At 59.8% G+C, this 57117-nt stretch carries 54 protein-coding genes, 1 tRNA gene and 1 riboswitch (1 of these 56 cut by a window edge); of the genes, 33 read left to right on the plus strand and 22 right to left on the minus strand.

Going from position 1 to position 57117, the window contains the following annotated elements; all coding sequences use genetic code 11:
• Window positions 1–2226: the 3' portion of a DNA gyrase subunit A gene (gene gyrA / locus ACO07N_RS21850; protein WP_421983048.1), read on the plus strand. 597 nt of this gene lie to the left of the window's left edge; the window shows 2226 of its 2823 coding nt (coding positions 598–2823); its start codon lies off the left edge, out of view; it ends in the stop codon at window positions 2224–2226.
• Between the two features lie 95 nt (window positions 2227–2321).
• Here the strand turns inward: gyrA and ACO07N_RS21855 are convergent, their stop codons facing one another.
• A complete protein-coding gene (locus ACO07N_RS21855; protein ID WP_421983049.1) occupies window positions 2322–2738 on the minus strand; it encodes a phosphopantetheine adenylyltransferase in 417 nt (138 codons plus the stop codon).
• Window positions 2739–2899: 161 nt separating this feature from the next.
• Between ACO07N_RS21855 and coaD the strand changes: the two genes are divergently transcribed.
• The 5 genes from coaD to tgt all read left to right on the plus strand — a co-directional run bounded on the left by coaD (window position 2900) and on the right by tgt (window position 6904).
• Complete coding sequence (coaD, locus tag ACO07N_RS21860; protein WP_421983050.1) at window positions 2900–3406, plus strand: pantetheine-phosphate adenylyltransferase; 507 nt, start codon at window positions 2900–2902, stop codon at window positions 3404–3406.
• A 36-nt stretch (window positions 3407–3442) separates the two neighbouring features.
• Window positions 3443–3982: a peptidylprolyl isomerase gene (locus ACO07N_RS21865; RefSeq protein WP_421983051.1), complete on the plus strand. Its 540-nt coding sequence runs from the start codon at window positions 3443–3445 to the stop codon at window positions 3980–3982.
• Window positions 3983–4022: 40 nt separating this feature from the next.
• On the plus strand, window positions 4023–4496 hold the full coding sequence (locus tag ACO07N_RS21870) for a peptidylprolyl isomerase (protein ID WP_421983052.1): 474 nt from the start codon (window positions 4023–4025) through the stop codon (window positions 4494–4496).
• Window positions 4497–4671: 175 nt separating this feature from the next.
• Window positions 4672–5760 (plus strand): tRNA preQ1(34) S-adenosylmethionine ribosyltransferase-isomerase QueA, encoded by a 1089-nt coding sequence (gene queA / locus ACO07N_RS21875; RefSeq protein ID WP_421983053.1) that lies wholly within the window; start codon window positions 4672–4674, stop codon window positions 5758–5760.
• The gene (gene tgt / locus ACO07N_RS21880) at window positions 5753–6904 is read left to right on the plus strand and encodes a tRNA guanosine(34) transglycosylase Tgt (protein WP_421983054.1); all 1152 of its coding nucleotides are present in this window, start codon (window positions 5753–5755) and stop codon (window positions 6902–6904) included. The genes queA and tgt overlap by 8 nt, the downstream gene beginning before the upstream one ends.
• A 25-nt stretch (window positions 6905–6929) precedes the next feature.
• On the opposite strand, the gene ACO07N_RS21885 is transcribed toward tgt, so the two are convergent.
• Together ACO07N_RS21885 and galU are read right to left on the minus strand one after the other, a co-directional pair.
• A complete protein-coding gene (locus tag ACO07N_RS21885) occupies window positions 6930–7364 on the minus strand; it encodes a DUF4864 domain-containing protein (RefSeq protein WP_421983055.1) in 435 nt (144 codons plus the stop codon).
• A 427-nt stretch (window positions 7365–7791) separates the two neighbouring features.
• Window positions 7792–8691, minus strand: a complete 900-nt coding sequence (gene galU / locus ACO07N_RS21890; RefSeq protein WP_421983056.1) for a UTP--glucose-1-phosphate uridylyltransferase GalU — start codon at window positions 8689–8691, stop codon at window positions 7792–7794.
• 378 nt (window positions 8692–9069) lie between these two features.
• Here galU and kdsA point away from each other — a divergent pair, with 378 nt between their 5' ends.
• Entirely contained in the window at window positions 9070–9906 is an 837-nt protein-coding gene (gene kdsA / locus ACO07N_RS21895; protein WP_421983057.1) for a 3-deoxy-8-phosphooctulonate synthase, read from the plus strand.
• A gap of 140 nt (window positions 9907–10046) precedes the next feature.
• The gene (gene eno / locus ACO07N_RS21900; RefSeq protein ID WP_421983058.1) at window positions 10047–11321 is read left to right on the plus strand and encodes a phosphopyruvate hydratase; all 1275 of its coding nucleotides are present in this window, start codon (window positions 10047–10049) and stop codon (window positions 11319–11321) included.
• Between the two features lie 74 nt (window positions 11322–11395).
• On the opposite strand, the gene ACO07N_RS21905 is transcribed toward eno, so the two are convergent.
• From ACO07N_RS21905 to ACO07N_RS21920, 4 genes are all read right to left on the minus strand, one after another.
• Window positions 11396–12061 (minus strand): DsbA family oxidoreductase, encoded by a 666-nt coding sequence (locus tag ACO07N_RS21905; RefSeq protein WP_421983059.1) that lies wholly within the window; start codon window positions 12059–12061, stop codon window positions 11396–11398.
• A gap of 197 nt (window positions 12062–12258) precedes the next feature.
• Window positions 12259–13440, minus strand: coding sequence for a hypothetical protein (locus ACO07N_RS21910; protein WP_421983060.1), 1182 nt, complete (start codon window positions 13438–13440; stop codon window positions 12259–12261).
• Window positions 13441–13556: 116 nt separating this feature from the next.
• Window positions 13557–15188 (minus strand): AMP-binding protein, encoded by a 1632-nt coding sequence (locus ACO07N_RS21915; RefSeq protein WP_421983061.1) that lies wholly within the window; start codon window positions 15186–15188, stop codon window positions 13557–13559.
• Between the two features lie 24 nt (window positions 15189–15212).
• Window positions 15213–17084, minus strand: coding sequence for an extracellular solute-binding protein (locus tag ACO07N_RS21920; RefSeq protein ID WP_421983062.1), 1872 nt, complete (start codon window positions 17082–17084; stop codon window positions 15213–15215).
• A gap of 266 nt (window positions 17085–17350) precedes the next feature.
• Between ACO07N_RS21920 and ACO07N_RS21925 the strand changes: the two genes are divergently transcribed.
• Window positions 17351–17962 (plus strand): invasion associated locus B family protein, encoded by a 612-nt coding sequence (locus ACO07N_RS21925; protein ID WP_421983063.1) that lies wholly within the window; start codon window positions 17351–17353, stop codon window positions 17960–17962.
• Between the two features lie 74 nt (window positions 17963–18036).
• On the opposite strand, the gene hspQ is transcribed toward ACO07N_RS21925, so the two are convergent.
• The 3 genes from hspQ to ACO07N_RS21940 all read right to left on the minus strand — a co-directional run bounded on the left by hspQ (window position 18037) and on the right by ACO07N_RS21940 (window position 20753).
• Window positions 18037–18360 carry a heat shock protein HspQ gene (hspQ, locus tag ACO07N_RS21930; RefSeq protein WP_029065428.1) on the minus strand — a complete coding sequence of 108 codons (324 nt, stop codon included), beginning with the start codon at window positions 18358–18360 and terminating at the stop codon, window positions 18037–18039.
• A gap of 102 nt (window positions 18361–18462) precedes the next feature.
• Entirely contained in the window at window positions 18463–19503 is a 1041-nt protein-coding gene (locus ACO07N_RS21935) for an HpcH/HpaI aldolase/citrate lyase family protein (protein ID WP_421983064.1), read from the minus strand.
• Window positions 19504–19787: 284 nt separating this feature from the next.
• Window positions 19788–20753: a lysophospholipid acyltransferase family protein gene (locus ACO07N_RS21940; RefSeq protein WP_421983065.1), complete on the minus strand. Its 966-nt coding sequence runs from the start codon at window positions 20751–20753 to the stop codon at window positions 19788–19790.
• Between the two features lie 223 nt (window positions 20754–20976).
• On the opposite strand from ACO07N_RS21940, the gene ACO07N_RS21945 reads away from it, so the two are divergent.
• Window positions 20977–21930, plus strand: coding sequence for an AEC family transporter (locus ACO07N_RS21945; RefSeq protein ID WP_421983066.1), 954 nt, complete (start codon window positions 20977–20979; stop codon window positions 21928–21930).
• Between the two features lie 75 nt (window positions 21931–22005).
• The gene (locus ACO07N_RS21950; protein WP_421983067.1) at window positions 22006–22422 is read left to right on the plus strand and encodes a DUF1801 domain-containing protein; all 417 of its coding nucleotides are present in this window, start codon (window positions 22006–22008) and stop codon (window positions 22420–22422) included.
• Window positions 22423–22464: 42 nt separating this feature from the next.
• Here the strand turns inward: ACO07N_RS21950 and ACO07N_RS21955 are convergent, their stop codons facing one another.
• Entirely contained in the window at window positions 22465–23667 is a 1203-nt protein-coding gene (locus tag ACO07N_RS21955) for a UbiH/UbiF family hydroxylase (RefSeq protein WP_421983068.1), read from the minus strand.
• Between the two features lie 200 nt (window positions 23668–23867).
• Here ACO07N_RS21955 and ACO07N_RS21960 point away from each other — a divergent pair, with 200 nt between their 5' ends.
• From ACO07N_RS21960 to ACO07N_RS22015, 12 genes are all read left to right on the plus strand, one after another.
• A complete protein-coding gene (locus ACO07N_RS21960) occupies window positions 23868–24782 on the plus strand; it encodes a DUF2182 domain-containing protein (RefSeq protein WP_421983069.1) in 915 nt (304 codons plus the stop codon).
• Between the two features lie 183 nt (window positions 24783–24965).
• On the plus strand, window positions 24966–25682 hold the full coding sequence (locus tag ACO07N_RS21965; protein ID WP_421983070.1) for a CDP-alcohol phosphatidyltransferase family protein: 717 nt from the start codon (window positions 24966–24968) through the stop codon (window positions 25680–25682).
• Window positions 25683–25774: 92 nt separating this feature from the next.
• Window positions 25775–26752, plus strand: coding sequence for a quinone oxidoreductase family protein (locus ACO07N_RS21970; RefSeq protein ID WP_421983071.1), 978 nt, complete (start codon window positions 25775–25777; stop codon window positions 26750–26752).
• 13 nt (window positions 26753–26765) lie between these two features.
• Entirely contained in the window at window positions 26766–27725 is a 960-nt protein-coding gene (locus ACO07N_RS21975) for a LysR family transcriptional regulator (RefSeq protein ID WP_421983072.1), read from the plus strand.
• A 90-nt stretch (window positions 27726–27815) separates the two neighbouring features.
• Entirely contained in the window at window positions 27816–28166 is a 351-nt protein-coding gene (gene uraH, locus ACO07N_RS21980) for a hydroxyisourate hydrolase (RefSeq protein ID WP_421983073.1), read from the plus strand.
• 3 nt (window positions 28167–28169) lie between these two features.
• Window positions 28170–29651, plus strand: coding sequence for a xanthine dehydrogenase small subunit (gene xdhA, locus ACO07N_RS21985; RefSeq protein ID WP_421983074.1), 1482 nt, complete (start codon window positions 28170–28172; stop codon window positions 29649–29651).
• Complete coding sequence (gene xdhB / locus ACO07N_RS21990) at window positions 29635–31974, plus strand: xanthine dehydrogenase molybdopterin binding subunit (protein ID WP_421983075.1); 2340 nt, start codon at window positions 29635–29637, stop codon at window positions 31972–31974. The genes xdhA and xdhB overlap by 17 nt, the downstream gene beginning before the upstream one ends.
• Window positions 31971–32981 (plus strand): xanthine dehydrogenase accessory protein XdhC, encoded by a 1011-nt coding sequence (gene xdhC / locus ACO07N_RS21995; RefSeq protein WP_421983076.1) that lies wholly within the window; start codon window positions 31971–31973, stop codon window positions 32979–32981. The genes xdhB and xdhC overlap by 4 nt, the downstream gene beginning before the upstream one ends.
• A gap of 24 nt (window positions 32982–33005) precedes the next feature.
• On the plus strand, window positions 33006–34586 hold the full coding sequence (locus ACO07N_RS22000; protein WP_421983077.1) for an ABC transporter ATP-binding protein: 1581 nt from the start codon (window positions 33006–33008) through the stop codon (window positions 34584–34586).
• Entirely contained in the window at window positions 34586–35674 is a 1089-nt protein-coding gene (locus ACO07N_RS22005; protein WP_421983078.1) for an ABC transporter permease, read from the plus strand. Before ACO07N_RS22000 ends, ACO07N_RS22005 begins: the two co-directional genes overlap by 1 nt.
• Entirely contained in the window at window positions 35667–36581 is a 915-nt protein-coding gene (locus ACO07N_RS22010) for an ABC transporter permease (protein ID WP_421983079.1), read from the plus strand. The genes ACO07N_RS22005 and ACO07N_RS22010 overlap by 8 nt, the downstream gene beginning before the upstream one ends.
• 101 nt (window positions 36582–36682) lie before the next feature.
• Window positions 36683–37747, plus strand: coding sequence for a BMP family ABC transporter substrate-binding protein (locus ACO07N_RS22015; protein ID WP_421983080.1), 1065 nt, complete (start codon window positions 36683–36685; stop codon window positions 37745–37747).
• Between the two features lie 50 nt (window positions 37748–37797).
• Here the strand turns inward: ACO07N_RS22015 and ACO07N_RS22020 are convergent, their stop codons facing one another.
• Window positions 37798–39006, minus strand: a complete 1209-nt coding sequence (locus ACO07N_RS22020; protein WP_421983081.1) for a mandelate racemase/muconate lactonizing enzyme family protein — start codon at window positions 39004–39006, stop codon at window positions 37798–37800.
• A gap of 228 nt (window positions 39007–39234) precedes the next feature.
• Here ACO07N_RS22020 and ACO07N_RS22025 point away from each other — a divergent pair, with 228 nt between their 5' ends.
• Window positions 39235–40176, plus strand: coding sequence for a patatin-like phospholipase family protein (locus ACO07N_RS22025; protein ID WP_421983082.1), 942 nt, complete (start codon window positions 39235–39237; stop codon window positions 40174–40176).
• A 4-nt stretch (window positions 40177–40180) separates the two neighbouring features.
• On the opposite strand, the gene ACO07N_RS22030 is transcribed toward ACO07N_RS22025, so the two are convergent.
• The 8 genes from ACO07N_RS22030 to ACO07N_RS22065 form a co-directional block, all read right to left on the minus strand.
• The gene (locus tag ACO07N_RS22030) at window positions 40181–41830 is read right to left on the minus strand and encodes an alpha/beta hydrolase (RefSeq protein WP_421983083.1); all 1650 of its coding nucleotides are present in this window, start codon (window positions 41828–41830) and stop codon (window positions 40181–40183) included.
• Between the two features lie 99 nt (window positions 41831–41929).
• Window positions 41930–42142: a hypothetical protein gene (locus ACO07N_RS22035; RefSeq protein WP_421983084.1), complete on the minus strand. Its 213-nt coding sequence runs from the start codon at window positions 42140–42142 to the stop codon at window positions 41930–41932.
• Window positions 42139–42621 carry a hypothetical protein gene (locus ACO07N_RS22040; protein WP_421983085.1) on the minus strand — a complete coding sequence of 161 codons (483 nt, stop codon included), beginning with the start codon at window positions 42619–42621 and terminating at the stop codon, window positions 42139–42141. The genes ACO07N_RS22035 and ACO07N_RS22040 overlap by 4 nt, the downstream gene beginning before the upstream one ends.
• Before the next feature lie 4 nt (window positions 42622–42625).
• Window positions 42626–43864, minus strand: a complete 1239-nt coding sequence (locus ACO07N_RS22045; RefSeq protein WP_421983086.1) for an agmatinase family protein — start codon at window positions 43862–43864, stop codon at window positions 42626–42628.
• 9 nt (window positions 43865–43873) lie between these two features.
• Window positions 43874–44707, minus strand: coding sequence for an ABC transporter ATP-binding protein (locus ACO07N_RS22050; protein WP_421983087.1), 834 nt, complete (start codon window positions 44705–44707; stop codon window positions 43874–43876).
• Window positions 44704–45525 (minus strand): ABC transporter permease, encoded by an 822-nt coding sequence (locus ACO07N_RS22055; RefSeq protein WP_421983088.1) that lies wholly within the window; start codon window positions 45523–45525, stop codon window positions 44704–44706. The genes ACO07N_RS22050 and ACO07N_RS22055 overlap by 4 nt, the downstream gene beginning before the upstream one ends.
• A gap of 71 nt (window positions 45526–45596) precedes the next feature.
• Window positions 45597–46667, minus strand: a complete 1071-nt coding sequence (locus tag ACO07N_RS22060; RefSeq protein WP_421983089.1) for a putative urea ABC transporter substrate-binding protein — start codon at window positions 46665–46667, stop codon at window positions 45597–45599.
• 111 nt (window positions 46668–46778) lie between these two features.
• Window positions 46779–46896, minus strand: a riboswitch (guanidine-I (ykkC/yxkD leader).
• A 202-nt stretch (window positions 46897–47098) separates the two neighbouring features.
• On the minus strand, window positions 47099–47500 hold the full coding sequence (locus tag ACO07N_RS22065; protein WP_421983090.1) for a hypothetical protein: 402 nt from the start codon (window positions 47498–47500) through the stop codon (window positions 47099–47101).
• Window positions 47501–47945: 445 nt separating this feature from the next.
• On the opposite strand from ACO07N_RS22065, the gene ACO07N_RS22070 reads away from it, so the two are divergent.
• Complete coding sequence (locus ACO07N_RS22070; RefSeq protein WP_421983091.1) at window positions 47946–48209, plus strand: hypothetical protein; 264 nt, start codon at window positions 47946–47948, stop codon at window positions 48207–48209.
• Between the two features lie 325 nt (window positions 48210–48534).
• Here ACO07N_RS22070 and ACO07N_RS22075 read toward each other — a convergent pair whose 3' ends face one another.
• Complete coding sequence (locus tag ACO07N_RS22075) at window positions 48535–48774, minus strand: hypothetical protein (protein ID WP_421983092.1); 240 nt, start codon at window positions 48772–48774, stop codon at window positions 48535–48537.
• Between the two features lie 239 nt (window positions 48775–49013).
• Between ACO07N_RS22075 and ACO07N_RS22080 the strand changes: the two genes are divergently transcribed.
• Entirely contained in the window at window positions 49014–49262 is a 249-nt protein-coding gene (locus ACO07N_RS22080) for a hypothetical protein (RefSeq protein WP_421983093.1), read from the plus strand.
• Between the two features lie 524 nt (window positions 49263–49786).
• Here the strand turns inward: ACO07N_RS22080 and ACO07N_RS22085 are convergent.
• A tRNA-Ser gene (locus tag ACO07N_RS22085) sits at window positions 49787–49876 on the minus strand.
• Window positions 49877–50603: 727 nt separating this feature from the next.
• Here ACO07N_RS22085 and ACO07N_RS22090 point away from each other — a divergent pair.
• The 7 genes from ACO07N_RS22090 (at window position 50604) to ACO07N_RS22120 (ending at window position 57048) form a co-directional block, all read left to right on the plus strand.
• Window positions 50604–51701: a septal ring lytic transglycosylase RlpA family protein gene (locus ACO07N_RS22090; RefSeq protein WP_421983094.1), complete on the plus strand. Its 1098-nt coding sequence runs from the start codon at window positions 50604–50606 to the stop codon at window positions 51699–51701.
• Window positions 51702–51838: 137 nt separating this feature from the next.
• Window positions 51839–52948 carry a D-alanyl-D-alanine carboxypeptidase family protein gene (locus ACO07N_RS22095; protein WP_421983095.1) on the plus strand — a complete coding sequence of 370 codons (1110 nt, stop codon included), beginning with the start codon at window positions 51839–51841 and terminating at the stop codon, window positions 52946–52948.
• A gap of 123 nt (window positions 52949–53071) precedes the next feature.
• Window positions 53072–53758 (plus strand): dTMP kinase, encoded by a 687-nt coding sequence (tmk, locus tag ACO07N_RS22100; RefSeq protein WP_421983096.1) that lies wholly within the window; start codon window positions 53072–53074, stop codon window positions 53756–53758.
• On the plus strand, window positions 53758–54819 hold the full coding sequence (locus ACO07N_RS22105; RefSeq protein WP_421983097.1) for a DNA polymerase III subunit delta': 1062 nt from the start codon (window positions 53758–53760) through the stop codon (window positions 54817–54819). The genes tmk and ACO07N_RS22105 overlap by 1 nt, the downstream gene beginning before the upstream one ends.
• A 75-nt stretch (window positions 54820–54894) precedes the next feature.
• The gene (locus ACO07N_RS22110; protein WP_421983098.1) at window positions 54895–55701 is read left to right on the plus strand and encodes a TatD family hydrolase; all 807 of its coding nucleotides are present in this window, start codon (window positions 54895–54897) and stop codon (window positions 55699–55701) included.
• The gene (locus ACO07N_RS22115; protein ID WP_421983099.1) at window positions 55698–56534 is read left to right on the plus strand and encodes an MBL fold metallo-hydrolase; all 837 of its coding nucleotides are present in this window, start codon (window positions 55698–55700) and stop codon (window positions 56532–56534) included. Before ACO07N_RS22110 ends, ACO07N_RS22115 begins: the two co-directional genes overlap by 4 nt.
• Window positions 56524–57048, plus strand: a complete 525-nt coding sequence (locus tag ACO07N_RS22120) for a regulatory protein RecX (protein ID WP_421983100.1) — start codon at window positions 56524–56526, stop codon at window positions 57046–57048. The genes ACO07N_RS22115 and ACO07N_RS22120 overlap by 11 nt, the downstream gene beginning before the upstream one ends.
• Window positions 57049–57117 lie beyond the last annotated feature (69 nt).

The raw sequence follows: 57117 nt of genomic DNA on the forward strand, positions 1-57117 counted from the left end.
ATCGACGCGGCGATCGCCATCATGGAAAACCCGGCGATGACGCTCGCCGAACTCATGGAGATCGTTCCGGGTCCCGACTTTCCGACGGCAGGCATCATTCTCGGACGTTCCGGCATTCGAAATGCCTATGAAACCGGCCGCGGCTCGATCGCGATGCGGGCCAAGGTCGATATCGAGGAGGTCCGCAAAGACCGCAACGCGCTGATTGTCACCGAGATCCCCTATCAGGTAAACAAGTCGACGATGATCGAAAAGATCGCCGAGCTAGTGCGCGACAAGCGCGTCGAGGGCATTTCCGACATTCGCGACGAGAGCGACCGCTCCGGCATGCGTGTCGTCATCGAACTGAAGCGCGACGCAGTGCCCGACGTCGTGCTGAACCAGCTGTACCGGTTCAGCCAGCTGCAGACCTCCTTCGGTGCCAACATGGTTGCGCTCAACGGCGGCAAGCCGGAGCAGATGAATCTCTCCGACATGCTCAAGGCCTTCGTGGCCTTCCGGGAGGAAGTCGTCGGGCGGCGGACGCGGTATCTTCTGAAAAAGGCGCGGGACAGGGCCCACATCCTGGTCGGCCTGGGGATTGCCGTCGCCAACATCGACGAAGTCATTCACCTGATCCGCACGGCTCCGGACCCGGCAACGGCCCGCGCCCAGCTGATGGAAAGAGACTGGCCCGCCCATGACGTCGAACCGCTGATCAGGCTGATCGACGATCCGCGGCACCAGGTTCGCGAGGACGGGACCTACAAACTGTCCGAGGAACAGGCACGTGCGATCCTCGACCTGCGGCTGCAGCGCCTGACCGCTCTCGGCAGGGAAGAAATCGACGACGAACTAAAGAAGATCGGCGCCGAGATTTCCGAGTATCTGGATATTTTGCGCTCGCGCGCCCGCATCCAGGAAATCGTTCGCAACGAGATGCTGGAAATCAAGGAAGAGTTCGCAACGCCGCGTCGAACGGAAATCGTCGAAGGGGGGGCCGACTTTGACGATGAGGACCTGATCCAGCGCGAGGACATGGTGGTCACCGTGTCCCATGGCGGCTACATCAAGCGTGTTCCGCTCGCCACCTACCGGGCACAGCGGCGAGGCGGCAAGGGCCGGTCCGGCATGGCCACGAAAGACGAGGATTTTGTCACCCGACTTTTCGTCGCCAATACGCATACGCCGGTGCTTTTCTTCTCCTCCAGGGGGATCTGCTACAAGATGAAGGTCTGGCGTCTGCCACTCGGCGGACCGACCTCGCGCGGCAAGGCCCTGGTCAACATGCTGCCGCTTGAACAGGGCGAGCAGATAACCTCCATTCTGCCTTTGCCGGAAGACGAGGAGAGCTGGGCAAATCTGGACGTGATGTTCGCGACGATTCGCGGAACGGTCCGCCGCAACAAGCTCTCGGACTTCGTCAACATCAACCGCAACGGCAAGATTGCCATGAAGCTGGAAGACGGCGACGGCATTGTCGGTGTCGACACGTGCTCCGAGCACGACGACGTGATGCTGACAACCAATTCCGGCCAGTGCATCCGCTTTCCGGTCACCGACGTCCGGGTCTTCGCGGGCAGGAACTCGGTCGGTGTGCGCGGTATCCGCCTGGCGGATGCCGACCGCGTCATCTCCATGCAGATCCTTCATCACATCGATGTCGACGCCGAGGAACGCGCGGCCTATCTGAAGCTGTCCCGCGCCATGCGCGGTGAAGCGGACGAAAACGGCAACGGGGCGGACGAAGAAGGCGTTGTTGCCGGGGATCTGCCTCAGGAACGCTACGCGCAGATGAGCGCAGCGGAGCAGATCATCCTGACGGTTTCCGAGAACGGCTACGGCAAGAGAACGTCGTCTTTCGAATACCGGGTCACCGGGAGAGGCGGCAAGGGCATCACGGCCATGGCGGTAAACGAGCGCAACGGCGGTCTCATTGCCTCATTCCCGGTTGAGGACAGCCACCAGATCATGCTTGTGACCGATGGCGGTCAGTTGATCCGCTGTCCGGTAGACGGCATCCGCATCGCCGGTCGTGCCACCCAGGGCGTGATTGTCTTCAAGACGGCCTCGGACGAAAAGGTTGTTGCCGTTGAAGGCATTTCGGAAGTTGATGACGACGAATTCTCCGAGGATGCCGACGACGCGGACGTTGAAGGCGGAGACGGCGCATCAACTGACGGCGAAAGCGGTTCTGGGGACAACGCTTCTGGAGATGGTGAGGAAAGCGGAAGCCCGGAAAGCTGATCCGGACAAACCATGCGCTCAAACGACAACAGCGGCCAGGTTGGAACCTGCGCCGCTGTTTGCCGTTCGGGGAGAAAACTGGGAGGTATGAAAACTCAGTTCGTGGTCGGATAACGCGCCAGAATGGTCTGGTTCGCAGTCGGGGCCTTCTGTTCAACGGTGACGAAAGACACGTTGCGGACCTTCGAAGCACCGGTCAGAGACGCGGCACATTCCTCGCTCCACGCGCCCCATGCCTGGGAACTGCAGGTTTCGGATACCGGGGAAGCGGCAATGCGGTCGGTCTTGGTTGCGGACAGACCCTGTGTTGCCAGGCTCGTCAGGTTTTCGGCCTGAGAAGCGTTGCTCGGATGCAGGCTCATCATGCCCGCGGCAACCATCGTCAGCAATGCAAGTGCAAACACCGCTGCCATCTTGAAATGAACGGATACGTCCGCTGCCTTGCCCTGGAATGTAAACGGTGCGCCCGTCTTGCTTGATACGGTTGCGCTTTGTGTAACGTAGCTCCTCATCGTCCTGGCTCCTGCTCACGCCTTGTTTGTGATGAAGCCACTTTGGACCATGGAGGAAAAGTCTGATGTGACGGCGATCACAAAATATGCCCGAATTGGAAAAATGCCGAATTTGAGGGTTTTTCTTGTGAGGTGCCGGTTGGCGGAGTATGCAGTGGGCCATGACACGTATCGCGCTTTACCCGGGTTCCTTCGACCCCGTAACCAATGGCCATATGGACATTTTGCGTCAGTCGCTTGCCCTGGCCGACAAGGTTGTCGTTGCCATCGGGATCCATCCTGGAAAAAAGCCCCTGTTTTCCTTTGACGAACGGCAGGAACTGATCCACGCCTCTGCGCAGGCTGAATTTTCGAAGGAAGAGGCCGAACGCATTGATGTGATTTCCTTTTCCGACCTGGTCGTCAACACGGCGCGGGAGCAGGGGGCGATCTGCCTGGTTCGCGGACTGCGGGACGGCACCGACCTGGATTACGAAATGCAAATGGCCGGCATGAACGGCACCCTTGCGCCGAACATAAAGACGGTTTTCCTGCCGGCGTCTCCTTCGGTGCGCCACATCACCGCCACCTTGGTCAGGCAAATCGCGAAGATGGGCGGTGAAATTTCCGAATTTGTGCCTGAACCGGTTGCGTCACCGCTTCGCCGCGTTTCGCGTCCACAAGGCTGATGACAATTTCCCTGATCTGAACTTTAGGAGCTTCCTGTGTCACGACTACTTGCAGTTTTCGCCGTTCTGGCGTCGATCGCCATTCTCCCCGCCTTGGCAAATGCCCAGGTCAAGGATCCTGAAAACACGCTCTTTCTGGACCTCAAGGATGGTCGTGTCACCATTCAGCTGCGCCCCGACCTGGCTCCGCAACACGTTGAACGCATCAAGAAACTCACCCGCGAAGGGTTTTACGACGGGGTCGTTTTTCACCGGGTGATCGACAATTTCATGGCACAGACCGGCGATCCGACCGGCACCGGCCGTGGCGGTTCCAACGAACCGGACCTTGCAGCCGAATTCAACAGCGCTCCCTTCCGCAGAGGCACGCTCGGCATGGCCCGTGCAGCCAGCCCGAACAGTGCCAATTCCCAGTTCTTCATCATGTTCAACGATGGCGACTGGCTGAACGGCAAATACACGGTCTTCGGCGAAGTCGTTGACGGAATGCAATTTATCGACAATATCACGCGCGGCGAACCGCCCGCGAATCCGGACAAGATCGTCAAGATGCAAGTCGCAGCAGACGCACAATAAATCAGAACAAGCCCCGATCTAGAGACCCAAGGAGTCAGACATGGCTGAAATCAAGGATGCCGAAAATACCCTTCTCATGGAAACGAGCCAGGGACCCATCGTCATCGAAATGAAACCCGACCTTGCACCCGGACATGTTTCCAGGATCAAGGAGCTTGTGCGCGAGGGGTTTTACGACGGCATCGTTTTCCATCGGGTCATCGACGGATTCATGGCACAGACCGGCTGCCCGCAGGGAACCGGAACCGGCGGCTCGGGCCAGAAACTGAAGGCCGAGTTCAGCAACCACAAGCACGTCCGCGGCACCTGCTCCATGGCGCGCGCGATGGACCCGAATTCCGGCGACAGCCAGTTCTTCATCTGCTTTACGGACGCCCCCTGGCTCGACGGGCAGTACACCGTCTGGGGCGAAGTGGTCGAAGGCATGGATAACGTCGACAAGATCAAGCGCGGCGAACCGGTCGTCGACCCGGACAACATCGTATCCCTGAAAGTCGCGGCCGACGCTTCCTGATCGGCGCAGATGACACCCATTCGGCAGCGCAGACACCTCGTCTGCGCTGTTTTGTTTTATGTGCTGTTCCCGGCAGTTGACCTTGCCCTGCCACGGCGATAAGAGCGCCGGAACGGCAGAGACCTGACCGCAACAGCCTGATCAACGCAGCAAACACCGGATTGACCTGAACGCCATGCGCGTCGACGACTTCGACTTCGAGCTTCCCAACGAACGCATCGCCTTGCGCCCTGCAAAGCCTCGCGACGCCGCGCGCATGCTCGTGGTTCGTCCCAGCGAACGCACTGTTTTCTCGGACATGGGTGTCCGGGACCTGCCGATGCTTCTGGAGCCGGGCGACGCTCTGGTATTCAACGACACGAAAGTCATTCCCGCCCAGCTCGAAGGCCGGCGCCTGAGAGGCGATGTTTCGGCGGGCATCAGCGTAACCTTGCACATGCGCTGCGCCCCTGATCAATGGCGCGCCTTTGCCCGCCCTGCGAAAAAGCTGCAGATTGACGACGTCGTGGAATTTGAAAGGGCAGGGGCAAGACTGTCGGCAAGGGTCGCGGAAAAGTCCGAAGCGGGCGAAATCCTGTTGTGTTTCGAGGCTGCCGGACCGGATCTGGATACCGCGATCGCCTCCGTCGGCCATGTTCCTCTGCCGCCCTATATCGCGCAAAAGCGCGCGGAAGATGCGCAGGACAAACAAGATTACCAGACCATTTTCGCCGCAAAGGACGGGGCCGTCGCCGCACCGACCGCCGGCCTGCACTTCACGCCTCAATTGCTGGAAGCGCTCGAGGAGCGCGGAATTGAGCAGCATATCGTGACGCTCCATGTCGGTGCGGGAACATTCCTTCCCGTCAAAGCGGACGATACGGACGACCACAAGATGCACGCCGAGTGGGGCGAGGTGTCTGAAAAGACGGCTGCAGCCCTTCGGCAGGTCAAGGCGCGCGGCAACAGGGTCGTGAGCGTTGGAACGACGTCACTCAGGATTCTCGAGAGTGCTGCGCAAGCCGATGGGTCGATCCAGCCGTTCGCCGATGAAACGTCGATCTTCATCACGCCCGGCTACGAGTTCAAGGCAATCGACGCCTTGATGACCAACTTCCATTTGCCGCGCTCGACGCTGTTCATGCTGGTGTCGGCCTTGTCCGGACTGGATACGATGCGGGCTGCCTATGCGCATGCGATCGCGAACGAGTACAGGTTCTACAGCTACGGGGATTCATCACTCCTTTTTCCCGCAAAACGGAGCGAGACCGATCGCGATGTCTGAGCAGAAAAAAACGTTCGATTTCAAACTTCTGGCAACAGATGGCACGGCCCGGCGCGGTGAGATAACGACACCGCACGGCACCGTTCGCACGCCGGCATTCATGCCGGTGGGCACACAAGGCACGGTCAAGGCAATGTACCCGGGCCAGGTCCGCGAAACCGGCGCCGATGTGGTTCTCGGAAACACCTACCACTTGATGCTTCGCCCGACCGCCGAAAGGGTCCACGCCCTCGGGGGGCTGCACAAGTTCATGAACTGGCCGCACACGATCCTGACCGATAGCGGTGGCTTTCAGGTCATGTCACTCGCTCAACTGCGCAAGCTTGACGAGGAAGGCGTGCGCTTCCAGAGCCACATAGATGGCCGCAAATATCACCTGACGCCGGAGCGGTCGGTCGAGATCCAGGGCCTTCTCGGATCCGACATCCAGATGCAACTCGATGAATGCATCCGGCTTCCGAGCCCGAGGGAAGAAGTGCAACGGGCGATGGAACTGTCCCTGCGATGGGCGGAACGCTCACGCACACAGTTTGAAGCGATGCAAGGACCGCAGAAGGGGCAGGGGCTTTACGGCATCGTGCAGGGCGGTGATCAGCGGGACCTGCGCATCCGCTCGGCGGAAGAACTTGGAAAACTTCCCTTCGAAGGCTACTCGGTCGGTGGCCTGGCGGTTGGAGAACCGCAGGACGTAATGCTGGCCATGCTGGACATCACCACGCCCGTGATGCCCGCCGACAAGCCACGCTATCTCATGGGAGTGGGAACGCCCGACGACCTGCTGGAAAGTGTCAAACGCGGGATTGACCAGTTTGACTGCGTCATGCCCACACGCGCCGGCCGTCACGGACTGGCCTATACGAAATTCGGCAAGGTCAACCTGAAAAACGCACGGCATCAGGATGATCCGCGCCCCCTTGATGAAGCGAGCGACTGCCCGGCTGCAAACACCTACAGCCGCGCTTATCTTCATCATCTCGTACGCGCGGGGGAAGGCTTGGCGGGCATGTTGCTGACGTGGAACAACATCGCCTACTACCAGCGGCTCATGAAAGGCATGCGCGACGCCATAGAGGAAGGCCGGTTTGCCGACTTTTACGCCGAAACAAAGGAAAACTGGGCGCGTGGAGACATCGCGCCCGTTTGATCACTGCTGACGAACCAAGTCACAGTCAGGCGGCAAAACCGTCGGACTTGGTCAGGTAGCACCCGGAAATCCGCCAGGACCCGTCTTCCTGCTGCTCGAAGCTGTAGAGAGCGAGCCAGTTCTTGCCCTTCGGACCGACGACATAGACCTCCTGTGTCGGACCGAGTTTGGTCATCTTCGATTGACCGAACGTCACGCTTTGCGGTCGGTAAACCGGCTGATATCCCTGCTTGACCATCTGCATGAAGATTTCCGGGCTCTGAAATTTCTGCTGCAGGGAATTCGTGGCAAACGAGAACGCCGCCTGGGCATTTCCGGCGGCAAATGCGCTCATCTGATCCTTGATGATGCCCTGAAAGGCGCTGGCATCAAGTGTCTCGTCCGCTGCCGCGGACCCCGCCATAAGCAGTCCGGCAACACTCAAGCCGGCCAGGGACTTCAGGAAATTGAAACGCACCATGGTCGTTGTCTCCTTTGCTGGATCATGACCAAGTATACGGCGTAATCGCCCAAGCGGATCGGGTGATCCAGGTGCTGTCCACTGCCCAAGCGACAGAAAAACGCACGGCATTCGCTTCGAGAAGAAGGGATCTTGTCGTTTTGCCTGCGGGCAATACCACTGTTAGCGTGAATAAATCCAATAATATCAACAACGAATGCCACCGAACAAAACACCCGCTATGGTCTATTGGTGCATTATGACTGGAATAGACGGCCGCTTATTCTTTCCGCCGGTCAACCGGTTGCGTGCCGACTTGAACGCAAAAGGCCTGTAAAAAATACGGATCAGCCAAACGGCAACAGGCCAGAGGACGAAAAAAGCCGGTTCACCTTGCGAACCGGCTTCAATCTTGCGTGGGTCTGGTCCGGAGCCTGACCTGAGAAGTCTACTCTGCAGCGACCTGGCGCTGCCCCTGGAGTACGTCTCTCATGAAGGGGACCAGGTCATCCGCGAGTTTCGGATCGTCCATTCCAAAGGCGACATTGGCGCTGAGGAACCCGAACTTGCTACCGCAGTCATAGCTCCGTCCCTCAAATTTCAGGGAGGCGAACTTCTGCTGGGACATGAGCGAAATCATGCTGTCGGTCAGCTGTATCTCGCCGCCGGCACCTTGCCCTTGCGCCGAAAGCAAATCGAAGATTTCGGGTTGAAGAATGTAACGGCCGGTGATCATCAAGTTGGACGGCGCTGTGCCCGGCGCCGGTTTCTCGACCATGTTCGAGATTTCGCTGGAAACCGTGTTGATCCGCTCGGCGAGCTCGACAATGCCGTACTGGTGTGTCTGGTCTTCCGGAATTTCCTCGACGGCGATGATGTTGCCGCCGGTTTGATCATAAAGGTCAACCATTTGCTTCAGGCAGCTGACTTTCGACTTGATGATCACATCGGGAAGAAGAATGGCAAACGGTTCATCGCCGATAATGTCACGCGCGCACCAGATTGCGTGGCCGAGACCGAGCGGTGCCTGCTGACGGGTGAAGCTGGTGGATCCGGGTTGCGGCCGGTGTTTCTCGAGCAGTTCGAGCGCCTCGGTCTTGTTCCGCGCCTTCAGCGTGTCCTCGAGCTCATAGGCCATGTCGAAATGGTCTTCGATGACGTGCTTGTTGCGTCCCGTGACGAAAGCAATGTGCTCAATTCCGGCAGCCCGCGCCTCATCGACCACATATTGGATGATAGGCCGATCCACGATCGTCAACATTTCCTTCGGAACCGCCTTGGTGGCCGGCAAAAACCTCGTACCGAGCCCAGCGACAGGAAGCACTGCTTTGCGAATGGGTTTGTTCATGTGGAGCCTTCTCACGCTTACTGACACTCAAAGTCGCATCAATCTGTTCATGAAAGAACGAAACAGACAATAAACTCAGGGTTCTGAGTGGGTATATATCGCATTGTAATCTCGAAGAATTGCATCGCGGTTAAATTTCTAGATCAAATCGATACCAGGCTCTTGCAGAGCCACATATGTGTATCGATACCCGAAAATTGCGACATAAATATATTCGCGCAAGCCGCCTTTTTAATCGATTTAATAAGCCTGAGGAATTGCAGAAAACAGACGGTTGCAGCTTTCTCAAAAGAGCGCTATGGAACACGCGAAATCGGTGCGGGCCTGTTTATGTTGATACGGGCACGTGCGGAGCCGTCCTTTTGAGCAAGGTTGAGAATGACTGAGGCGAACCGGGAAATTCAGGTTGGAAACGTTACGTTCAGCAACGATGCGGCTTTTGGTCTCATCGCCGGTCCATGTGCCCTCGAAAGTCGCGACCATGCGCTCGAATGCGCGGCTGCCATCAAGGAAATTTCCGAGCGAGTCGGGATTGCGACGGTCTACAAGACCTCCTTCGACAAGGCCAACCGCACGTCGCTGACCGGCGGACGCGGCATCGGCATGAAAGAAGCCCTGCCGATATTTGCCGAGGTCAGGGAACGCTTCGGACTGCCTGTCGTGACCGACGTCCACGCTGCCGACCAGTGCGCACCGGTGGGAGAGGTTGTCGACATCCTGCAGATCCCGGCGTTTCTCTGCCGGCAGACCGATCTCCTGGTGGCCGCTGCGCACACGGGCAAGGTCGTCAATGTCAAGAAGGGCCAGTTTCTCGCCCCCTGGGACATGAAGAATGTTCTTTCGAAGGTCACCGGTTCGGGAAACCCCAACGTTCTTTTGACGGAGCGGGGCGCCAGCTTCGGTTACAACACGCTTGTGAGCGACATGCGCGCACTGCCGATCATGGCGCAGACAGGGGCCCCCGTCGTCTTCGATGCCACCCATTCCGTTCAACAGCCGGGCGGGCAGGGCGGCTCGACCGGTGGTGACCGGACGATGGTACCCGTGCTGTCGCGCGCCGCGGTCGCGGCCGGTGTCGCCGGCTTGTTCATTGAAACGCACCCGGACCCGGACAAGGCACCGTCGGACGGACCGAACATGGTTCCGCTGAAGGACCTAGAGGCCTTGCTCCGGCAGCTGAAGGCGATCGACACCGTCATCAAGACGAAAGCTTAGGAACGGGACGAAGCCCGCCTGGCCAGAACTCAGATTACTGGAGCGCATCTCCAGCCCAATAGCCGAATTCGCGGCCCCATACGCGCCGGTACTTCATCGGCGGATGCCAATAAATGTCCATGCGACAAGGGAGTTATTCCATGACCGCCATTATCGATATCGTCGGACGCCAGATTTTCGACAGCCGGGGAAATCCGACCGTCGAAGTCGACGTCTTTCTTGAAGACGGGTCTTTTGGCCGCGCCGCGGTCCCGTCGGGTGCCTCCACGGGCGCACACGAAGCCGTCGAACTTCGCGATGGCGGTGACCGCTACATGGGCAAGGGCGTTCTCAAGGCCGTTGAAGCGGTCAACGGCGAGATCTTCGAGACGGTCGGAGGGCTTGATGCGGAGGATCAGCTGCAGATCGACCAGGCCATGATCGACCTGGACGGGACGAGCAACAAGGCGCGTCTCGGCGCAAACGCGATCCTCGGCGTTTCGCTTGCAGTCGCCCGGGCTGCGGCACAGGCTTCCGGCCTGCCGCTCTACCGCTATGTCGGCGGCACCTCTGCGAGAACCCTGCCGGTTCCGATGATGAACATCATCAATGGCGGCGCACATGCCGACAACCCGATCGATTTCCAGGAATTCATGATCATGCCCGTGGGAGCTGACACGCTCGGTGAGGCGGTTCGCATGGGCACCGAGATCTTTCACACGCTGAAAAAGGCGTTGAATGCGGCCGGTCACAACACGAATGTCGGTGACGAAGGCGGCTTCGCCCCGAACCTTGAATCGACCGATGCCGCCATCGGTTTCGTGATGAAGGCCATCGAGACCGCCGGCTACAAGCCGGGTGAAGACGTTTATCTGGCGCTTGATGCGGCCTCTACCGAGTTCTTCAAGGACGGCAAGTATGTTCTCGAAGGTGAGGGACGGTCGCTCGCTCCCGAAGAAATGGCGCAGTATCTCGGCGATCTCGCTTCCCGGTATCCCATCATTTCCATCGAGGATGGTCTCGCGGAAGACGACTGGGACGGCTGGAAGGCAACCACGGACCTGATCGGCAACACGTGCCAGCTCGTCGGCGACGACCTGTTCGTGACCAATTCGGAGCGCCTGCGCAAGGGTATCGACCTTGGCGTCGCCAATTCCATTCTGATCAAGGTCAACCAGATCGGTACGCTGTCCGAAACCCTGGACGCCGTGGAAACCGCGCACAAGGCTGCCTATACGGCGGTCATGTCGCACCGTTCCGGCGAAACGGAAGATTCAACAATTGCCGATCTGGCGGTTGCGACGAACTGCGGTCAGATCAAGACCGGGTCGCTGGCCCGCTCCGACAGGCTCGCGAAATACAACCAGCTGATCCGCATCGAGGAAGAACTCGGTCCCCAGGCCGTCTACGCGGGACGTTCGATCCTCAAGGGTTGAGACCCGTCGTCGTAGAATGCGAAAAAACCCCGCTGAAAGGCGGGGTTTTGTTTTTGGTTAGCGGTAAATCGAAATCACGTGGCGTCCGGGTCGGAGCGCGTCTCTTCGGCATGCATCAGGGCAGCCGCGATCGTTTCGGCTCTTTCCGCGCCGGCAAGCACGAACCGCCCGTCGATGATGAAGCAGGGCACACCGGTAATTCCGGATTCCTGCGCCTTTGCGATTTGTGCTTCCGTCTTGTCCAGATCGGTCTCCGTTTCCAGAAGCTGTTCAACCAGATCTGACTCCATCCCGGCTTCTTCCGAGATCCGCACGAGCGTCTCGGCCTGTGTCAGGTCCTCTCCGTCCAGGAAATAGGCCTTGAACAGCCGTTCCACCACATCGCTCTGGACATTGTCGGCGCGTGACCAGAGGACAAGGCGATGGCAATCAAGCGTGTTCGGTGAAAGCTTGATGTCCTCGAAGGCAAACGGAATGCCTTCCTGTGCACCGGCCTCCCTGATCCGCTCGTAGACGGAAGCGGCATTTGCCGCACCACCGAACTTGTCGTTCAGATACTGCTGCCGGTCCTTGCCGGACTTCGGCAAGGTCGCATCCAGCTGGAACGGATGCCAGCGCACCTCGACATTCAGCTGCGGGACGGATTTGAGAGCCGCCTCAAGCCGTCTCTTGCCGATAAAACACCAGGGACACATGACGTCGGAGACGACGTCTACGGTAAGCGGAGCGGTTTCGTTCATATCAGACCCGATTTGTTCTTTTGTCCGTACCCTAGTGATTTGGGCCCGAATGCCAAGTTCGTTTTTACACAAGGACCCATTTGCGCGCTGCGCTCTCACAAATGGTATCAAGGCAGCCCATATCCGGCGAGCAGGCAAAAGCGGCGCCCGGCAAACCCGAAATCCGGGTCATGGCCGACCGCTGCGGTCAAACGGTGCTACCGGACGGTATGTGTCAGGATCGAGCTTATGCGCTTTTGCAGCCGCACGGTGCCGGCCTGATTTTTCAGGACCGCGACCGGACCGAGATCCTTGACCAGGCAGACCAGATCCTCGTCGCGGCTGGTTGCATCGGCAATCGACAGCAAGGTGGTGTAGATTTCATCGAGATCGGTTTCGGACGTGACCTCGATGCCGAAGCTCTGCGGCTCCAGGCGCATTTCCCAAAGATCCAGACCACGTGCCGCGAGGGCATCGCTGCAGGTCTTTAGATAATTGGCGTAGTACTCGCTTCCGAGACCGCCATCGTTGATCTGTTGACGCAGCCACATCTGGCTTTCGGCAAGAATCCTGTCAGCCAGCCGCCGCCTCTTGCCGAAACGAAGGGCGGTTATCATGCGTTGTGTCAGCGTTTCCTTGCAGTTTTGTCCGATGATCACATCCGATGCGCCGTTTCGAAACAACAGCGCCGAGTCTTCCTCGTCTTCGCAAACGGCGAGCACCGGAAGGCCTGCAAATCTGGCGTCTCTTCTGATCTGCCGGATGTAGTCGATTGCATCTTCAAACGCGGCATCTATGACAACGGCATCAAATGCGCGCATGGACATGTATTCGACCGCCATCTTGCCGTCGAAGGCACCGACAACCTCCACTTTCTCGTTGCTGGCATCCTGCCATTCGAGAAAGCGGCCACTCAGGCCGACCACCATCAGGCTGCTGCTGCCCGTATGGTGGGGTGCTGACCCGAAACCGGGAATCCGGCCAAAGATCTTGCGCCGCAGCTGCGCTTCTTCGGACCGCATCAGCGCACGCTGATGAATGCAGATGAGCATCAGCAGGACGTCATCGGGAACCACGCGGTCAATGATCGCAGTGGCCTGAACATCTTGCGGCAGACTGCTGCCGCCATCGGTCAGAACGTAAACCGGGACGTCGCAAGGCAGGGCCTTGATATGAGGAAACAGCCAGTCGAGAAAACCCGCCGGTTCGTGGTCATCAAGACGGTCCATGTCGATCACGACGGCCGCGGGAAGCGCAGTCGGCGGTACGGCATTCCGTTCGAACATGTTCAGGAGCGAAACATCCAGATCTTCCGGTGCGTCGCCGTTGCTGTTCCGCTTGGGCCGCCGTCCTGCATACCAATAAGGTCCACGCCACGAAAGCGACGTTTCATAGTCCATGCCCAGTCCCCACCTAGAGCACCTGATGCTCGTTCATGTGACACATGATGCCCTTACTACACGGATTCGATCAACCTGCAGATGTCCGGGAGGTTGCGTCGTGTTCGATTACACGTTCATGCCACCGCAGCCGGCAGCCTCTGCGTCCGCATCGTGAGTTTTTCCCGGAAAATCGTGCCGTCCGGGTTGCGCGGCAGCGACTGAAGGATCAGGACCCGGTGCGGTATCTTGGCGAGATCTACCCCTTCGGCATCGAGATACGCAAAAAACGAGGCCGCATCCGGTACGGTTGCGGTGTCGGGCACGATTGCCGCGTAGAGTCTCGATCCCAGAACCGGATCTTCCACGACAAAGGCAGCCGCTTCTCGCGTTCCCGGATAGCTTGAGTAGATGACGTCGATGGTCTCGAGATTGCCGGTTCCCAGCGCATAGGCGCCCGGAATACCAAAACCGGAAATGCCGTCCTCCACGAGTTCGACCTTGATGTTCGTGTTGAGGAAGCCTGTGCCCTCCCAGCGGACCCGTCTCTGGTCGCCGTTGACAGTGCGCCAGCCGATCTCCGGGACCATGGGACCCTTGACGAGGAGCGTTGGCAGGCGTGCCTCGATCTCCTCCGTCACCGCGACTTCTAGTAGGGCTGGCCCGCTTTCACACCCGTTCGGCCCGTCATGCTTTCCCAAGGCGGTTGCCTTGACCTTGGCGGACGGCCCCCTGGCCTTGGCAACAAGCGCAAACTCGTCGGCAACATGAACATCGACGAGGGGACGCTTAGCAACGAATGTGTTCGGGTGCGGCGAGGAAATGTTCCAGGCTGCCAGGATCGTTGTATCCGGGTTGGTGAGCTTTCGGTCGAGCGTCTGCGCCAGCGGGCCGGGTGTCATCACGACATCGGCGCCGACATCGTTGGCATGCGTCGCCAGGTTGGCGAGCGATGTCGGATGATGCAGATGTAGCGTGCTGCCCGTCGCCAGAAAGGGAACAAGTCCACCGCCCAGCCCGGTCAGGCCGCTGAGCGAATAGGGAACCAGGATCGTGCTGCCATCCTGGAGGTCCGCCTCGCTGATCACCATCTGCGCAGCCGAAATCCAGTGGTTGTGGCATCGGCTTACCGGTACGTTTTCCTCGCCGCTCCGGCTCCAGCAGATCGTTGCCGTATGATCGGCCGGATCAGGGCGCTCCTGAGGCTCGAAGGTGAGCCCGTCACCCATCTCCGCCAGCATCGGCGCAAGTTCAATCAGCCCGTCCGGCACATCCTTGCCGAGCCCGAACACGAACCGCAGCGCAAACAGATCGCCGGCGACGTCGCGCGCCGCTGTGCCCACGTCCCGCGTTTCAATCCGGTCTGCGGCAATGAAGCCTTTGGCACCAATGGAATTCAACGCCTCGAGAACGTTCTTCTGCCGCCAGTGGAGGGGCAGGGGTGAAACGATGAGATCTGCCCGCAACGCTGCCAGAAAGGCTATGACCGTATCGACGGTGTTCGGCGCCTGGATCCCGATGACATGATCTGAAGACAGGCCGACCGTGTTGTAGAACGCGGCGAGCCGGTCGATTTCATGGTCAGCCTCGGCATAGGTCAGGCTGCGCGGGTCGCCGCCTGTCCAGGTCGCCCGGTCCGGCGCGTCAACCAGGGCAAGCCGATCGGGATGTTCTGCAGCCGTTCTGCGAAAGAGTTCATCAAGCGGCAAATCGGACCAGGCTCCGCTTTCATGATACTCCTTGGCAAGGTGTTCTTTCGTGACTTTCATGTTTTCCTTCGTCCGTTGGTCCGATTATTGCGTTGCCGAAGTCCACCACGTGTCGAACTCGTGGCCGTAGAGAGAGTGTTGTTCCGGCGGTGACACCTTCGTCCAGTGCGCCACCCAGTCATCGGAAACGTGATAAAGCGGGACCGCGTAAGCGCCCGAGATCAGAACCCGGTCGAACGCCCGGACCGCATCGACAAACTCTTCACGGCTGCGGGCACCCACGATCTTATCGATAAGCGCGTCGATGGCAGGTTCCTTGGCGCCCACGAAGTTGAACGAGCCCTCGGTGTCCGCCGCCTTGGAGCCCCAGCGCCCGTATTGCTCGGCGCCGGGTGAAAGCGACGCGTACCAGGTGTTGAATACCATGTCGAAATCCCGTTTCGTGCGGCGTTCCTCGAACTGGGAAGCGTCGACACTGCGCACGGTCGCGGCGATCCCCAGAAGCTCGACGGTCCTGATATAGGCGAGGGCGAGTTTCTCTTCGTCTTCATTCTTTGCCAGGATTTCAAACGCCAGCTGTTCTCCGGTCGTCTCGTTGACGAGTTTCCGGTCCTTGAGCGCATAACCCGCATTGTTCAATTCCGACAGGGCGGCCCGCAAAACCTTCCGGTCACGTCCGGAACCATCTGCATCCGCCGGTCTCCAGGTACCTTCCATGACGTCGGCATCAACGGCATCCGGATAGGGCACCAGCAACTCGCGCTCCCGCGCGCTGGCTGGGCGCCCGATCGAGGAGAGTTCGGAATTGTCCCAGTACCCGGCCGTGCGGGTGAACAGGTCGTAGTAGAGATTGCGGTTCACCCAGTTGAAGTCGAACAGCATCCGCAGGGCCTTGCGGACGCCGGCGTCTGCGAACTGGTTGCGCCGGGTGTTGAATGCAATGCCCTGCATCGGCGCCGGAACGCCTCTGGGAATGGACATCTGCACCACGTCGCCGTCTTTGGCGGCGGGGAAATCGAAGCCCTTGGCCCAACGCGCAGGGTCGCGGAACTGCAGGGCATTCACGAGCCCCTTCTTGAACGCCTCCTGCAGGGAGGTTTCGTCCCTGAAATATTCAATGCGTATCTCGTCGAAATTGTCGAAGCCGGCTTTGACGGCAAGATCCTTGGCCCAATAGTCCGGGTTCTTCTCGTAAACGACGAGCCTGCCGGGCTGGATGGTCTTGAACGTATAGGGACCGGAGCCGACAGGCGGCGTCAGCGACGACTTGTCGAAATTCTCCGCATCCGTGTGTTTCTTGGAGAAAATCGGCGCAAGCGAAATCAGCAACGGAAGTTCCCGGTTGTCGCCGTTTTCGAACACCAGCTTGATGCGGTTCGGCGGTGTGATCACCTTGTCGACAATCGCGCCGTACCAGTTCCGGTAGGGCGGCCGTCCCTTGTCCCGGATGATGTCGAGCGAAAAGACGATATCATCCACCGTGACTGGGGACCCGTCGGAGAACTTTGCGTCCGGATTGAGTTCGAATTCGATCCATTCCCGGCTTTCCGGCATGCGCACCCGTTGCGCGATCAGCCCGTAGAGGGAAAACGGCTCGGCATAGGATCGCACCATGAGGCTTTCCAGGATATTGTTGCCGAACTGACGCTCCCTCATGCCGCGCGCCGATGTCCATCCACCCTGAACAATGAACGAGTTCAGACTGTCGAATGTGCCTTGAACGCCGAGGCTGATTGTCCCGCCCTTCGGCGCATCCGGATTGGCATAGGGAAAGGGCTCACCGGGAGCCAGGGCAGGCGACCCATGCATCGAAATCGCGTGCGTCCACGGCACGTCCTCGTCGGACGCCGAAACCTGGTTGGCAAACAGGAATACTGCCGCCAGAGACAGGACAAAGGCGCCTTTTGACTTGCGCAAAACGCTTTTTACGGTCCAGACGACGTCAAGAATACGCATAACCATCACCGGAGATCCCTTTGATTCTCACCCCGGAGCCTAGCATAAGCTTGCCCTGAGCGCGCCACGCACCAGCCACAAAGACACAGATATACAGATTTGAATCGAACTGGAGCCTTGCGTTGCAAATCGGCCACCCTCTTGCCCTAATTGGGTGCCTTACCATGCAATTCACGGATCAATTGTTCGAACGGGCCTTGCGGATGTTTCCGGAATGCCTCAGAACAACGCAAAGAATTCGCATAAGCACGATTGAGGACGTTTCAATGACGAGTGTTTTGAAAAGAGGATTGTTCGGATGCGCTGCGGCTGCATTCGTAGCGGTGTCTTCTTTTGCAGCTGCTCCTGCAATCGCTCAGGAAGACAAGAGCCCTTGGACGAAGGCATGCAACACCAATCCGCAGACGCAGAAGGAAATCTGCTTCATTTCGATTGAGTTGCGCACGAACACGGGTCAGTTCCTGAGCAACATCGCAATCCAGGAAACCGAGGGTGAGGCACGGAAAAAGCTTCTGGTGGCTGTTCCCACCGGAGTGCTCATCCAGCCGGGCCTGCGCATCCAGATCGACGACAGCAAGCCCGTTCAGGCCAAGTACAGCATCTGCGCACCGAACGCCTGCTACGCCGAGCTTGCGATTGACGACACATTCATCAACGCCATGAAGCAGGGCGGCGAGATGCGCGTTTCGCCTTATAACCAGCAGGCTAAGGAAATCGTCTTCAAGATGACCCTGATCGGCTTTACCAAGGTTTACGACGGTGAGCCGATGGATCTTGCCGAACTGCAGAAGCGTCAGGAAGAACTGCAGAGCGAACTGCAGAAGAAAGCCGACGATGCCCGCCAGAAACTGATCGACGCCCAGAAGGCCTCTCAGTAACGCAGCAGGCTCTGCAAACAACAAAGGCCGGAACGCATGTTCCGGCCTTTTTTGTATTCGGGGTCTGCTGCGCGTCAGTGAATTTCGACGCTGCGCGGCAGATACGAACCGTCTGTCTGTTCTTCGAAAATTTCTTCCACCTGCGGATGCCGGACCGGTTCCCCGGTCATGTCCGGTTCCAGGTTCTGCTCGCTGACATAGGCGACGTATTCCGTCTCCTCGTTTTCCGCCAGCAGGTGATAAAAGGGTTGGTCGCGAACCGGCCGCACGTCCTCGGGAATGGCATTCCACCATTCTTCGGTGTTGCTGAATGTCGGATCGACATCGAAAATCACGCCCCTGAAAGGGTAAATCCGGTGCCGGACGACCTGACCTATTCTAAATTTTGCCGTTCGCATGGTTACTCGTCCGCCTGCTGCATGCCTTGCCGGGATAGCGTGTCGACCGCCGGCTTGCAAGCATTGTAATATTAAAGTCTACACAACAGGCCTTGCGATTTCCTAAAAACCATATACCTCCGCAAGGCCGGAGTCTTTGCTGGCGACGAGCCTGGCAAGATCGACAATGACCTTTGCCTGTTTCCACGTCGCATCATCCTGCATCTTACCATCAATCATGACCGCGCCGGTACCGTCAGGCATGGCCTCAAGTATTTTCCGCGCGAAGGCGACTTCCTGCGGATCGGGCGAGAACACCCGTTTGGCAATCTCGATCTGTGTCGGATGGAGCGACCAGGCGCCGAGACAGCCCATCAAAAATGCGTTACGGAACTGGCTTTCACAGGCCTGCGGGTCGGAAAAGTCTCCGAACGGTCCGTAAAAGGGCTTCAATCCGTTCGAAAGACAGGCATCGACCATCTTGGCGACGGTATAGTGCCAGAGGTCTTGCTGGAACGTCGCGCGGGCGCCCGCGCCGGTCTCGTCCGAAAGAACCGCATAGTCCGGATGCCCGCCACCGACCCGTGTGGTCTTCATGCCCCTCGAGGCGGCCAGATCCGCGGGGCCCAGGCTCATGCCGTGCATGCGCGGGCTGGCCGACGCGATCTGTTCGACGTTCTTTACGCCTTCTGCGGTTTCCAGGATCGCGTGGATCAGGATCGGCCTGGACAGGCCGGCTTTCGCCTCCAGTTGCGCGAGCAACTGGTCGAGATAGTGGATGTCCCATGCCCCCTCGACCTTGGGCAGCATGATGACATCGAGCTTGTCGCCCACGGACTGAACGATCTGCATCACGTCTTCCAGGAACCAGGGACTGTTGAGGCAGTTCACGCGGGTCCACAGGCCAGTCGAGCCGAAATCATTGTCGCGCGCCATCTGGATAAAGCCGGACCGGGCGTCCGATTTCGCATCCGCGGGGATGGCGTCTTCCAGGTTGCCCAGCACGACATCGACCTTGCTGATGAGGTCCGGGACCTTGGCGCGCATCTTCTCGATATGCGGCGGAACGAAGTGGATCATCCGCTCCAGCCGGACAGGAATTTCGCGGAATGGGGCAGGGGCGCCTATGGCGAGTGGCTTGTAATATGCACTGGGCGCTTTCATGAAACTGGCTTCCTCCTGCTGTCCGTACTCTAGGTGATGGCCCCATAAATGAGACTGAAATGGCATGGGAAATGGCGAAATCCCGTCAGGAAGGGTGTGCGGAGCGGGCTTCGTGCCCGGTCAAGCACGTTGACGACACGGGGTGAAGCCATTTCCATGTCCTTTGGATTTGACCGGATTGCGCCTCAAACCATTTCCGCCTCATTTATGGATCCATCACCTAGCTATAGCGCCTATGCTGCGCTGCAACCATTACCCGAAGGGTGAAGACGGCAGGTCTCCGGTCAACCGTGGAAGGACTTCACCGCCGCAGCCCGTGTCTCCTGCCTTTGAAGGAGGCTCTTGCCGGGCGGCGCCCATTTCTTGTGGATCCACATCCATTGCTCGGGATGCTCCTTGATCCATCCCTCGAAGATCTCATGCATCCGGGCAGTCGCGGCCTGTATGTCCGCCTGCCGGTCGTCCGTGTGCGGGACCGTGATCGCCTGTCCCTCGACGCGGAAGTGAACGCCTTTCGTGCGAACCACGCGCCCGAGCACGATCGGCACATTACTGGATCTCGCAAGGGAGGCCGGCACGGTGTTGGCGTAGGCCATGCGGCCGAAAAACGGGACCTGAACACCGCGTGCTTCCCTCAGGTCTCCCATCATCGCCAGGACGCCGCCGCTTTTGAGCGTTGCCAGGATCTTGCGGGCCGCCTCCGGTCCCTTGGACAACAGCCCGCCGCGATAAAGGTCCTTGCGCAGGGTCCGGACAACCTTGTCGGCCTCCGGGTTTCGAAGGGCCTGGTACACGCCGGTGATCTCGACGCCGCGTCTCACGACCGGTTGCACGCACAGTTCCCAGTTGCCGCTGTGAAACGACACAAGAATGCAGGCCTGTTTCCCGTCGAGCATGGCGTTGGTCGTTTCGTCCCCGGTCGCCTCGAACCGGTGATCCTGCTGCAGGAGCCTGTCGATATGAAAGGTTTCGGCGGCAACGCGGCCGAGATTCTCCCACATTCCGCGAACCGTTTGCTCGCGCTCGCGCTCGCTCATGGACGGGAAGGCATGCTCCAGATGCTCAAGCGCGCGCTTGTGGCGGGCATTGAACGGGGCAAACAGGCGCCAGCTCTTGCCCATCAGGAAGGACGCCGCGTCGACCGGAATGAGCCGGAACAGGAACACCGCAACATTCAGAACAATGCCTTCCAGCCGGTTCTGCAGCGCGAACCGTTTCGGGTGTTTCCTCTGTCTCAGTTTTCGCGACATTTCGGGGCGGTCACTTTCGCTTTGTCTTGCCCGGTCCGCACACGGGGCCTGTCCAGGTCGTTTTGGCGGCATTGAGACCTTGCGGTACCCGCCCAGACCTGATTGGTATGCGGGACACGACGCACTCCGCAGGTGAAGCGTTCATATCCAAGCTCAATGAGAGATGCAAGTTTCTTTCGATGAACGATCCGTGCTTGTCGTCCCGTCAGAATACAGGAAGTGAATGCTGGAAGTCATAAGTCTGGCGCTGCCTTTTTTCGGCTTGATCATTCTGGGTTTCGGCGCCGGGAAAATCAGGCGTTTGCCCGAGTCCGGGCTCGCCTGGATGAATTTCTTCGTGATTTATCTGGCGCTTCCGGCTCTGTTTTACCGGTTGTTGTCCGAAACGCCGTTCGAGCAGCTGGCAAACGTCTCCTATATCGCGGCGACGACCTTCACCACCTACATCGTCTTCGCGGTCTCGTTCTGCATCGGCGTCGTCGTGACGCGCGGCAGTATCGGTGAATCCACGATCCTGGGCATCGCCGGGGCCTATTCCAATATCGGCTACATGGGACCCGGACTGACGCTGGCCGTTCTGGGCGAGCAGGCCACCGTTCCGACGGCACTGATCCTGACCTTCGACAATGCGCTGATGTTCACCCTGGCGCCGCTTTTGATGGCGCTGGCGGGAACCGAGAACGAGTCGATTGCCGGAACACTCAAACAGATTGCCATCAAGATCTTCACGCACCCGTTCATTCTCGCAACCATTGCTGGGGTGACGGCCGCGGCATTCGAATTGCGTCCGCCGCAGGCGGTCAACACGCTCTTGCTCTACCTCAGCAACGCGGCGGCTCCATGCGCCCTGTTTGCCATGGGCGTCAGCATTGCCCTCAGGCCGATGGGCAGGGTTCCCGTCGAGCTTCCGCTCGTCCTCGCAGTGAAGCTGTTGCTGCATCCGTTCCTCGTTTTCCTGCTGCTCACTTGGCTCGGCGGGTTTGATCCCACCTGGATCGCGACCGCCGTTTTGATGTCCTGCCTGCCGCCGGCAACGAATGTGTTCGTGATCGCTCAGCAATACGGAACCTATGTTCAGCGCGCGTCGAGTTTTGTTCTGGTCGGCACAGCGGTTTCCATCATCACGGTGACAGCCTTCATCTGGGCAATCACAACCGGTTTTCTGCCTATCGGTTGACCAGCGCCTTATGAAGCAACAAGCTCTCTGTTCCATAACGCATGGCTTTTCAGCCCCGAGGCGACTTTCAGGCACATGAACAAGGCACCTCAATTCGACGAGATTTATGGCCGGTACGCGTCGCCTGTCCGCGATCGCTTGCAGCATTTGCGCCGGCTCATACTGGAAACGGCGCAGCAGAATGCGCAGGTCGGACGCCTTCAGGAGACCCTGAAGTGGGGTCAGCCGAGTTTCCTGACCGTCAGAGCGAAAACCGGCACGACCATTCGCATTGACAAGGACGGAGCGGATGGAGTGGACACCGCGGACGTGGCGCTTTTCGTCAACTGCCAGACGTCGCTGGTGTCCGAATGGCGCGTTCTTTATCCGCATCTCACCTTCGGCGGAAACAGAAGCGTGCATTTCCCGGCGGACAAGCCGCTTCCCGAGGCGGAAATCTGCCAGATGGTCTCAATGGCCTTGAGGTATCACCTCGACAAGGCACGCCGCTAGGGTGCGGACCGCACCCAGGCTTTCGCCAGCATCGGCCCCGCGTCAGCCGGGACGTCGGAAACCCGATGCCGGGGACATGCCCTCCCGCATGAGGAACCTCTTGAGCGGGGCAACCTTGTCGACGACGTACATCCCGAGCCCGCGAGCGGCCTGAACCGGCAGAAACGGGGTCAGCAGCGACCTGTTGAGAATGTCGACGGCGTTGGTCCTTGTCGTGATATCGCGCCGGCGCTTTGTTTCGTAATGCTCCAGGATGCTCCGGTCGCCCGGATCGACGCTTCGGCGGCAGGCTCCCCCGACAACCGATGTCAGGTCGATGATATCGCGCAACGAAAGGTTCAGCCCCTGGGCACCAATGGGCGGGAAGACATGGGCGGCCTCGCCGATCAGGGCGATCCTGTCGCCGATCAGGCGGCTCGCGCTCATGCCGCTCAGCGGGAAGCTCTTCACGTCCGATGCGAGCTTGAAAGAGCCGAGGATTGAATGCGCCCTGCGTTCAAGCTCCATCTCGAGCTCCGCCGCCTTCATCGCACAGAGCCGCTCGGCACCTTCTTCCGATTCAACACAGACAATCGATGACATGTTGCCGGGAAGGGGAACAAGCGTGAACGGCCCCGTTGGCGTGTGAAACTCCGTCGAGACGCTGTTATGCGGCAATCTGTGTTCAATATTGAGAACGACCGCCACCTGCGGATAGGCCCACGTTTTCACGTCGATCCCTGCCGCGTCGCGGAGCATGGACTTGCGGCCGTCGGCCGCGATGGCAAGCCGCGCGCGAATGTGCGATCCGGATGCCGTTTCGACAAGAATGTGCCCGGATGCCGTCTCAACGGAAACGGCCTGTTCCGGAAAGACTGTCAGCGTCTCTTCAGCGCTGCATTTTTCCTCCAGCACGGCGTTGAGCCGATCGTTGAGGATATTGAAGCCGAACTCTTCCAGTTCGAGATCGGACGAATCAAACACCACTTCCGGTGCCCTGATGAGCCCGCCGGTGTCGTCCACCATGCGCATCTTGGCAAGGGGAGCCGTGCTCTGCGCCAGGTCGTCCCAGACGCCGATGCGCTTCAGGAAGGAAATCGACTGCTGCCAGAGGGCAGTGGTACGGCCGTCCTGGCCACCGGCAACCGGTGCGACAAGTGCAACGGACAAGCCAAGCTGCGCCAGGCCGATTGCCGCGATCCGGCCCGAGGGACCGCCGCCGACAACAACAACATCCTGCTCATTCGACTGATCGGGTTTTGACATCTGGTTCGCCTGTCGTTCACTCTCTGCCCCTCAAACATGCGGCTTTGCGGCACAAAATCAACGGGGCGAAACCACGCAGGCGGGCGGGACCGGAAATTCCCGCCACCGGGAAGAACACCGAATGCGCAAGATCAAAGACTGCATCGAATTTCCCGCTATCCTGGTGCCATGGATTTCGATACGGGCCATTGACGGAACGGATGACGACTGCAGCGACTGAGAAAGACGACCTGAAACAGCGGCCCGATCCCGTGTTCGGCCAGCGCGGCTGGCCGCTCGTGGTGCTGGTGGTGGCAATGCTGAGCCTGTCCGGCTGGAGCTACCTGCTTGTCATGGTCGCGGACATGGTTCCGGCGATGGACATGACCCGGGCCGGACCGGGCATGGGCGTGTTCAATCACTTCAACATCTTCAGCGGGTTATCCGCCGAAGCCCGGGCGGCGCTGGCTGTTATCTGTCTACCGGCGGGGGCGACGTTCGGCATGCCGTCTGTGGACATGACCGGCGGTGACCTGATCAGGATTTTCCTGATGTGGGCGATGATGTCGATGGCGATGATGGTCCCGACAGCCATTCCGATGCTCAAGGCATATCATGCCTGGATCGGACGCGGATCCCGGGATGGCACCTTCATTCCGTCCGTCGCCGCGATTTTCGGGTACCTGACCATATGGCTGGGATATGCCCTTGTCGCGACACTCGCCCAATGGGGGCTTTCCGTTGCCGGCGGTATGACCGACATGATGGCACCGGCGAGCCTTGCGCTGACAACGACCGTCCTGTTCGCAGCCGGTCTTTACCAGTTCACGCCGGCCAAGGCCGCGTGTTTGCAGCGCTGCTGGTATCCACGCTGGAACTTCTCAGAAGACATGACCGGTCGCGGACTTGTGACGGGATATGGCGAGGGCCTGTCCCAGGGATTGATCTGTCTTGGCTGTTGCTGGGCAGTCATGACGGTGATGTTCGCCGTCGGCCTGATGAACATCATCTGGATTGCGCTGCTCGGAGGCATCATGGCGCTTGAAAAGACGTTCCCCAGCAAGCTGTTTCCAAAAATGATAGGTGCCGGGCTGATCTCGTGGGCCGGTCTCCTTGTCGGGCTGATTTACGCCTGATCCTGGCGTGAGCAGCCCGACTCATTTGCGACTGGGGCTGTTTTTTCGGTTCACACTGTCATACGATTGCAATATTAGTCCCCGGGCGCGGTCAGGCAGAGACGGATCGGGGACAAAGACCGGTGCCCATCATCCGCTGATAGAACAAATGGCGCCGTGCTGCATTTAGTGTGAGGAAATCCCGTGACGGACGTAACCCCGGGCAAAGCAGCGCCCGAACCCGCATTGTTTCTGATTCACGTGCTGACAGCGTCCGGTGCACCCATCGCCCTGGTCGCGCTGCTTGCAGGCGCTCAGGGCAAGTGGGCCGAGATGTTCGCCTGGCTCGGGTTGGCCTTTTTCGTCGACGGCATAGATGGCCCGCTGGCGCGCCGGTACAACATTGCCGAACGGCTGCCGAGATGGTCCGGCGCCTCGCTCGACTTCGTCATTGACTATGCGACTTACGTTTTTCTCCCCGCGTTCGCCCTGTCGTGGAGCTTCATGCTGTCCCAGCCGTGGAACTGGATATGCGGCGGCTTGGTCGTGTTCACCGGTGCCCTGTATTTCGCCGACAATGGCATGAAAACACCTGACGGGTCTTTCAAGGGCTTCCCGGCGGGCTGGAACATGGTCGTTTTCGGCCTGATGGTCCTGTCTCCCTCCCAGGCCTTCACGATCGCCATCGTGATCCTGTGCTGCGCCCTGACATTCGCTCCGATCCGCTTCGTTCATCCCGTCCGTGTCCGCCGTTGGCGGATCGTCACCCTGCCCGTGACACTGGGGTGGATGGGACTGGCGGCCTATGCGATTGTCAACGGCATGTCGCTTGAGGGAAGCCTGGCCGTGATCTTCACGGTTTCGAGCATCTACCTGTTTTCGGTCTCCGCTGTTCAGCAACTGCTGGATCGTGTTGATTAATCACCAGATTTGCCTTTTCCGCTCGTCCTGATGCCGCTAGTGTGCCGTTTTACGAACGCACATGCGAGGCGCAAGGCCTCCCGGAGGGAAAAATGGTTCAGGCTGTCCGTGTCCATGAAACTGGTGGTCCAGACGTCATGCGCTGGGAACATGTCGATGTCGGCGAGCCCGGTCCGGGTGAAGCACGCATCCGGCACACGGCGATCGGCCTGAACTTCATCGACACTTACTTTCGCTCCGGGCTCTATCCGGCCCCGTCGGGCACACCGTTCTCGCCGGGCAATGAAGGTGCAGGCATTGTTCAGTCGGTCGGCGAGGGCGTGACCCACCTGAGCCCGGGAGACCGTGTCGCCTATGCCGGCCCGATCGGTTCCTATGCCCAGGAGCGCATCATCTCCGCAGACAGTCTCGTCCTGGTGCCGGAAGGGATCGACGACAAGACCGCAGCAGGAATGATGCTCAAGGGCATGACAGCCCAGTACCTGCTGCGCCAGACCTTCCAGGTCGGGCCCGAGACAACCCTGTTGTTTCATGCAGCCGCTGGCGGTGTCGGCCTGATCGCCGGGCAGTGGGCCGCCCATCTCGGCGCTACCGTTATCGGCACCGCAGGGTCGCAGGAAAAGATCGAGCTTGCGAAAGCCCATGGCTATCAGCACATGATCAACTACCGCACCGAAGATTTCGTGGAGCGGGTGAAGGAGATAACCGGCGGCAAAGGTTGCGATGTCGTCTACGATTCGGTCGGACAGGACACCTATCCCGGTTCCCTGGATTGCCTGAAACCGCGCGGGCTGTGGGCCAGCTTCGGACAATCTTCCGGACCGATCACCGACTTCAATCTGGCCCTGCTTGCGCAAAAAGGCTCTCTTTTCGCAACCCGGCCGACCTTGTTCACTTATATTGCAACCCGCGCTGCGCTTGAAAAAACCGCCGCCGAGCTCTTTGACGTCGTTCAAAAGGGGATCGTCAAGATTGAGGTGAACCAGGAATACCGGCTGGCTGACGCAGTGCAGGCGCACCAGGACCTGGAGGGCAGAAAAACGACGGGCACGACCGTTCTCATACCCTGAGGATACGGGTGCGATGCTTAGCGGCCGGGCCCAGGAGCTGTCCCGCAATCTCTACTCTCCCGCCATGCGATATTTCATGGCGGCCGCCGAGGCCGGCTCGATCAGGGCCGCCTCAAGAGAGCTTAACGTTGCATCTTCGGCGGTCAACCGTCAGATCCTTTGGCTGGAAGATGCTTTGGGAATGCAGCTGTTCGATCGGGTCGGGCGGCGCATCCGGCTGTCCCAGGCGGGCGAACTGCTCCTGGCGCATATTCGCCGGACATATTCCGATTTCGAGGGAACGGTTGCCGAACTGGATGCCCTGAAAGGCCTCAGGCGCGGCTCCGTTTCAATCGCCAGCGTCGAAAGCGTCTCGGAAAAACTCCTGCCCGCTCTGATCAGCAGTTTCCGGAAACGGTATCCGGGCATTCATGTCAGTGTTTCCGTTTCCTCCTCGCAGGACGCGGCTGCAAAGGTCGAGGCCGCCGAGGCGGATGTCGGTTTCACCTTCGACCCGCCCGAAAACTCGGCGCTGACGGTCGCGTTTGAACATGAGCTCGTGATCGGCGCGCTGATGTCGCCCAGGCATCCACTGGCGGAGCAGGGCAGGCTGGGGCTTCACGACTGCCTGAAGTTTCCCGTAGCCTTGCCGGCGGAGGGCCTGTCGCTGCGCACGCGGCTGGATCTCGTCCGAAGCCGGATACCCGGCGCATCGAGGACCTATGTGGAAGCCAATTCGCTGCGCCTGATGCGGGCACTCGCGCGCGAAGAGGACGTCATCGGATTTCAGACGATGATCGGTTGCGAGGATGATCTGGCTTCGGGATCGCTGGTTTTCAAACCCCTTACGGACGCGCCGCTCCAGGCGGACCGGTTGTGTGTGATAACCTCGTCTCTTCGGGCGTTGGCCCTTGCGCCGGGAATGTTTTTTGACCACGCAGTGTTGACCATGAAGGACAATCTACCTTCAATTGATGCCGAAACGGCAACATAAAGGTCTCAAATGAGCGCTTTGGTTCCGTTGGTTTATAAGGCACATTTTTGTCAGGCTTTGTGACACTTGGTCACGCGAGGGAGAATGTTGATGGGTCGCTTGACGACGCACGTACTCGACACGGCTTTGGGAAAGCCCGCGAACGGGCTCAAGATAGATTTGTGGTTATACGGCGAAACACCGGTCTTCGTCTCGTCTCATGTCACGAACGCCGACGGACGCGTGGACGGCCCGATCCTGGACGGCGATGCTTTCAGGACAGGTACATATGAGCTCCGGTTTCATGCAGGCGACTATCTGAAGACGACGGAACAACAGCTTCCCGACCCGCTGTTTCTCGATGTCATTCCCATTCGCTTCGGAATAGCCGAGGCAGATGGCCACTATCATGTACCGCTGCTGCTCTCGCCCTTCGGCTATTCCACGTACAGGGGGAGCTAGGCAATGCGCGACACGATCCGCTTCCTCAGGCGCGGCGAAATCGTTGAACTGGACAATGTCGGGCCTACGGAAACCCTTCTCGACTACCTGCGTCTCCGGCTGGGACAAACCGGCACCAAGGAAGGCTGCGGCGAGGGCGACTGCGGGGCCTGCACGGTTGCGCTCGGGCGTCTCGTCAAGGGAAGGCTGGTCTACCAACCGGTGAACAGCTGCATTCTGCTGCTCGGCATGATCGACGGTGCGGAACTGGTGACGGTCGAAGACCTTGCCCAGGACGACCGGCTGCATCCGGTCCAGCGCGCCATGGTGGATCTGCACGGATCCCAGTGCGGCTTCTGCACGCCCGGTTTCATCATGTCGCTCTTCACCCTCTATCACGCGGAGAACGTCACCCAGACCCGCAAGACGGTGACCGACTGGCTGGCCGGAAATTTGTGCCGGTGCACCGGCTACCGTCCGATCGTCGACGCGGCCCTGGAAACCTGCTTCCAGGCAACCGACGACGCCTTCACCTGGCGCGCCAACGAAACCCGGGAACAATTGCAGTATCTCGCCGACAGCCGCGATATTTTCGTGGGCGACGGCGACAGCTTCTTTTCCGCGCCCGCAACGCTTGACGGTCTGGCAGCGCTCTATGGCCAGCATCCGGATGCGACCCTGATTGCCGGCGGAACGGATGTCGGCCTTTGGATCACCAAGCATTTGCGCGAGCTGCCCAAGATGATCTGGCTTGGCCGGATTGAAGGTCTGGACCGTGTCGAAGACAGCCCCTCAGGCGTTCTGATCGGATCGACAGCAACCTACACGGCAACGGAAAAGGCCGTGACGGGTCTCTCGGAAGACCTCGGGGAGCTCTGGCGACGGATCGGATCGAAACAGGTGCGCGCGTCGGGCACCGTTGGCGGTAACATCGCAAACGGATCGCCGATCGGTGACACGCCGCCGGCCTTGATCGCGCTCGGCAGCACGCTCGAACTGCAATCGGTCGAAGGATCAAGGGCGATTGCGCTTGAGGATTTTTTTCTGCAGTACGGCAGACAGGACCGGAAGCCCGGCGAATTCGTCACCGGCCTCTTTGTCCCCCGGCTTTCCGCCAACCAGGCGTTCCGCTGCTACAAGATTTCCAAGCGGTTTGATCAGGATATCTCCTCGGTCATGGGCGCTTTCCGGTTCACGGTCGAAGAAGGTCTCATCGTCGCTTCCAGGATCGCCTATGGCGGCATGGCGGGGACCCCGATGCGGGCCTCGAACGCGGAAAAAGCACTTTCCGGCGCCGAACTTGACGATCCGTCGACATGGGGCGACGCGATGAAAGCGCTGCTTTCCGATTTCGATCCGTTGACCGACATGCGTGCAAGCGCGGGCTACCGAATGGAAACGGCGCGGGCACTTCTGGCAAAGGCCCTGATGGAAATTAGCGGGACAGCGCCGGGAGACATCCGGATTTCGTCGAGGCGGGGGGCTGACAATGACCGCGCAGCCTGACCGCAGCCAGGAGATGCCCACCCTCAAGAACGTCCGCAAGGCGCTGCCGCATGACAGCGCCGAAAAGCATGTCACGGGGACCGCGACCTATATCGACGATGCCGTCGAACCGTCTGGCACACTGCATGTGGCGCCCGGCTGGGCACGCCACGCCGTCAGGGGAAAACTGCTTTCAATTGACCTTGCCGACGTCAGATCTACTCCCGGCGTTGTCGCGGTGCTGACATCTGAAGACATTCCGGGAACGAACGACTGCTCGTCCGCCTTCGGAGACGACCCTGTTCTTGCCGAGGACGAAATCCTGTTTTTCGGCCAGGTGGTGTTCGCCGTCGTTGCTGAAACGCGGGACATCGCGCGAAAGGCAGCACTGAAGGGAAAAATCGACGTCGCTCCGATCACGCCGATCCTGACCCCGGAGGACGCTGTCGCTGCCGATACGACCGTCTTGCCGGACTACCAGTTCAGAAGGGGATCTCCCGAAACCGGCCTGCAGGCGTCCAAAAACATCCTGTCCGGTTCGATGAACATCGGTGGCCAGGAACATTTCTATCTGGAAGGCCAGGTCGCCATGGCCACGCCTCAGGAAGACCACGGCATGCTGGTCCTGTCGTCGACCCAGCATCCGACAGAGATCCAGCACACGGTCGCCAAGGTTCTTGGCGTTCCGGACGCGACGGTCACGGCGGAAGTGCGCCGGATGGGCGGGGGCTTCGGCGGCAAGGAATCCCAGGCGAACCAATGGGCTGCGCTGGCTGCGCTCGCCGCCGCCAGGACCGGCAAGACCTGCAAGGTCCGCCTCGATCGCGACGACGACATGATCATGACCGGCAAGCGTCACGACTTCAAGGTCAACTGGAAAGTCGGTCACGACGACGCGGGGCTGATCCGAGCCGTCGACCTGGAGTTTCTGGCGCGCTGCGGATACTCCGCGGACCTGTCGCTCGGCGTGAACGACCGCACCATGTTCCACGCCGACAGCAGCTACTTCTATCCCGACGCATCGATCCGTTCCCGCAGGCTCAGGACGGATACATGCTCCAACACCGCATTCCGCGGTTTCGGAGGCCCGCAGGGCATGCTCGCCGCCGAAAGACTGATCGACGCCATCGCGATCAGTCTGGGCAAGGATCCCCTGACGGTCCGCAAGCTGAATTTCTACGACGGCGAGCGCAACATCACGCCCTACGGAATGCCGGTAGAGGAGTTCGAGGTCATGCATGACCTCATCTCGACGCTGGAAGCAAAAAGCGAATACTGGATAAGGCGCGAGGAAATCACCGCCTTCAATGAAAACAACGCGGTCCTTAAAAAAGGTGTCGCCCTGACACCGGTCAAGTTCGGCATTTCCTTCACACTCAAGCACCTCAACCAGGCCGGCGCTCTCGTCCACCTTTACACGGACGGATCAATTCACCTGAACCACGGCGGCACCGAGATGGGGCAGGGCCTCTATCAGAAGGTCGCACAGGTGGTCGCCGAGGAATTCGGGGTGACGATGGACAAGGTCGTGATCACTGCGACCAACACCTCCAAGGTGCCGAACACCGGGCCGACAGCCGCGTCTTCGGGCACGGACCTGAACGCCATGGCGGCCAGGATCGCGGCACAGGAGATCAAGTCGCGGCTGATCTCGTTCCTGTGTGAAATGCACCAGTGCGGACAGGATGTGATTTTCTTCGGCGAAAACAGGGTCCTGGTGGGCGACAAGGGCTACACGCTCGCGGAAGTCGCGAAACAGGCGCATGCCGGCCGCATCCAGATGTCCCATGCCGGTTTCTACGCCACCCCCGGCATCACCTGGGACCGGGAAACCGTGTCCGGGCGGCCATTCTACTACTTCGCCTTCGGTGGCGCCTGCTCGGAAGTGACCATTGACACGATGACCGGTGAGATGATCGTGGATCGGGTCGATATCCTCCACGACGTCGGCCACTCGCTGAACCCGGCCATCGACCTCGGACAGATCGAAGGTGGTTTCGTCCAGGGCTTGGGATGGCTGACAACGGAAGAACTCGTTTGGGACGAGGAAGGCAGACTGCGGACGCATGCGCCGTCGACCTACAAGATCCCGACGGCATCCGACATACCGGACCATTTCGACGTTCAGCTTTACGACAGCAGCGGCAACCCCCAGGACACGGTCTATCGCTCGAAGGCGGTCGGCGAACCGCCCGTAATGCTTGCCAATTCGGTCTTCTGCGCCATCAACGATGCGATCGCCAGCCTTGCGCCTTTCGAGATACCGAACCTCGATGCACCGGCGACACCGGAGGCCATCATGCGCGCCGTGCAGGACATGCGCCGCAGAAGGGCAGGCGCATGAAGGTCTGGACACACATCGCCGAAAGTCTGGAAGCTTGCGGCTCCTGCGCCCTCGTGACCGTCGTACAGGTGGATGGCTCCGCACCGCGCGAGGCAGGCGCGCGCATGGTGGTGCGGCCGGACGCATCCTTTTTCGGAACGGTCGGCGGCGGCACGCTCGAACTGGAGATTATCCGCAAGGCAGCACGGCTCGCCGCTGAAAACACTGCGCTCCTCGACATTCAGTCCGTCGCCCTTGGCCCGGATCTTGGCCAATGCTGCGGCGGGCGGGCCAAGCTGTCGATCGAGGTCCTGACGGCGCAATCAGCCGGTACGGCCGGCCTGCTGGCGCAGCGCGAGAATGAAGGCAGTGTTTTTGCCACCAGCGCCGAAATGCGGGACGGGCGTCTCGGGCCCCGACGCATTCTGGATGCCTCTGCCGCGCGTCCATTCCAACTGGTTGAAAGTGCTGATGAAACCATCTGCGAGGTCGTGGAACGTTTCGGAGAAACAAGGACGCAGCTTGCACTGTTTGGTGCCGGGCATGTCGGCAAGGCGCTCGTGCTGGCACTTGCACCGCTGCCGTTTTCGGTCACGTGGATCGACAGCCGCGCGGATCAGTTCCCGCGCGCCGTGCCGGCCCATGTGACGAAAGTCGCCCTCGACGATCCGGCCTCCGCACTCGATGACATGCCGTCCGGCGCCTTTGTTCTGGCCATGACCCATTCCCACGCCCTCGACGAGGACATCATGGCACGGGCCTTGCTGCTGCAACGCTTCGGATATTGCGGCGTTATCGGTTCAAAAACGAAAAAAGCCCGGTTCATGAAGAGATTGAAACAGCGGGGACTGAGCGATCTCCTGTTGACGAAAATGGTGTGCCCGGTCGGAAAAACGACAATAAAGTCAAAGCACCCGGCTGCAATAGCCGCCGGAATTGCGGTGGACCTTCTTGAGCGGCTCGAAGCGGGCGAGAACCGGGAAACGAGCGGATCTGGGCTTGCCCGGAACATGACACTTGGTCGATAAGGCGGCATTCAGGTGGGGGAAGACGTGGAAGAAACAGGTAGCCCGGATCTTGGTGGCGACGTGCCCAATGACAGGTCCGAAAGAGAAACGCTTCTGAACGCCCGCGGGTTGACCAAGCGGTTCGGTGACATCCTTGCCAACGACAGGGTGGATCTCGTTCTCAACAAGGGTGAAATTCACGCGCTCCTGGGCGAGAACGGTGCCGGGAAATCGACCTTGGTCAAGATGTTCTACGGGTCGCTCGATCCCGATGGCGGCGAGATCTCCTGGAACGGACAGCCGGTGTCGATCAACAACCCGGCAGCGGCGCGGGAACTCGGCATCGGCATGGTCTTCCAGCATTTCTCGCTGTTCGAGGCCCTGACCGTTGTCGAGAACATAGCACTGGCACTGCCCAATCCGGGCAACATGCAGGACCTGGCAAAGCGGATCGAGACGGTTTCACGAGATTACGGACTGCCCTTGCGCCCGGGGGATATCGTCGCCGATCTTCCGGTCGGCATTCGTCAGCGCATCGAAATCGTGCGCTGCCTGCTGCAGGAGCCGCAGCTCATCATCATGGATGAACCGACCTCGGTTCTGACGCCGCAGGAAGCGGATCAGCTTTTCGTCACGCTTCAGCGACTGGCAAAAGAAGACTGTGCCGTTCTTTACATCAGCCATCGGCTGGAGGAAGTGAAACGGATCTGCCATCACGCCACGATCCTGCGGCACGGCAAGGTCGTGCGCGAATGCGATCCGACGAAGGAAACGGCCGCGTCCCTTGCCAGCATGATGGTGGGTGCCGATGTCGCGTCCGTCAGTTCCGGAGACGGGGAGGCGCAGGTCGGGCAAACCCGCCTGACGCTTCAAAAACTGAGCGCACCGGCCGCAACACCCTTCGCGACCGCGCTCACCGGAATTTCCCTGGACCTCAGGGCCGGAGAAGTGGTTGCCATCGCCGGTGTCGCGGGCAACGGGCAAGGGGAGCTCTTCGATGCCATTTCAGGTGAAATGCGTGTGACGGCAGACATGGTGCGGATTGACGGAACCCCTTGCGGCAACAAGAGCATCACCTGGCGGAGAAAGCAGAACGCAGCCTTCGTTCCGGAAGAACGTCTCGGTCACGGTGCCGTACCGGGCATGAAACTCTCCCAGAACATCGTTCTGACGCGCCACAGCACCGGCGACAAACTCGTCGGCGGGGGATTTGTCTCGACCGCCGAGGCAAGCAACCTGGAGAAGCGGATCAAGAAGGCCTTCGATGTCCGCATGTCGCATGACGATCCGGAAGCCAGATCGCTCTCCGGTGGCAACCTCCAGAAATTCGTCGTTGGCAGGGAACTGGATCGGGAACCCGGCGTACTTGTCGTCAACCAGCCGACCTGGGGCGTTGATGCAGGCGCTGCCGCGTTGATCCGCCAGGCCCTGATCGACCTGGCAAGATCCGGGTCCGCCGTCCTCGTAATCAGTCAGGACCTCGATGAAATCTTCGAGATTGCCGACCGGATCGCCGTCATCTCACGCGGCTTCCTGTCTGCCGCGGAACCGGCCACGCAGATGACGCGAGAACGCGTCGGTCTGCTGATGGCGGGTGGCGCCGAAACGCAGGGAGAGGTGGCCTGATGCGTCTCGAGCTTGTCAAAAGAAAAGAACACAGTCAGGCAATGGCCCTGCTGTCCCCCCTGATCGCGGTCTCGCTGACCGCCCTCACGGCCGCAATCATTTTCTCAATAACCGGCCACAATCCTCTGATTGGATTATATAAATTCTTCATAGAACCGCTGACCCAGCAATGGTCCCTGGAAGCGACCATCGACAAGGCAACACCATTGATCCTGATCGGCTGCGGGCTCGCCGTCTGTTACCTGTCAAACAACTGGAACATCGGTGCCGAAGGACAGTTTGTCGTCGGTGCACTGTTCGGGTCCGTTCTGCCGGTTCTGTTTCCGTCTTTCGAAAACGCCGCGACCCTGCCGCTGATGCTGCTGTTCGGAGCCATCGGCGGAGCGCTCTGGGCACTCATTCCCGCGCTTTTGAAGACGCGCTTCAACACCAACGAGATCCTTACGAGCCTGATGCTTGTCTATGTTGCCGGCCTGCTTCTCGATTACCTGGTCCGCGGCCCCTGGCGCGACCCGGGCGGATACAATTTTCCCGAATCCCGGATTTTCTCGGACGCGGCGACGCTTCCGGAAGTGTTCGGGGGCGCGATGAGTCTCTCCGCACCGATCACGATCGTGATCGCGGTCATCCTGGCAGTGGTGCTTGCGAAAACACTGAAAGGCTTCGAGATCAGGGTGATGGGCGAAAGTCCCCGCGCCGGCAGTTTCGCAGGCTTTTCCGCCAAGGGACTGACCTTGTTCTCGTTTGCTCTCGCAGGTGCTCTGGCCGGGCTCGCCGGCACGATGGAAGTCTCCGGCGCACTGAACCAGCTGTTGCCGTCGATTTCGCCCGGTTACGGCTTCACGGCCATCATCGTCGCCTTTCTCGGCAGGCTCAATCCGATCGGCATCATCATCGCCGGCTTCGTGCTTGCGCTGTCTTACATAGGCGGCGAGGGCGTCCAGTCCGCGATGGGTGTTTCCAATGAAATCGCGAGCGTGATCCAGGGTTTGCTGCTGTTTTTCGTGCTCGCCTGCGACACACTGATCCTGTACCGGATAAGACTGGTCACGAAGCGCACGACCGCAGGGGAGGCAACCCATGTTTGAAGCCGTACTTCTGACGGTCATCACGGCCGCGACCCCGCTTCTGATCGCCGCCGTCGGCGAACTCGTCGTTGAACGCTCCGGCGTCCTTAACCTCGGCGTGGAAGGCATGATGATCATGGGAGCCGTGATCGGATTCGCCGTTGCCAACCAGACCGGATCGGGATCGCTGGGGGTCATTGCAGCCATTGCCGCCGGCATGGCTATGTCCGCACTTTTCGCGGTACTGGTGCTGTTTCTCGTGGCAAACCAGGTCGCGACAGGCCTTGCGCTGACGATCCTTGGCATCGGTCTGTCCGGAATGATCGGCGAAGCGTTCATCGGGGTTCCGGGCCTTGATCTGCCGCAGCTCTATATCCCGGTTCTGTCCGAAATCCCGTTTTTCGGACCGGTGTTTTTCCAGCAGGATGCGCTGGTCTACCTGAGTTTCGTGCTCGTCGCCGTCGTTGCCTATGGCCTCTTCCGCACCCGCGTCGGGCTCGTCCTGAGGGCGGTCGGAGACAATCACGGTTCGGCGCATGCCCTTGGATACTCGGTCGTGAAGGTCCGCTTCATGGCGATCCTGTTCGGCGGCGGATGCGCGGGACTGGCGGGCGCCTACCTGTCGTTGGCTTACACGCCGCAATGGGTGGAAAACATGACGGCGGGACGGGGCTGGATCGCCCTGGCTCTGGTTGTTTTTGCCTCCTGGCTGCCGCTGCGCGTCGTCATCGGGGCCTACCTGTTCGGCGCGGTCAGCGTTCTGAACCTGCACGCACAGGCGCTGGAGTTCGACATCCCGTCGCAACTGCTTTCCAGCCTGCCGTATCTGGCCACTATTCTGGTTCTCGTCCTGATATCGGCAAATCGCAGATTGACTTTGGTGAACACTCCGGCATGTCTGGGGAAACCGTTCGTACCGGACCGTTGAACCGGCCGGACAAAGCAACGGTCCTGGCCTGAACGCGATCACGGCCTGGGCCAAACAGAAGATCGCAAAGACAAGAGATCAAACAAGAGGGGACTACTCGTATGAAATCTCTTTTGAAGACCACGGTCGCAGCGTTTGCGTTCGCTGCGCTTGGCACCGCCGCCAATGCAGCCGACGTGAAGGCCTGCTTCGTCTATGTCGGCCCCGTCGGCGACTTCGGCTGGACCTACCAGCACGATCAGGGCCGTCTTGCCGTGGAAGAAAAGTTCGGCGACAAGGTCGAGACCGCCTACCTTGAGAGCGTTGCCGAGGGCCCCGATGCGGAACGCGCCATCGAACGTTTCGCCCGCGAAGGCTGCAACATCATCTTCACCACCTCGTTCGGCTACATGAACCCGACAATCAAGGTTGCAAAGAAATTCCCGGACGTGAAGTTCGAGCACGCCACCGGCTACAAGACGGCGGACAACGTTGCGACCTATAACTCCAAGTTCCACCAGGGCCGCTACATCATCGGCCAGATTGCCGCAAAGCAGTCCAAGACCGGAACCGCCGGCTACATCGCCTCTTTCCCGATCCCGGAAGTGGTCGCCGGCATCAATGCATTCCTGCTCGGAGCCCAGTCCGTCAATCCTGATTTCAAGGTCAAGGTTGTCTGGGTGAACACCTGGTTCGATCCGGGCAAGGAAGCGGACGCTGCCAAGGCCCTGATCGACCAGGGCGCGGACATCATCACACAGCACACCGATTCCACCGCACCGCTTCAGGTCGCACAGGAGCGCGGCGTGCACGGCTTCGGCCAGGCATCCGACATGATCAACTTCGCCAAGGATGCCCAGTACACGGCCATCATCGACGATTGGGCACCGTACTACGTCGAACGCGTCCAGGAAGTGCTCGACGGCAACTGGCACACGCACAGCTCCTGGGAAGGGCTGGCGGAAGGCCACGTCGTGATGGCGCCCTACACCAACCTCCCGGCAGATGTCGTGGAGATGGCACAGGCAACGGAAGCAAAGATCAAGGATGGCTGGGAGCCGTTCACCGGACCGATCACCAAGCAGGATGGTTCGGTTGCCGCGGAAGACGGCGTGCGCCTGGATGACGGCGCCATTCTCGGCATGAACTGGTACGTCCAGGGCATCGACGACAAGCTTCCCGAATAAGCTGACATCAAACGGGCCGGTTCACATGATCCGGCCCGTTTTCTTTCTGTTCAATCCAGTCTGGATATCCGGTGGATCGCGTCCTCGCGCGTGAACAGACCCGGCTGCAGATCCATCCCCAGACCCGGCTTCTCGGGCACCGTGATCATGCCCGTTTCGATTGGCGGCAGGTCGTCGACAAGATCCTGATACCAGTTGAAATAGAAGCCCCGCGCGATTTCCTGCTCCCTGACATTCCTCAAACCGAGCGCAAGATGGGTGGAAACCGCCAGCGTGACCGGCCCCGAGCAGTCGTGGAACGCGACCGGACGGGCGTTTGCCTCTGCAAGCGCGGCGATTTTCCGGGCAATGGTGACGCCGCTGGCCCAGGTAACATCGACGATCGGCGTCGCAATGTCGCCGTCCTCGATCAGCGCCTTGAACTGGCCGAGGCTTGCGAGTGTTTCCCCGCCGGCAAAGGGTACGGGCGAGCTTTCCGTCAGTTTTCGGATATCATCCGTGCGGTCCATCCACACCGGATCCTCGATCCAGTCGATATCGAGCGGTTCCAGCGCTTGTGCGATTTTCTTGGCGGCATTTAGGCTCCAGAGACCATGCAGCTCCGCCTTCAGGCGCATGCGGTCACCATGCGCCTTGCGGATGCGCTCGAACGGCTCCAGCCCCTTTTTGAGATCCGCCAGCGAAATGTCGATCCCGTCCGCTGCGCCTTCCGCCAGGTCGAAAGGCCAGATTTTCATGGAGAAGATCCCCATCTCCATAAGCGATGCGGCAACGTCTTCGGGATGGTTCAGGAACCCGTTGAGATCGTCATGGAGCACAGCTGAGCCGGAGCCTTCGTCGGTTCCGAAATTGTCCGGCCTGACGGCGGAGGTCTTTGAAACATAGGCCGGTCCGGCACACGTGTTGTAGACCGCGATCCGATCGCGCGTCCGACCGCCCAGAAGGTCGACCAGCGGTTTGTTCACCGACTTGGCGGCGAGATCCCAGAGCGCAACATCGACGGCGGCAACGGCGCGGATCTCGGCGCCGGTTCCGGTGAAGCCGACATAGGGCTGCATCTTCATGTTCAGGAACTCGATCCGGCGTGCATCCTGCCCCAGGACAATGGGGGCAATCCGGTCGTGAACATCCGCTTCGCATGGGCCTGCACCGAAATAGGTTTCGCCGAGGCCGGTCAATCCGTCCGAGGTATGGATCCGCACCCACAACAGATTGGGGTGCTCGGCGAGGCGCAGGGTTTCAACGGCTTCTATTTTCAAGGCACTGTCCTGTTCCATTGGAGTTCAAAGCCCGGTTCGCAGACCTGATCGTCCGCACCATGACAGCATTGTTGCGAAGTCCGGTCGCGTTGCAAGGTCAGTCGCACTGATATCAGCTGGCATTCCAGGGTCGCGATAGCTACCTTTCGGATCAGAACGGCATCCTGGCTGGTCCGGCTGCCGCCCGGACCGTTACCCCGGTGCCACTTGCCAGGTGAAGGACAAGCGATGATACAAAGACGCGAACTCATGCTCGGCGCAATCGCTGCCGGAGGGACAACGCTTCAGACCATGAAACAGGCCCAGGCGACAAACGACGGCTCCGACAACGTTGCCGCGAACAAGGCAACAGACCGGTTTGCCCTCGCGCTCGGCGGCGGGGCGGCGAAAGCGTTCGCGCATATTCCGATCCTCGAAGGCCTTGATGAACTCGGCGTCAAACCGGCGGAAATGGCGGGAACGTCAATGGGCTCGATCCTTGGCGGACTGTATGCCGGGGGCATGAGCGGTGCCGAGATCCGGGAATTCGCGGTCGAGTTATTCACGAAGAAAACGCAGCTGTTTCAAAAACTGTTCCTGAAGGACGGCCGCACATGGTCGTCCCTCTTCAATGTGGTGCGGCCGGCCATCATCGATCCGATCATCCTGTTCCAGACCGTCTTTCCCAACACCATGGCCGAGACCTTTTATGAACTCGATATACCGCTCAAGATCATCGCGACGGATTTCTACACGCAGTCGCAAGTCGTGCTCGATGACGGGCAACTGCTGCCGGCAATCGCGGCGTCCTCAGCCTTGCCGATGCTGCTGACGCCGGTCGAGATCAACGGCCGCGTCCTGATAGACGGCGGCTTCGTCAACCCGACACCGTTCGACGTCTTTGAAAGGCCGGACCTGCTGACCGTCGGCGTCGATGTGACGGGAAGCGACTACTCGCACAAGAGCGGTCTTCCGAGCGGCCTGGACACGTGGATCGGGTCGTTTTCCATCACTCTGCATTCCCTCGTTGCAGCCAAGCTCGCCTGCTCGCGCCCAGATCTCCTGATCGAACCGCCGATTGGCAAGTTCAAGACGATGGATTTCTTCAAGATCGAAGACATCCTGGAAGCGGCCGAGCCCGCGAAGGACGTGTTCAAGCGGGAACTCGGCACGCTTCTGGAGAAAACCTAGCGGTCTAAAACGCCGGGCCACGCCTGGAGAAGATGTCCTTGAGCTGATCCGCGCGGTCCGTTGACCAGCCCTCGGGCTCGACCACCGCCGCCCACGCGTCAATATAGTCGGGGGCGACGTAGTAGTGCCCGAACCTTGGAACGTCGAGCGCGAACATGGAATCGAGCGCAAGCTGCAACATGGTCACAATGGGGAACCAGGAGAGCCGGTCGGAAACATCCGGTGCGCGCGGCTGGTCCAGCCAGGCGGGTGGACGCACCGCGCTGTCGAAGGTGAAATTGACGATCGGATCGCTGCCGTAGTTGAGAAAGACAGCCCGAATCGGTCCCCAGGTTCTGAAATCACCGTCAAGTCCACCATATTGATCCATGACGCGCACGAGCGAGCCGTTGCCGAATGTCGGGCGCCAGGCCGGGCTGCCTTCGTTCCGCTGGTCACGCACTTCGGTCCAGTACCTGGAAAAGAACGGCGAACCCGCCCACATGGCACCCTGGATCGGGTCTCCCAGCATGTCGAACAGGGGCAGGGTTGCCTGGGAGTTGAACGCCCCCTGGCTGAGACCGTGTACGTAAAACCGGGGCCTCTCGTCCTTGGGCAACCCCGTCCAGTAATCGTAGATCTTGTCGAACAGCGCCCGGGACTGCGCGACGCCGTAGTCGGGATGCGCAAGCAGGGCCAGCATGCTGGTCAGGTAGGAATACTGCACGGAGACCGTCGCGACATCGCCGGCCAGCATGAAATCAAGCGTGTCATGTGCACCCGGGTCCATCCAGCCGGTACCGACCGGAACCATCACGACGAGCACGGACCGCTCGAACCCGCCGGCCCGGATCAGCTCTTCAAGAGCGAGATCGGCGCGCGCTTCCGCCGTATCGGCCGATCTGCGGCCGACATAGACCCGGAGCGGCTCCATCACGGGTCCGGATTGAAATTCCGAGATCTCCTCGATGGTCGGGGCCGACGCAACGAAGTGGCGCCCCCAGCGTCCCATCTCGTCCCATCTGACCAGCGAGGCAGGACTGCCGGTCTTCGACGGATCCTGTGGCTGCGCGATATCCGGCTCGATTAGCACGTCGGCCGCTTCGAACGATGCATCCGCTGCCCGAAGCGTGGATCTTATCAGCGCTCCGTCGATCAGGGCCCAGAAGAACCAGCCAACCAGGCCGATGGAAAGCACCACGCCGACCTTCTGCGGCACCAAGCGGTCGAGCACACGGGCCACGAACCGCCGAAGGACACCCGCCAGTCTGAAACCCGTCCACAGGCCGAGAAACATGAGCCCTCCGGCAGCGAAGATGAAGAACGGAGCAGCTGTGTCGAGCGGCGGCAGGTCGACTGCCGCGCGCGTCGCGTTCTGCCAGGAGGCCGCCTTTGATAGGGAATAGACGAGAATTCCGGCACTCATCAAAAGCGCGGTTGCCCACCAGACCCACAGAAAGCGGCCCTTGATGTCGGGAATTTCCATGTAGCGCCAGAGGGCGCGCACGAGCATCGCCACCTCGTAACCGAGACTGGCCGCAACGGCCGCAAGCGCGGCCTGAACCATCGGGTCTCGCGGCATCAGGGACGGTGTCAGGGCGGCCCCGAAACAGCTCACCGCGACAACGAGCGCGGTTGCCGACAGACCGTTTCGAATAACCTGTAACAAACCCATGTCTTCCTCGGTCCCAGATCACGCCTTTCACGTTTGATCCCAAGGAATGAGCATGACACGCACGTGCTTGTCTATCGGCTTTTTTGCGGGACCTTAGGGTCAGCGTTTTTTGGCCTGCCGCCGGGAGCTGCGCACCTTCAGGACACCGAAGCCGAGCACGATCGCTCCGGCAACCAGTGCAAGGTGAAAGGGTGAGCCCAGAAGATGGTAGAGAGCGTCGGCCCAGCCCGTCAGTTCATGGTGATCGCCCGGATGGGCAAGGGCGGGTGATGCAAGGGCGGTCAGTGCCGCCGTTGTGACCATGCGTTTCATTCTGCGATATCTCCCGTTTTCAGTCTGTTGGTGAGGATGTCGATCAGGTCCATGTCGAGGCGTTCGGTCAGCGACACATAGGTGAAGGTCATTGTCTCGCGGTCCGAAACCATCGAGCCGGGAAACGGCATATAGACGAGTTCGCGTGACGCGAAGGCCGGGGAGGCCGTGCCGATCTGCCAGTTGGACACGATCTTTGCATCAACCAGATGCTGAACGAGACCGTCCGATCCCGCCTGATGAAACGGAACCCCGGCAAGCCTCAGGTAACTCGTCTTGTCTTCCGCGGAGCGAAAGCCGTCGATGAAGCTGGTGGCAAGCGCCTGCAGCTCGTCCGCCCTTTCGGCATCGGACGCGCCATGCACATGCGAGTGGAGATGATCAGCACCCGCATGATTGTGGCCATGGTGGTGGTGATGATGGTCGTGATCGTGATGATGGTGATCATGGCCGTGGGGGTGAAAGTGATCGTGTGGCATCGGCTTACCCCACATCCGGCCCGGCCGGGATGGAGACCGGTTTGTCGATGATCGACTTGTGCGAGCCCATCTTGCCGTGGGAAACGAGCGTGCCGAGCACGTCGACAATGACCCGGGTCGCCAGCAATGCCGTGATGTCGGAACAATCGTAAGGGGGTGAAACCTCGACAACCTCAAGCCCGCAGATACCTTCCTTCGCGACCAGCGAGACGAGTTCGAGCGCTTCTCTCGGCAGGAAACCGCCCGGCTCCGGCCAGCCGGTTCCGGGAACGAAGCCGCAATCGACGCTGTCGATATCAAACGAAATGTAGACGGCGTCGGCATCCTGCCACGCCAGTTCAAGGGCGCGCGCCGCGGTTTCCGCGAGGCCGAGTTCCTCGACATCCCGCATCGTGAAGATGTTGGTGTTGCGCTCCCGGGCGACCTCGACGCCTTCGCGGGGAACCTGCCATCCGCCGATGCCGATCTGAACCAGATTGACCGCAGGCACATTGACCAGATCCGTTGCGTGGAACCAGGGCGTGGTGTGCATGCGCTCGTCGAGGTCTTTCTCCTGAATGTCGATATGACGGTCGAAATGCACGATGCCGATCCGTTTCGACGTGCATTCGGCAATGCCGCGCACGCACGGGAACCCGATCGAATGGTCCCCGCCGATCATGATCGGCAGGGCACCGGACGAGGCTACGTGGGACACCGCGCGCGTGATCTGGTCGAAGGTCTTCTCGATATTCGCCGGGATCGTGAAGATGTCACCGACATCGCACAGGGTCATCTGCTCACGCAGATCGACGCCCATTTCGTAGTTGTACGGCGTATAGAGCGCGGAGATCTTGCGCACGCCCTGCGGACCGAAACGCGTTCCCGGACGGTAGGTCGTGCCGCCATCGAACGGGATGCCGATGATCGCGGCATCATAAGCGCCGACCTGGGTCACGTCTTCCACGTAGGGCGCTTTGAGGAACGTGTTGATGCCCGCATAATGCGGCAGCTCGCCACGCGCGAAGGTCGGGATCGACTTATCGGTCAGGCTGTCGGAGCCGGTCAGGCCCATGCGCAGGGCCCAGGCCTTTTCCTTTTCCCAGGCTGCGGTCGGCAGGGTGCCTTCCTTTTCCGCGGACTTCCACCCGCGCAGCTGCAGCTTGTCGAAATCGGGATGGTGCTGCCGTTCCGTAGGCTGCCGGGTTGCGACCCCGGCAACCTTGTGCCGCGTCGTCGGACCGGAAGGATCAAAGAAGGTCATGGACGTTCCTCATGAGGGGTTGGTTTGTGAACTGTTGATTGGTTTGCGCGGCGCGCCCGTGCCGATCGTTTCGGCGATGTCGTTGGGCTCGACCGCGTTGCCGGAGCTGTGGGGGGCCTGGAGCGGCAGGTCATAGGTGATCGTCGCCCCGAATGCCTCGGGCGCCTGCGGATCATGGCGGATCTTGTCGAAGACAAGCAGCCGCGTTCCAAGCTTGAACGCCTCGTGGATGTCATGGGTCACCATGAAGATGGTCATGTTGAGTTCGCGCCAGAGATCGAGCAGCAACTCGTGCATGTCGACCCGAATGCCCGGATCGAGCGCGCCGAAGGGTTCGTCCAGTAAGAGGATGCTAGGTCTCTTGATCAGGGCCTGGGCGATCGCGAGGCGCTGCTGCATGCCACCGGAGAGCTGAGCCGGATAGCGGTCGGCGGCAGCTGAAAGACCGATACGCTCGAGCAGATCCCCGATATCGGACAGAGCCGCCTGTTTCCGCGTCCCGAACAGCTTGCCGGCAAGACGTGAGGCCTGGAATTCCTGCGCAAGGATCAGGTTTTCCGCGACCGTCAGATGTGTGAAGACGGAATATTTCTGGAAGACGATGCCCCGGTCGGGCGTCGGTTCTTCCGGCAGCTCGTTGCCGTCCAGTTGGATGGATCCGCGGGTCGGATGTTCCTGGGACAGCAGCATGCGCAGGAACGTCGACTTGCCGCAGCCGGAGGCACCGACGATCGTGCAGAAGGCGCCGGCCTCGACATCCAGATCGACCCGTTCCAGAACGGGTGTGCCGTCGTAGTATTTGGAAACGCCTTTCACCGAAAGCTTGCAAGGGGAGGCCGTCATAGCGCGTCGCTCCCCAGATGGTGCCAGCGAAAGGCGCGCCTGGAAATCAGGAGCAGCAACCTGTCCAGCAGAAAGGCGAGGAGGGTGATCCACACCACGTATGGAAGGATCACGTCCATTGCCAGATAGCGCCGGACGAGAAAGATCCGGTATCCGAGACCGGTGGTCGACGCGATGGCTTCGGCCGAGATGAGAAAGATCCACGCCGGCACGAGACCCAGCCTGAGCGCCGTGATCAGCTTGGGCAGAACCTGAGGCAGAACCAGCCGCGTGATCATCTGCCAGACCGACGCACCGAGCGTCTCAGCCTTGATGATCATCTCCCGCGGGATGTCGAGAACGGCCTGGGCAGTCGAGCGGATCATCACCGGGGCTGTTCCGATCACGATCAGTGCGACCTTGGCAGCCTCGCCGAGGCCGAAGGTGATGAACAGGATCGGCAGGATCGTGATCGGCGGGATCAGGGAGAACGTCGCCAGATAGGGCGCAAGCGCACTTCTCACATGCGGGATGAAACCGATGGCGATGCCGAGGCAAAGCGCCAGCAGCGTCGAAACGGCCATTCCCGTTCCTAGCCGCCACAGGCTGTCGAACGTGTCGACCCACAAGAGCAGGTCCCCGGATCGACGGTCCGGAACGGCTGCCATGCGCCAGAAGGCTTCCCCCATGCGCTCAATCGAGGGCAGGAGCTTGTCGGCAGGGTTTTCAAGCCGCCGGTAGTGGCTTGCGACGGCATAGGTGACGAGCGTCACTGCGAACGGCAGAATGCCGAGTGCAAGGGCGGTTACCCGGGACGGTTTCCGGTTGATGATGCGCATGAGACGTCCTGACGGCGTGCGTTCAAGCGACCCGGCCCCTGAAAGGCCGGGTCATCATTGGTCGTGAACGCTCAAAGCGCTCCGTCGACTGCCATTTGCATGAAGCTCGGATCGAACCGGAGCTTCACGTTGTTGGCATCTCCGTAGATCGAGCCGTCCGCAAAGGCCACGCCGACGAATTCGGGGCTCGGCGCGCCTTCACCCAGAATGCCCTTGTCGTAGAGAAATTCCGCAACGAACTTCATCGTGGCCGGCAGTTCTGCCGCCTTGGTGAACTCCACGGCATCAGCAGGTGTGTAGAACATCTTGGTGGTTGCCAGCTGGGCATCATATCCGGCCAGATCGGTTCCGGAGGCTTCGGCCATGGCCGTGCGTGCGGCAATGCCTTCGTCGCTGTCTGACGACATGATCGACATCAGTTCATACCAGGCACCGACCAGGGCCTTGCCGAAGGCCGGATTGTCCGCGAGCGTTTCAGTATTGACCATCATGACATCGATGATCTCTCCGGGAATGCCGGCGCTGTCGAACACCTTCGTGGCGTTCGGCTGGGCCTCGATTTCCGAAAGCAGCGGGTTCCAGGTCACCACTGAGGTGACATCCGGCGTCGCGTAGGCTGCGATCATGTCGGCGTCGGACGTGTTGACGACCGTCAGGTCCTTCTCCGACAGCCCCACGGTGTCGAGGGCGCGGGCGAGCAGGTAGTGAGACACCGACAATTCGACGAGATTGACCGTCTGGCCCTTGATGTCGGCAAGATCCGACTTGTCTTTCAGGATGATGCCGTCATTGCCGTTGGAATAGTCACCGACAATCAACGCGGTCGTGTCGACGCCGCCGCCAGCAGGGATCGACAGGGCATCCATGTTGGTCATGGAGCAGCCGTCATATTCGCCGGCCGTGTACTGGTTGATGGATTCGACATAGTCGTTGATCTGTACGATCTCCACGTCGATCTCGTACTTGTCGGCCCATTTTTTCATGATGCCGCTGTCTTGCAGGTAGCCCCAGGGCATCCAGCCGACATAGATCGACCAGCAGACCTTGAAGTCTTTCTTTTCCTCGGCCTGAACCGATGCAACGGACAGAGGCACTGTCAACGCCGCTGCGAGTAGGGAAGCTTTGGCTATGGATTTCAACATTCGTGCGCGTCTCCTGTCTTTAGCCCGCTGGAAGGAACCGGTTGGGCTTCAATCATGAGTTTCTTGCGCACGTCCGGGAGCAGGTTCGCGCGCGCGAAACCTCGTGCAGTAGTCTCCCGGGTTTTTGTCCCGCCGTGTCACCGGACTATGCTGGTCAGCGACCTTCTGCGTCCGGTTTGCACCTCTTGGTCCTGCGTCATGATCGACCGGATCCCTAGGCGCGCTGCACACCTTTGAAGTAGCAATCTGGATGCCAGTTGCCTCGGAGCTTTAGATTATCTTTTTAAAACAATAGCTTATTAAGATCGTCCGAGTCAGTTAGAAGACACGCGCATCTCTCGACAGAAACGTTCTGTCCAAAAAACAGGCATGCGTGACCACTTTTAGGTCATCCATGCCAGGGAAAGTCCGGTTGAAGGTTCAGACCTTACTCAGGTCTCGCCGCCCGCGGACCGCTTGTAGTCCTTCACCTCGCAAAGGTCGGACCCGAGCACCTTGTCGATCTCGGCCTTGATGTCCGTGCGGCGGTCCCGGTTCTCATAAAGCGCGCGCGATGCGTCCACGAAGGCCGGCCCGAAGTCGCCGCGCCGGATGAACTCCCTGACAAGATTTTCCAGATCCCACAGGGCAACGTTCACCTGTCTGAGTTTGTCGGTGAGGGAAGACACTTCCGCGGCCCTTGGAACGGAACAGAAGACGATGGACCTGTATTCGGCCAGGGCCTCCTTGATGATCTCGAGCTTGTCGGCATCGGTGATCTTTTCGCGCTTGATCTCAAGGATCGTCAGCCGATCAAAGAATTCGCCGTGCGACACCGGTATGTTTAGCGACATAACGACCAGCCGGGTTCGAGAAACATCGTATCAAGAGAAATCAAGCCGAAAAACCGCATCATCAGTCAAGCAATTTCTCCAAATGTGTTTAACTTCCAAAGCCTGAGGAACATGTAAATGACAAACATTACGTAAAAATATCGATGCGAAACTCAGAAATTCTTTCCAAGTTCTGGAATCAGTTCCTTTGCTTGTCATTTTCCAGGGATCTAAACGAAGCCCTCCCTGTTTCCGCTACGCCTCCACCTGCCTTATTGCGGATCCGGAACGCTGCTGATACACCTATAAAGTGTGCCTTGTGGGGACGCACACATCATTCCGCTTGCTGCAACGCATCAGGCGACGCCGGCGCAGCGGACGACCGCTGCAGGGAAATCGGGAAAACGCACCGCAACAGGCCGGATCGGCCGCCGATACCCTGCCCACCCACAAAGGAATTCACACCATGACGCAGACCGACAGACCCAGTGCAGGGCAGATCGTTTGGGAAGATCTGGAATTCAGAATGGGACTGCTCAACGGGCTGGCCCAAATCGTTGGCATTCTGACAAGCCACGTGGCGGCGGCCAGCGAAGATCCTCATGAAACGACCGAAGAAATCCTGGCGGTCATCATCAAGGAGCGCGCCAACTGGCACGGCCATCCCTACGGCGAAGGCCTCGAATGCGCCATCGACGCGGTCCGCGAGCATAAGATACCTTCAAGATAAAGCCGGGAAGAGGGGCGCGCCGACCCTTGCGCGCCCCATTTTGCGCGTCACAAGAATCCTGATCGCTGCCGTGTAAGCTCAGGGTACGGACTTATAGATGAAGTCAATTTGGTTTGGATCATTATGACCAGTTGCGAGGAGCGCAATCGCAGAAAATGTGGTCCATATTCGAGCCTTTCGCGACGCGGCAGATGGCCAAAACGGCCAAATCCGAAGGACGGCAAAATGGCTTCTCTTCGCAGCGTCACTGCGCTTCACCGGGCAAAAAGCCCGCTCTACCTGCGCTTACTCGCAAGATTTCGCCATTTCTGCCGCCAGATCGGCTTCATTTAGGAGTCCGACGCCTGATTTCACTTCGTCGCCAGGTCCTGATGTCTCCGAAGGTTTCGATATCAGTCCTCTGCGCCAGACGTTCAAGCGCGGCGTTGACGATATCACTGGATGGAAGCGTCTTCCCGCCGAATGTCATCGCCAAAAGCATGGCAACTTTCATCTGACGTCTTCCGGGCTCAAGTCTTTCATACAGCACAGCCTCAAGCTGGATGATATCGTCACAGTCCGTCATTCTTCATAGTCTGGAGAGCCAGCGACTTGAGGTCAATCGCATACACTGGGGGAGTTTTCCATCCTGAGCGCGCTTCAGGATCGTCTGACGCAACATGCGCAATCTGCGTAACTGTGCCGCTGTATCCGCTGTAAAAATCAGCCCTGTGATTTATGCGGTGACATCCGAAGCAGGTTGCGCAATCTGACACATGAACTCTGCCTGCCACGTGCCTCCGGACCCCTGCTGGAAGGCTTGCAATGACCGAAAAAAAGTATGTGATTGATGCAGGCATGGGTGTCCGGAACGGTATGATGTTTCTGTGTCCGGTCAAGAGGGACAAAGACGGAAACCTCGTTCCCGACACGTCCGAACCCCGCATTCTCTGCGACAGCCTGGAAGACCGCGTGATCGTCGGCATCTTCCACGCAGACGGCCCCGAAGCCCTCGACGCGTTCTGCGAGGACCACAAGAACGAGATCCGGCGGGTTCTGGCGCAGCTTTTGTAATTCGCGCGGAAAACGAAAGGCGGCGTATTTCCGTGCGGCGCCACATCGGGATACGGAAGTGTTCCCCCGACTTGTCGTCCCGGTTTGCCGTGAAAGCGGCAAGACCGGGACCCAGTAGCCGATGTGCGCGGAGACAGAAGAAAAACAGAAAATCAAATGTTTACTGGGTTCCGGCCTTCCGCTGCGCTTCAACCGGAATGACAAGTTCAAAGACTGCGGATCGCCTCACTCGTTCAATTCAGATCAAAAACGGACAGCAGTGGACCTGATTTGAGAGGAGCGTGCCTTTGTCCTCACTTTCCTGTCGCGCGGTCAGGTCCAAGCGGACCTGATCGATCTATGGATCATGAGGAAGAAGATTGTCAGCCACAGCGAAAATAGCAGGATTGCTGGTGGGACATTGACGGCACATTTGACCCGGCTTCCCCACCAACGACCGGATTTGTCCGTGGTAAGTTCTCGTCACTTCGCGCATCTGAGCAAAGCCAAGGGAGAACATTTCTCTCAAAAATATAAAGAGTTAATGGCGGTGAGGGTGGGATTCGAACCCACGGTACGCTCTCACGCACGGCGGTTTTCAAGACCGCTGCCTTAAACCACTCGGCCACCTCACCAATGCAGCCATGGCGCGTCGGCGCGGGCGGCATTTGTTTCCGTTTCGTTGGTCTTGAACGGAAAGTCAAGAGCCGGTCCTTCGGCGGGCGGGGAATTCGGAAAAATCGTGTGGAATGCGGCGGAGACCGCAGGCGGGGCCTTTGGCATGTTCCGGTTCCGGGCGCTTTGGGTTGGGTAGGGCAGGGTGCGCTGCGGCACCGGAACATGACAAAGTGTGGGGCCGCCGGTCCGGTGTCGTGGGCAGGGTTTGAACCGGCGGCCAAAGCTGGAGGTGGGTTCCAGCATTGCTGTGACAGGGCGGTCACGAGCAATGAAGACACACTAGGCCGAACCGCCGGCAACCGATGTGACCTACGTCACAACCTGATCATTTGACGATTTTTTGCAGACTGTCACTTGTCTGCAACAATTACGGGACCGCATAAATTTCAGGCATTTCAGGAACTTACCGCAAGGGAATGCGCCACGGGAGCGTAAACGGCGTCAAAACCTGTGACTGCCCGGAAAAGCCGTTCCGGACAGCCTCGACGGCGCGTTTACTTTGCAGTAAGACACTTGCCATTAAACAGGCTGGATGTCTGGGATGTGCCGCGGGGGCAGCGCATCTGCGGTGTAAAAGCCGGCAGACGGAAAAAGTAGCCTGGAACCGGCCTGTTTGCGGCCGGAGTATCGCGTGAGCTACGGGGCCGCCAGCGCGTTTATGAGTAGGACGGCAGGATGCAAGGGATGGGCGTAGAAACTTGCCGGATGGCAGGAACGTCTTCGGGGACAAACGGCTGCGGGTTTGAGCGAAGCAGCTGGAAACAACTGCGCACGGTGTTCCTGACGGTCGCCGCAGTATCGTTCGTGGCCGCGTGCAGCTCTGCTCCCGAAAAACCCAAGGCCAAGTTCAGCCCCGAAAAATATGGCGTGAAGGCCAGCCCGCGCATGGTCGCCTCCGGCAAACCGGTGCCCAAGGGCGGTGGACGCTATGTCATCGGCAAGAAGTACAAGATCGCCGGCAAGTGGTATTACCCGGAGCATGACCCGGACTACAAAAAGACGGGACTTGCATCCTGGTACGGCCCGACATTCCACGGACGGAAGACGGCGAACGGTGAAATCTTTGACCGTAACGCTCTGACCGCTGCGCACACCACGATGCCGTTGCCGTCCTACGCACGGGTGACGAACACGTCCAACGGCCGTTCGATGATCGTCCGCGTGAACGATCGCGGCCCCTTCCACGGCAATCGCATCATCGACCTGTCCGAACGGGTTGCAACGATGCTGGACACGAAATCAGCAGGTGTGGGCAAGGTCAAGGTCGAGTATGTCGGCCGGGCTCCGCTTCACGGTGAGGACGAAGAATACCTGATGGCGTCCTATACCGGCCCGGGTTCCGTCGCACCCGGTGCATCGCGTCCCGGCACTCTGATCGCCCAGGTCCCGGCAGAACTCATTTACGGCAAGGTTCCGGCTCCCGCCGCGCGGCCTTACCTTTCCGCGGCAACGCTTGCCTCCGCAAAACGGGGCCAGCCGGGCGTCCAGGTCGCGGCGTTCGACCCGGCGATTGCCTTCGAGGCCGGAAACCCCGCCATCAAGGTCGCATCCAACAACCGCTTCCAGCCAACCACGGGGTCCCTTTCGTCCAGCTACGCTCCGGTGAACAAACCGGTGCACGCACCGTTCCCGGGTTCGGTTGATAGATTCCAGTCCGGAAGCGCGATATCGTCCTATACGGCGAACCAGCGCGTTTCCGGAGCTCACGCGGTCTTGTCCACAAGCGTTTCGCAAGGCCTTTCCATGCGTCAGCTGGCTGCTAAGATCCCATCGGGCAACTAGCAAAAACGGGATCTGATCACTGTGCCCGTTGACTTACGAAAGGAAACGGCAGGGTGACAGGCCTCTCACTTTCAACATTGCGCAAACGACTGCGAACAAGCGCCTTCTGCGCTGCCTTGTTGGCTGTGTCCGCTGCAATGCCCGGCCCGGCGTCGGCGGTTGAATCCATCGTCACAAAGGCACCGAAGGCCTTCCTGCTCGAACCTGAATCCGGCACCGTTCTTTATTCAAAGGCCCCTGACGAACCCTTCACGCCTGGCTCGCTCGTCAAGGTCATGACCGCGGCAACCATTTTCAAGCTTCTGAAAGAAGGCGAGGCGCAGCCGGATCAGCTTTGCAATGTCAGTGAACATGCCTGGCGCACGGGCGGTGCACCGTCTCGTAAATCGACCATGTTCGCCGCCATCAAGTCGGACATCGCGATCGAGGACCTTCTGAAAGGATTGCTCGTCCACAACGCCAATGATGCGGCGATTGTGCTTGCGGAGTGCATCGACGGCTCCGAAGAGGCTTTCGCACAGCGCATGACGGAACTGGCCGCGTTCCTTGGCATGACCGCGAGCACCTTTTCAAATGCGACCGGCTATTACGATGCGCCCAACAGCACGACGGTGCGCGACCAGGCCCGGCTCGCCGAATATATCGTAGAGCAGCATCCGGACCTCTACGATCTGTTTTCCATTCCGGAATTCACCTGGAACAAGATCTACCAGCGGAACAAGAACCCACTTCTGGGCGAAATCAGGAAACTCGACGGACTGGGCGGCGGCAATCACCCGGAGGACGGTTTTTCCGGTCTTGCTTCTGTGGACCGTAACGGACGACGTATCATTGCAGCCGTCGCCGGCCTCAATTCGGACAAGCATCGTCTGCAATCGCTCAACGAGGTGATCGGCGGTGCCTGGGAATTCTACGCGATCAAGACGATCTACCCGGCCGGCGAAAAAATCGCCGACGGGCGCGTTTTCGGCGGCGTTGAAGGCACGGTGCCGCTCGTGGCAAAAGCTGATGTCAACGTCCTGCTCGCCCGGGGCGGAAGCCTCGATTACCGGCTGCGCGTTGTTTACGACGGTCCGCTGCAGGCTCCTGTGAACAAGGGAACCCCAGCCGGAGAACTGCGTGTCATCGGCAAGGAAGGGGTCGTCTACAGGGCACCCCTGGTCACCGGCGCGGACGTTCCCGAAGGCACACTGATGAACAGGGCGATGGACGGTCTGCAGGAACTCCTGTTTGGCTGGATCGGATAAGTCCCCAGCAGCGTGCAGCCGGACGCAATTCCCTGTTTGAAAGCGGCACGTTTGCCCTGTATCAGTTGATAGGCAAGGCCAAGCGTTCATGTGACGGGCCGGCCTGAAGGAGACGGGAAAAGCTTGTCGGGACATTTCATTACCTTCGAAGGCGGAGAGGGGGCGGGCAAGTCGACACAGATCGCCCGCCTGAAGGCGTTTCTGGAAAAAAACGGCAAGTCGGTCGTCGTCACGCGCGAGCCGGGGGGATCGCCGGGCGCGGAAAAGATCCGGTCGCTGCTGTTGTCGGGTGGTGCAAAAGATCAGGGGCCGCGCGCTGAAGCGATGCTGTTCGCGGCGGCGCGCGCGGATCATGTCGATGCCACGATCAGACCTGCGCTGGAACGCGGCGACTGGGTTCTGTGCGACAGGTACGCCGACTCCACGCGCGTGTACCAGGGCGAGGCAGGTGTTGAACAGGACTATCTCAAGCTTCTGGAACTGGCCGCCGTTGCGGGTCTCAGGCCAGACATGACCCTCTTGATCGATGTGCCGCCGAAGATCGGCCTGAGCCGTGTCGCCAAACGGTCCGAGACAGACGACAGCGGCGGACCGGACCGTTTCGAGGATGAAGCTGTCGCCGTCCACGAACGAAGACGCAAAATGTTCCTGCAACTGGCCCTTGATGAGGCCTACCGCTTTACGATTATTGACGGGTCACGCGACGAGGACTTTGTCGAGCGCGAAGTCCGCAAGTCGGTCGTGACTACATTTCCGGAGGAATTCGACATCGACGCGGCCGACATGGCAACCGCAGACAGGCCGTTCTGATGGCGCGCCGAACTGAACCCGTCGACATCCCGGAAGTGGATGCGCTGCCCGGGTACCCGTTGCCGAATGAACAGACACGCCTTGTTGGTCACAAGGCGACGGAAAGAGCGCTCCTGGACGCCTACCGTTCGCAGCGCATCCATCACGCCTGGATCCTCGGCGGCGCCAAGGGCATCGGCAAGGCGACCCTGGCATTCCGGTTTGCGAAATTCATCGTCGCCAATCCCGACCGGTTCGGGCCGCAAGTTGCCGCTGCCGCCGATCTCTCTGTCCCCGGGGATCATCCGGTGTTGAGGCAGGTGGCGGCGGGCGGTCACCCGAACATTCTGCATCTGCGCAGGCCCTGGGACGAGAAATCCAAACGGTTCAAAACCGATCTCCCGGTAGATGAGGTCCGCAGGACCGTCTCTTTTTTCGGGACGACGGCTTCGGCGAAAGCCTGGCGTATCTGCATCGTCGATGCCGCAGACGACATGAATGCGAGTTCTGCCAACGCCCTGTTGAAGATACTCGAGGAACCGCCGGAGCGCTGCCTCTTTCTGGTTCTCAGCCACGCGCCGGGACGCCTCCTGCCGACCATACGCTCCAGGTGCCGCCGGCTCGGCCTGGACGCGCTCACCCCATCCGAAATTTTGGAAGGTCTGCAGTTGCTTGGTGTGGATCCCCTCCCGGCGGCCAATGACCTCGATGAACTTGCAGCGACGGCCGACGGAAGTCTGCGGGCGGCCATTTCCCTGTTGTCCGGTGACGGGCTTGCGATCGCTAAGGGCGTGCGGCGTCTGGCAGACAATGCATCACAACTGGACCTCAGCGCCGTCCATGCGCTTGCCGATCTCGTCGCCGCCCGCGGTCAAACCGACAACTGGTTGAATTTTCAACATGTTCTGGAGCGCCTGTGTCACGAACGCATGAGCCGGGATGTCAAGGCCGGCGTGCGGTCAGCCTATCGCCAGGTCGAACTTTGGGAAAACGCTAGCCGGGCGATCCGGGATGCGGAAGCGCTCAATCTCGACCGGAAACAAGTGGTACTCGACTTTTTCTTCGCCTTGCGCGCAGCCTGAGCGGAACCGCTCTTGGGAAATAACCGGTTTCCGGCTATCAAGGCGCGCTGAACAGTCTCGATTCCAGGATCTTTCATGCTTGTCGACAGCCATTGCCACCTCGATTTTCCAGATTTCGACAACGAGCGGGACGACCTGATCGCGCGGGCGCATGCCGCGGGTGTCGATCTGATGGTCACCATCTGCACGCATATCCGCAAGTTCGACCGGATCAAGGCAATCGCGGAAACCTATGACGAAGTCTACTGTTCCGTCGGCACGCATCCGCACAATGCCGGCGACGAGCGCGGCATCCCGGTTGAAGACATTGTTGCCCTGGCGGCTCATCCGAAGGTTGTCGCAATCGGTGAAGCCGGTCTCGACTATTTCTATGACAAGGCGCCGCGCGATGCACAGGCCGAGGGCCTGCGTGTTCATATCGAGGCCGCACGTCAGACAGGCCTGCCACTTGTCATTCATGCGCGCGACGCGGACGACGACATGGCGGCGATCCTGCGCGAGGAAATGGGGAAGGGGGCCTTCCCTGCTCTCCTGCACTGTTTCTCCTCCGGACGGGATCTTGCCCTTACCGGGATCGAACTCGGTCTCTATGTTTCCTTTTCCGGCATTCTGACCTTCAAGAAGTCCGAAGACCTGCGCGCGATAGCACGGGACCTTCCGGCCGACCGGCTCCTGGTCGAAACGGATGCACCTTACCTTGCCCCCCAGCCCCGGCGCGGCAAACGCAACGAGCCTGCCTATACGGCCATGACCGCTGCCGTTCTGGCTGAAACACGGGGTGTCTCCGAAGAAGAGATGGCACGTCAGACAACCGAGAATTTTTTCCGGCTGTTTAAAAAGGTCCCAAGGCCCGCCGCATTCGGCGGGACGGCACAGCAATGAGTGTCCGCCTGACGATCCTGGGGTGCGGATCATCCGCCGGCGTGCCGCGCATCGGCAATGACTGGGGCGCTTGCGACCCGGAAGAGCCGAAAAACCGCCGCCGGCGCTGCTCGCTCCTGGTCGAAAAACGCGGCGAATACGGGTGCACAACGGTCCTGATTGACACGGGCCCGGATCTGCGCGAACAGATGCTGACGGCAAATGTCAGCCATGTGGACGCTGTGCTTTACACCCATGCACATGCCGATCATCTGCACGGGATCGACGACCTGCGTGCCTTCTGGCTGCTCAGCCGTCGCCGCACACCCGTCTATATGGACGATGAAACACACCAGCGCGCCCTGGAGGCCTTCCGCTACTGTTTCGAAAAACCGGAAGGCTCGAACTATCCTCCGATCCTGGAGCATCGGTCGGTCGAACATGGCAAGCCGGTCGAGATCGTCGGAGACGGCGGCACGCTGACATTCGAGCCGATCACCGTCAGGCATGGCGACATCGATGCGCTTGGCTACAGGATTGACAACGCGGCTTACATCCCGGATGTATCCGACATCTCAGAAAACTCTCTCAATAGTCTGAAATCACTTGATATTCTTATTTTGGACTGCCTTCGGCGCACACCGCATCCGAGCCATTTCTGCCTTGAGGATTCGCTGCAATGGACGGCACGGATCAAGCCGAAATCCGCGGTTTTCACGAACCTGCATTGCGATCTCGACTACGCTGAACTGAGCCGCGAATTGCCGGAAACGATCCAGCCGGCCTATGACGGTATGCAGATCGATCTGACAGTCCTTGAAGACGAAACCGGTCAGATGAGTCATGCCGGGTAAAACAACCCCGAAATTGCCGACAGTCGAACGATTGACAAGGTCGGCCGTTCACTACCTGGAACGCTACAGTTCGTCGCAAAACAATCTGCGCAAGGTACTGGAACGCCGCATCCTGAAAGCCTGCCGTCATCACGGCCTGGATCCGGCGGACTTCTCCGGAATGATCGACAAGGTCCTGAAAAAATGCGTCGATTCCGGGCTGGTCAATGATCGCGCCTATGCAGAGACCAAAACGGCAAGCCTCAGACGCCGCGGCGGCTCGCGCCGCAAGATCGAAGCGCAGTTGGCACAGAAAGGCGTTGATCGCGACACGATCCGGTCCGTGCTGGACGACGGTGCCGGAACCGAGGAAGAAGCCGCCGGAGCGTATGCACGAAGACGCAGGCTCGGTCCGTTTCGCAACGCCGCAGACAGAGCGGCACGCCGCGAGAAAGATCTTGCTGCCATGTGCCGCGCAGGTTTTTCATTCGACATCGCGGTGCGGGTCATCGAGTCTGCAAAAGACGACGCGTAGCGGTGCAGGCAGACACAGCGGCAAGCGCGTTGCGCTAAACGCCTGAAATTCAGCGCCGTTTCGCCTATG

The organism is Roseibium sp. (assembly GCF_965229775.1).
Lineage (GTDB): Bacteria > Pseudomonadota > Alphaproteobacteria > Rhizobiales > Stappiaceae > Roseibium.

Coding starts and splice junctions, on each gene's coding strand:
- ACO07N_RS21855 (WP_421983049.1), bottom strand. CDS start 2,738: ATGAGGAGCTACGTTACACAAAGCGCAACCGTATCAAGCAAGACGGGC.
- coaD (WP_421983050.1), top strand. CDS start 2,900: ATGACACGTATCGCGCTTTACCCGGGTTCCTTCGACCCCGTAACCAAT.
- ACO07N_RS21870 (WP_421983052.1), top strand. CDS start 4,023: ATGGCTGAAATCAAGGATGCCGAAAATACCCTTCTCATGGAAACGAGC.
- queA (WP_421983053.1), top strand. CDS start 4,672: ATGCGCGTCGACGACTTCGACTTCGAGCTTCCCAACGAACGCATCGCC.
- tgt (WP_421983054.1), top strand. CDS start 5,753: ATGTCTGAGCAGAAAAAAACGTTCGATTTCAAACTTCTGGCAACAGAT.
- ACO07N_RS21885 (WP_421983055.1), bottom strand. CDS start 7,364: ATGGTGCGTTTCAATTTCCTGAAGTCCCTGGCCGGCTTGAGTGTTGCC.
- galU (WP_421983056.1), bottom strand. CDS start 8,691: ATGAACAAACCCATTCGCAAAGCAGTGCTTCCTGTCGCTGGGCTCGGT.
- kdsA (WP_421983057.1), top strand. CDS start 9,070: ATGACTGAGGCGAACCGGGAAATTCAGGTTGGAAACGTTACGTTCAGC.
- eno (WP_421983058.1), top strand. CDS start 10,047: ATGACCGCCATTATCGATATCGTCGGACGCCAGATTTTCGACAGCCGG.
- ACO07N_RS21905 (WP_421983059.1), bottom strand. CDS start 12,061: ATGAACGAAACCGCTCCGCTTACCGTAGACGTCGTCTCCGACGTCATG.
- ACO07N_RS21910 (WP_421983060.1), bottom strand. CDS start 13,440: ATGGACTATGAAACGTCGCTTTCGTGGCGTGGACCTTATTGGTATGCA.
- ACO07N_RS21915 (WP_421983061.1), bottom strand. CDS start 15,188: ATGAAAGTCACGAAAGAACACCTTGCCAAGGAGTATCATGAAAGCGGA.
- ACO07N_RS21920 (WP_421983062.1), bottom strand. CDS start 17,084: ATGCGTATTCTTGACGTCGTCTGGACCGTAAAAAGCGTTTTGCGCAAG.
- ACO07N_RS21925 (WP_421983063.1), top strand. CDS start 17,351: ATGACGAGTGTTTTGAAAAGAGGATTGTTCGGATGCGCTGCGGCTGCA.
- hspQ (WP_029065428.1), bottom strand. CDS start 18,360: ATGCGAACGGCAAAATTTAGAATAGGTCAGGTCGTCCGGCACCGGATT.
- ACO07N_RS21935 (WP_421983064.1), bottom strand. CDS start 19,503: ATGAAAGCGCCCAGTGCATATTACAAGCCACTCGCCATAGGCGCCCCT.
- ACO07N_RS21940 (WP_421983065.1), bottom strand. CDS start 20,753: ATGTCGCGAAAACTGAGACAGAGGAAACACCCGAAACGGTTCGCGCTG.
- ACO07N_RS21945 (WP_421983066.1), top strand. CDS start 20,977: ATGCTGGAAGTCATAAGTCTGGCGCTGCCTTTTTTCGGCTTGATCATT.
- ACO07N_RS21950 (WP_421983067.1), top strand. CDS start 22,006: ATGAACAAGGCACCTCAATTCGACGAGATTTATGGCCGGTACGCGTCG.
- ACO07N_RS21955 (WP_421983068.1), bottom strand. CDS start 23,667: ATGTCAAAACCCGATCAGTCGAATGAGCAGGATGTTGTTGTTGTCGGC.
- ACO07N_RS21960 (WP_421983069.1), top strand. CDS start 23,868: ATGACGACTGCAGCGACTGAGAAAGACGACCTGAAACAGCGGCCCGAT.
- ACO07N_RS21970 (WP_421983071.1), top strand. CDS start 25,775: ATGGTTCAGGCTGTCCGTGTCCATGAAACTGGTGGTCCAGACGTCATG.
- ACO07N_RS21975 (WP_421983072.1), top strand. CDS start 26,766: ATGCTTAGCGGCCGGGCCCAGGAGCTGTCCCGCAATCTCTACTCTCCC.
- uraH (WP_421983073.1), top strand. CDS start 27,816: ATGGGTCGCTTGACGACGCACGTACTCGACACGGCTTTGGGAAAGCCC.
- xdhA (WP_421983074.1), top strand. CDS start 28,170: ATGCGCGACACGATCCGCTTCCTCAGGCGCGGCGAAATCGTTGAACTG.
- xdhB (WP_421983075.1), top strand. CDS start 29,635: ATGACCGCGCAGCCTGACCGCAGCCAGGAGATGCCCACCCTCAAGAAC.
- xdhC (WP_421983076.1), top strand. CDS start 31,971: ATGAAGGTCTGGACACACATCGCCGAAAGTCTGGAAGCTTGCGGCTCC.
- ACO07N_RS22005 (WP_421983078.1), top strand. CDS start 34,586: ATGCGTCTCGAGCTTGTCAAAAGAAAAGAACACAGTCAGGCAATGGCC.
- ACO07N_RS22010 (WP_421983079.1), top strand. CDS start 35,667: ATGTTTGAAGCCGTACTTCTGACGGTCATCACGGCCGCGACCCCGCTT.
- ACO07N_RS22015 (WP_421983080.1), top strand. CDS start 36,683: ATGAAATCTCTTTTGAAGACCACGGTCGCAGCGTTTGCGTTCGCTGCG.
- ACO07N_RS22025 (WP_421983082.1), top strand. CDS start 39,235: ATGATACAAAGACGCGAACTCATGCTCGGCGCAATCGCTGCCGGAGGG.
- ACO07N_RS22030 (WP_421983083.1), bottom strand. CDS start 41,830: ATGGGTTTGTTACAGGTTATTCGAAACGGTCTGTCGGCAACCGCGCTC.
- ACO07N_RS22035 (WP_421983084.1), bottom strand. CDS start 42,142: ATGAAACGCATGGTCACAACGGCGGCACTGACCGCCCTTGCATCACCC.
- ACO07N_RS22040 (WP_421983085.1), bottom strand. CDS start 42,621: ATGCCACACGATCACTTTCACCCCCACGGCCATGATCACCATCATCAC.
- ACO07N_RS22045 (WP_421983086.1), bottom strand. CDS start 43,864: ATGACCTTCTTTGATCCTTCCGGTCCGACGACGCGGCACAAGGTTGCC.
- ACO07N_RS22050 (WP_421983087.1), bottom strand. CDS start 44,707: ATGACGGCCTCCCCTTGCAAGCTTTCGGTGAAAGGCGTTTCCAAATAC.
- ACO07N_RS22055 (WP_421983088.1), bottom strand. CDS start 45,525: ATGCGCATCATCAACCGGAAACCGTCCCGGGTAACCGCCCTTGCACTC.
- ACO07N_RS22060 (WP_421983089.1), bottom strand. CDS start 46,667: ATGTTGAAATCCATAGCCAAAGCTTCCCTACTCGCAGCGGCGTTGACA.
- ACO07N_RS22065 (WP_421983090.1), bottom strand. CDS start 47,500: ATGTCGCTAAACATACCGGTGTCGCACGGCGAATTCTTTGATCGGCTG.
- ACO07N_RS22070 (WP_421983091.1), top strand. CDS start 47,946: ATGACGCAGACCGACAGACCCAGTGCAGGGCAGATCGTTTGGGAAGAT.
- ACO07N_RS22075 (WP_421983092.1), bottom strand. CDS start 48,774: ATGACGGACTGTGACGATATCATCCAGCTTGAGGCTGTGCTGTATGAA.
- ACO07N_RS22080 (WP_421983093.1), top strand. CDS start 49,014: ATGACCGAAAAAAAGTATGTGATTGATGCAGGCATGGGTGTCCGGAAC.
- ACO07N_RS22090 (WP_421983094.1), top strand. CDS start 50,604: ATGGGCGTAGAAACTTGCCGGATGGCAGGAACGTCTTCGGGGACAAAC.
- ACO07N_RS22095 (WP_421983095.1), top strand. CDS start 51,839: ATGCCCGGCCCGGCGTCGGCGGTTGAATCCATCGTCACAAAGGCACCG.
- ACO07N_RS22105 (WP_421983097.1), top strand. CDS start 53,758: ATGGCGCGCCGAACTGAACCCGTCGACATCCCGGAAGTGGATGCGCTG.
- ACO07N_RS22110 (WP_421983098.1), top strand. CDS start 54,895: ATGCTTGTCGACAGCCATTGCCACCTCGATTTTCCAGATTTCGACAAC.
- ACO07N_RS22115 (WP_421983099.1), top strand. CDS start 55,698: ATGAGTGTCCGCCTGACGATCCTGGGGTGCGGATCATCCGCCGGCGTG.
- ACO07N_RS22120 (WP_421983100.1), top strand. CDS start 56,524: ATGCCGGGTAAAACAACCCCGAAATTGCCGACAGTCGAACGATTGACA.